This window comes from Pararhizobium sp. A13, assembly GCF_040126305.1.
GTDB lineage: Bacteria > Pseudomonadota > Alphaproteobacteria > Rhizobiales > Rhizobiaceae > Pararhizobium.
Genome location: NZ_CP149510.1, coordinates 535,001 through 592,671 on the forward strand (window position 1 = coordinate 535,001; position 57,671 = coordinate 592,671).

Here is a 57,671-nt window from a genome sequence, read left to right on the forward strand (position 1 = left end):
CGCATGGGCGGTGATGATCATCGGATCGCTGCCGCCGGCCTCGATCACGGCCGGTTTCATCCGGCTGGCGGCGGCAGCGGCAACCGCCTTGCCGGCGGTGACCGAACCGGTGAAGGCAACCGCGTGGGTCAGCGGCGAGGCGATCAGGTGCTGCGCGACATCGGCACCACCGGGCATGCAGGCGATCAAGCCTTCGGGTAACGCTTCAAAGACCTGCATGAACTCGAGCGTCGACAACGTCGTCGCCAAGGCGGGCTTGATGATGCAGGCATTGCCCGCGGCAAGCGATGCCGCGACCGTCCAGCACATCAGGAGGATCGGGAAGTTGAACGGCATGATGTGGACGCTAGTGCCGAGCGCCTCGTAGCGCGCATACTGGAACGAACCGGCCTGCGTCGTGCCGGCCACCTTGCCCGCCTCGTCGCGGGCCATTTCGGCGAAGTAGCGGAAGGCGCCGGCGCAGTTGGCAACCTCGCCGATTGCTTCGGGATAGGGCTTGCCCATCTCGCGCGACATGAGCTCGGCGCAGACCCGCATGTCGGTCGCCTCGATGCGGTTGGCGATGCGGTGCAGAATCGTGGCACGGCTCTTGGCGTCAAGGCGTTTCCATTCGGATTGCGCTGTCTTGGCGGCAAGAAGCACTGAATCCAACTCGGCGACGGTCGCTGCTGCAAACACGCCTTCCTCACCGAGTGTCGCCGGATTGATCACCGTGTGGCGCGCTCCCTTGGCGCGCACATAGTCTGGATGCCGGTAGAAAACGGGTTCGGCTGGAGTGAACATGGTGTTTTCCTGTTAAACGCATTTGCCTTGGTGAAGGCCCCCTCATCCTGCCCTCTCCCCGCTGGGGAGAGGAGGTACAAAGACCGTAGCCACTCAGCGGATCATGTAGACCTTCTTGATCGTCTCATGCACGGTGCAGACACCCTTCCAGTCCTGCGGGAAGAAGGCTGCCGTGTCCGGCACGATCTCGATCACCTCCCCGCTTTCGTGCACATAGGTACAACGGCCTTCGAGGAAGTGGCAGAACTCGTCGCGGGTCACATGGCAGTTCCATGTGCCCGGCGTGCAGATCCACAGCCCGCATTCGGACTGGCCGTCCGGACCCTTGTGGATCAGCTTGCCGGTCGTACGGCTTTCGCCCGCGATCATGGTCGGGATGATGCCCCAGTCCTTGAGATCGGTTTCCTCGAGCGGCTTGCGCATCAGCGGTGTGGCGGTCATGGCATGTTTCCTTTCCGATTTTGTTGTTGTCAGACCAGCATGTAGATGTTGCGCATGGTCTCGATCACGTGGCACTCGCCGGTCCAGCCGCCGGGGAACATGACGACGGTGCCCGCCTCGACTTCGATCACCTCGCCCTCGTCCGAGCGATAGACCGCCCGGCCGGCAACGAAATGGCAGAATTCGTCGCGCGGGATCGATAGCCGCCAGCGGCCCGGCGTGCAGACCCAGATACCGGATTCGGGCTGGTTGTTCGGCCCCTTGTGGACGAGCCGACCGGTCGATTTCGACTGACCCTCGACACTGTCTGGCTGTGTGCCCCAGTCGACAAGATCATCATAGATTGTGGCGTTGTAGATGTGCGGCGCGGACGATGTTTTGAGTTCAACCATGACACCCCCCTCTGTTCCCTCGGGACATCTCCCCACCGAGGGGGGAGATTGGCGATTGCCACATCTTTCCGACTAACGCCGCACCTTCAGCGAAAAACGATGCTTTTGCACGAGGGTTCGGCATGCCCCCGATCTCCCCCCTTGAGGGGGAGATGTCCCGAAGGGACAAAGGGGGGTAAGCGGCAACGACAGAGCGAGCGGCGATCGAGTACCCGACCGCATCCGAAAAAATCTCAGCCATCGAACTTGCCCGTCCCGGCCAGCTGATCGAGGATGTCCGCCGCCTTCTTCGGCCCGTTCTGCGCCTGCATATGGGCGCTGGTCGCCGCCAGCTTCGCCTTCATCTTCGGATCGTTGATGCAGGCGTCGAGCTTGGCCGCAAGCTCCTCGTCGGTCCAGTCGTAACGCGGCATCTTGAAGCCATGGCCGGTCTCGTCAACGCGGGTTGCATTGTCATGACCATCCCAGACATAGGGCATGATGATCGCCGGTTTGCCGAAATAGAGGCACTCGGTGAAGGAGTTGTTGCCGCCGTGATGGATCGCAGCGTCGATCTGCGGGATGACCGAAGGCTGCGGAAACCAGCTTTCGACGATGACGTTGCTAGGCAGGTTGTCGTACTGTTCCTTGTAGTCGCCGACATTGACGAGCGCCCGATAGGGCAGCTTGCCGAGGGTGGTGATCAGGCGTTTCAGAAGACCCGTGTCGCCGGCCCCGAGGCTGCCGAAAGAGATATACAGCAGCGGCTTGTCGTTGTTTTCGGCAAAGGTCGGCACCTCATAGGGCTTTTCCTTGCGCACGCACCCTTCCAGATACTGGAACCGTTTCGGATCGAGCGGATGAGCGCGATCGAACTTTACCGATTCCGGGTAAAGCAGCAGGTTCATGACGGGCGATGCCTCGAAGAACTGGCCAATCGGATAGGCGTCCTCGCCGGTCGAGTCGAGGAAAGCGTTGAAATCATCGTGGATCGGCTTGATCACCGCGTTGAATTTTTCGCGATACGCGGCGTGGCCTTCCAGATCATCCTGGCGGCAGCCGGACAGATGCGGCGGGATCTTCGGGTCCTCGATCTCGTTTTCCGAGCAGGAGATGATGCGCACCCAGGGCTTGCCGAACTGCTTGATCGCCGGGAACAGGATGACGTTGTCGACGCAGATCAGGTCCGGTTTGATCTTCGCCAGTACGCCCGGAAGATCTTTTTCAGCCCACTTGGCGCTGTCGACAATCGCCTCCCAGCAATCCTTCACGTAGTTGTCGATCTGGTCGTAAGGCGATTTGCGGAAGTTCGAAATGTGACCGTTGATGAAGTCTTCCCAGAATTTTGCCATCTGTTCCGGCGGCATCGGCGCCGAGAGGTTCACCGGATACGCCTCGAAACCATACCCCTTGTAAACATCGACGAAGCCGGGGTCGGACAGGAAGACCGCCTTGTGGCCGAGCGCTTCGACAGCCTGGGCGATGCCGACGGAGTTCAGCGCCGGGCCGAAAGCCGCCTCGGGGAAGAATGCTATCGTCTTGGACATGAGTTCCCTCTTTGTTTTTCTAGTCCTGGAAAATCCGGCAGGCCGCTGCATCAAAGCCGAGTGACACCGTCGCCCCGGTTTGCGCAGCGGCCACTTCAGGTCCAGCCGCCGCCACGCGGACCTGAAGGGGCGCCGATTGCAGCGCCGTTTTGACGTAGAGCTGCCGGTCGAGACCGTGATAGGCGACATCGACGACCGTGCCGGCGATACCGATGCCCGCGGGCCTCAGGGCGATATTTTCCGGCCTGATTGCAAGCACCGCCTTCTCATTTCGCTTCAGCCCACCAAGATCGCACGCAAGCGTTTCGCCAGCGGCCCGAAACAGGGCATCGGCGCCGATCTCGCCCTCAATGAAATTCATCACGCCGATGAAGCCCGCGACGAAACGGTTGGCGGGCCGCTCGTAGACTTCTTGCGGCGTGCCGCATTGCAGGATACGGCCATCCTTCAGCACCGCGACCCGGTCGGCCATGACCAGCGCCTCTTCCTGATCGTGGGTGACGATGATGAAGGTGATGCCGACCTCGTTCTGCAGCCGTTTCAGTTCCAGCTGCATTTTTTCGCGCAGTTTCTTGTCAAGCGCGCCGAGCGGTTCGTCGAGCAAAAGCACCCTCGGCCGCTTGATCAGCGCGCGGGCCAAAGCCACCCGCTGTTTCTGACCGCCGGAAAGCTCGGCCGGTTTGCGTTCGGCCAGTGCCTGGAGATCCGTCGTCTTCAGCATCTCCTCGACGCGGGCGGAAATCTCACCCTTGGCGAGGTGTTCCATTTCGAGGCCATAGGCGAGATTCTGCCGGACCGTCATATGCGGAAACAGGGCATAGGACTGGAACATCAGGTTGAGCGGTCGCTTTTCCGGCGCCTGATCGGTGATATCGCTGCCGGAAAGCCTGATCCGCCCCTCGTCCGGCTGCTCGAACCCGGCGATCATCCTGAGCAGCGTGGTCTTGCCGCAGCCCGATGGCCCAAGCAGCGCGAAGAACTCGTTTTCGCGGATATCGAGCGACAGCCCGTCGACGGCAACCGTCTTGCCGAAACGCTTCACCACCGTATCGACCGCCAGAACCGGGGCTTTGAAGTCAATGTTCATCGGGTCATCTGTTCTTTGTTTAGCCATTGCGAAAGCAGCAGCGCAGTCGCGCTGACGCCCATGACGATGGTGGCAAGCGCATTGATTTCCGGCGTTACGCCGAAACGGATCATCGAATAGATCTGCATCGGCAGCGTGATCGAGGAACGTCCGGCGCCGGAGGTGAAGAAGGCGATGATGAATTCATCGACCGACAGGGTGAAGGCGAGCAGCGCGCCGGCGACGATGGCCGGCAGCAGCACCGGGAAGGTCACGCGCCAGAAGGTGGTGAAGGCCGAGGCGCCGAGGTCGCGCGAGGCCTCGACGATCGAGAAATCGAAATTCTTCAACCGCGCCCGCACGACGGAGCAAACGAAGGCAAGGTCGAAAATCACATGGCTGATGACGATCGTGTGCAGACCCATGGTCACATTCAACCGCGAAAACAGGGTGAGCAGCGCCACCGCCAGCACGATGTCGGGAATAACCATCGGCGCGAAGGCAAGCGCCTCCAGCGGCGTGCTCCTGCGCTTCCGTGTCTCCATGCCGAGCGCCAGCATCGTGCCGAGCACGGTGGCAATAAGGGTGGAGAAGATGGCAACAACCAGCGTGTTCCACGCGGCATGGAGAATATCGCTGTTGCCCGCCAGCGAAGCGTACCAGCGCAACGAAAAGCCCGACCAGGTCGTCGGCAGGCCGCTTGCATTGAACGACAGGAGAACCAGCACCGCAATCGGCAGGTAGAGAAAACCGAAGACAAGAACGAGGATCGCTCTCCCCGTCAGCTTGATGCGCAGCGAGTCAGCCATTGGCAGCCCCCAGCGTTTCGCCGCTGAAGCGGGATGAGGCGCGCGCCTGCAAGAGCAGCAGCGCGATCATGATGGCGATCAGCACCATGCCGAGGGCGGCGCCGAACGGCCAGTCATTGGCGGTCAGGAACTGGTCGTAGACGAGATTGCCAATCATCTGGAACCGGCCGCCGCCGAGCAGCGCCGGGGTGACGAAATTGCCGATCGACAACACGAAGACGAAGACGCCGCCGGCAGCAATGCCGGGCATCGTGAGCGGCAAAGTCACCCGCAGGAAGGTCCGTACCCGCCCTGCCCCAAGATCACGCGAGGCTTCGATCAATTCGCTGTTCAGCCGCGACAGGCTGGAATAGATCGCCAGGATCACGAAAGGCAGATAGTTGTAAACGAGGCCGGTAATCACAGCACCTTCGCTGTAGAGCAAAGCCAGCGGTTCGCCCTCATAGCCGAGCCAGCGCAGCAGATTGTTGATCAGCCCCTCGCGGTTGAGCAACACGATCCAGGCATAGGTGCGGATCAGATAATTGCTCCAGAAAGGCAGGACGGCAAAAAACAGCAACAGCGGCTGCGTGCGCTTCGGAGCCAGGCAGATGGCGTAGGCCGCGGGATAGGCGATCAGGATCGCCAGCAGCGTCGCAATCCCGGCAATACGCACGGAGGCGAGGAATATCTTCGCATAGAGCGGATCGAAGACGCGCTGAAAATTCTCGAGCGTGAACGTGTATTCGATGCCGCCGTAGAGCCCCCGCGTCAGAAATCCATAGGCGAGGATGATCAGGCACGGCACGACCATGAACAGGCCGAGCCACGCAACGGCCGGCAGAGCCATGAGATTGGAACGAACCGTCTGCGAGGACAAGAAAAGAACTCCGGGGTTTATTTACCCCTCTCCCCGCAGGCGGGGAGAGGGTTTTTGGATGCGTCCGTCAAGGCAATCCCACCTGAATTCGGACCGTTTGGCTTGCGGCACTTCTCCCCAGCGGGGAGAAGTGCCGGGCGCATGCGAGGCGATGAGGGGTGGCGCGGCAGATTCGGAGTAGGTGGCTTCGCCCCCCTCATCCGACCCTTCGGGCCACCTTCTCCCCGCTGGGGAGAAGAGGAAACGGTTCAGTTTGCCGCCTTGATCTCGCTCACAGCACGGGAATAGTCGCGCTGTGCCTCGCCGAGGTCCTGAAGCTCCTCGTATTTGACGAGCGTTTCAGGCGAGACGCCCATGGTTGGGTATTTCTTGACGAGTTCCGGATCAAGGCTTTCCATGGCCGGCTTGTTCGGCACTTCGTAGAAGATGTTCGACGCCGCCCAGGCATGGTTCTTCGGCTCGAGAATGTAGTTCACGAACTTCAGCGCCGCGTCCTTGTGCTCGGAATTCTTCATCACCACCATGGTGTCGATCCAGAGGTCGGAGCCTTCCTTCGGGACGACGAACTTGATCTTGTCGTTTTCGGCGATGCCGTAATTGCACCAGCCGTCCCAGGCCTGCACCAGCGAGGCTTCGCCGGAAACGAGCTTCGAATAGAAGGTCGTGTCGTCATAGGCGAGCAGGTTCTTCTTGGCTTCGATCAGCGCGTTTTTCGCCGCCTCGATCTTTGCCGGGTCCTTTTCGTTGACGGAATAGCCCTTGTAGAGCAACCCCGCCGCCATCAGCCAGCGGTCGGTCGAGAGCATGGTGATCTTGCCCTTCAGCGCCGCCGGCGGGTCGAGCAGATAGGACCAGCTGTCCGGCGTGCCTTCAACGAGATCGGAACGATAGCAAAGGCCCGTCGTTCCCCAGGCGTAGGGAACGGCATAGGTATTGCCCGGATCGAACGCGAGCTTGGTTGCCTGCGGATAGAGGTTCTTGAGGTTCGGCACCTTCTCGACGCCAAGCGGTTCGAGCAGCCCCTGCCCATTCAAGATATGCGCGAAGGGGGAAGAGACGAACACGACGTCGTAGCCCTTGCCCTGGCCCGCCATCAGCTTGCCCATGATTTCTTCGTTGGTGGCGTGGTTGACCACCTCGATGGTGAGCCCGGTTTCCGCCTTGAAGGTCTCGGCGATATCCGGCGCCATGTATCCGGCCCAGTTGGAGATCACCAGATCGGCCGAAAGCGCGGTTCCGGCAGACAGAAGCATGGCTGTCGACGCAAGACCGGCCAGGCGCAGTTTCACTGACGTTTTCAAGGACATCTCCCGTTGCTGGCGCAATCCGGAGCCCAGGTTCGCCCTGGACGCTCGCCGCTTGCGCAAATCCATCATCCCGGAGGGTTTCGCGGTCCAGCGCGTCGCCGTCTCCGAGGGTCCAACCTCTGTTCCCGAAGCGGCTCGCCGATTATCCGGTCTATGTGTCGCTTCATCAGGCAGTATTATTTATAAAAAAAATACGTCAATACGAATTCGTGTGGCGTCTGAAATTTAACAGATGCCCTTGCGAAAGGCCCTTGGAAGATGCAGCATGCGTTTTATGGCAGCACGTTCAGGGCACAAGGCGATGGAAGCAGAGGCGAAGAAAGTCAAATATCGCCATGTCGAACTGGCGCAAAAAATACTTGATATCGCGACAGAACGGGGCATGAGCCGCGGTGAACGGCTTCCCGAACAGGCACTTGCCTCGCGCTGCAACGTCTCGCGCACCCCGATCCGCAAGGCCTTGCAGTTCCTTGCCGAGAAATCGATCGTCGAAGCGGAGGCCGAGGGCGGCTACCTGCTTGCCATCGACCCGGCCTCCTTTCCAGGCCTGGAGGATGCGGCTCAGCCGGCTGAAGAAACCGAGCTCTACAACGCCATCCTGCGCGACGTCTCGGCCGGCCGCATCAGCGACGCGCAAACGGTCGCCAGCCTGCAGCGGCGCTACGAGGCGTCGCGCAACGCGGTACAAAATGCGCTGACGAGGCTTGCCGAGGACAACCTCGCCGAACGCGCGGCCGGCCAGCAATGGCTGATCAAGCAGTTCGCCATCAGCGGCGATGCAGTCGCCAAGAGCTTCGAATACCGCCTCTCCTGTGAGCCTCTGGCACTCACCATGCCCGGCTTCCGCCGCGACGTCGCGGCGATCACCTCGCTCAGGCAATCCATGGAAATCCTGCGCTCGATGACGGAGAGCAGCTTTGACCAGAAGCTCTTCGAGCGCACCGACTTCGACTTCCACATGCTGATCGCCAAAAGCTGCGGCAATCCCTTCATGTCGGAGGCGCTGTCGAGTCACCACCGCCGCCGCCGATCGAGCCAACCGCCCGTGCATGTCAACGCCTTCCGGCTGATGCAGTCCAACATGGAGCACATCCAGATGCTGGAGCAGATCGAGCGCGGCCAGATGGAGCTTGCGGCCGACCTGATGCGCGTGCATATCCAGCTTTCCCATTCCCAGCGGCCGCGGCTGGCCGGACGCGGCGTCCCGCCTGTCTTCAAGGTGGTGGGCTAAACTCGGTGCGTGAATGAGCCAGCCCAAGGTAATCGCCTTTTTTCCGGAAGCCAGCTACGGCGCCGCGCTGAACTGCGTTGGCATTGCCCAGGAGCTTCGCCGGATGGGCGCGCGGCCGGTCTTCATCTGCCATCCCGGCTTTCGCGGTGTCTTCAGCGAATACGGTTTTCCAGAGTACCAGCTGCAATCGGCGGGCAGCGAAACCCCGACCGACTGGACCGATTTCATCAACCGCCATCAGGACGCGTTCCGGCAAACGCCGCTGGAGCAGGTGAAGAGCTATGTCGCTCCGACCTGGGAGGCGATCGTCGACACGGCAATTGCCGCCGAAGAGCCGCTTCGCCAGCTTCTGGCGCAGTTGAGGCCGTCGGTCGTCGTGCTCGACAACGTCGTGATGTTCCCGGCCATCGCCAATGCCGGTGTGCCTTGGGTCAGGGTCGTCTCCTGCGCCGAGACGGAGCTGCGCGATCCGCTCGTGCCGCCCTATCTTTCCGGCTGCGGCGGCAAGCCCGGTCCGGACTGGTCGACGTTTTCAGGGCGCTACGCCAAGGCCGTGGCTCCCGCACAAAAACGCATGAATGCCTTTCTCGCGGACTGCGGCCTGAGCCCTTTGCCGCCGGGCGAGTTCCTGGAAAACTCGCCTTTTCTCAATCTGCTTTTGTCGCCCCGCATTGTCCGTTTCGAACGCGAAATACCGCTCGACGCGCAAAAATTCGTCTGTCTCGACGGCTGCGTCCGGCAGGAGGCGCCCTATACGCTGCCGCACTTTGCCTCGCATCAGGATGCGCCGCTGGTGCTCACGAGCTTCGGCAGCCTTGGCGCCATGGACGTCTCGATGATCAAGCGGATGATCGGCGGCTTTGCCGAACTGCCCTACCGCTTCATCGTCAATGTCGGGCCATGGCGCGACGACTACAGCCGCATACCCGACAATGTCTTCCTCGAAAGCTGGTTTCCGCAGCCTTCCGTCGTCGAACAGTCGAGCCTGTTCATCCATCACGGCGGCAACAACAGCTTTTGCGAGGCGCTCTATTTCGGCGTGCCGTCGCTCATCATGCCGTTCTGCTGGGATGGCCACGACAATGCGCGTCGTGCGGACGACGTTGGCGTGGGGCGCCGGATCGATCGCTACCGCTGGACCGAGGAGGAACTCGCCTCCGCCATCACCGGCCTGCTCGACAATCCTGCTCTGAACGATAAACTCTCGGCCAATTCGGACGCGATGAAGAAGGCCGCTGGCGTCACGGTGGCAGCCAAGGCAATTCTCGACCTGATCTAAAGGGACGGCGACATGCAGGACAGGCTTTATATCGACGGAGAATGGATAAGGCCGGAAAAGGGCGGGACGCTGGATGTCATCAATCCCGCCACCGAAGAGATCATCCACAAGGCCCCCGCCGGCACCAGCGGCGATATCGACAAGGCCGTCAAAGCCGCGCGCTACGCCTTCGATTCCGGCCCATGGCCGCGTTTCACGGGGACCGAGCGTGCCGTTTATCTGCGCGCCATCGCCTCGAAGATTATCGAGAAGCGGGAGTTTCTCGCCAAGCTCGAAGTCGCCGACAACGGCAAGCCCCTGCCCGAAGCGCTGTGGGACATCGACGATGTCGCCGGCTGCTTCAACTATTATGCCGGGCTTGCCGAGGAACTCGATCACAGTCCGGAGGAAACGATTCCGCTCAGCGAACCGCGTTTCTCCTCACGCGTGGTGCGCGAACCGCTCGGCGTCGTCGGCGCCATCACACCATGGAACTATCCGCTGCTGATGGTCGCCTGGAAGGTGGCCCCTGCCCTTGCCGCCGGCTGCACCATGGTGCTGAAACCCTCGGAACTGACGCCGCTCACCGCGCTTGAACTTGGCGTCATTGCCGAGGAGGTCGACCTTCCGGCCGGCGTGCTCAACATCGTCACCGGTACCGGCCCGCAGGCCGGCGAGCCGTTGACCGAGCATCCGCTGGTCGACAAGCTCGCCTTCACCGGCTCGGTCTCCACCGGCCGCAAGGTGATGATGGCGGGCGCGCAGGACATCAAGAATGTCAGCCTCGAACTTGGCGGCAAATCGCCCTTCGTCATCTTCGCCGACAGCGATATCGACAAGGCCGTCGAATGGATCATGTTCGGCATCTTCTGGAACCAGGGCCAGGTCTGTTCGGCCACCTCGCGCGTGCTGGTCGAGGCGAGCATCTACGACGCCGTCGTTTCGCGGCTGTGCGAGGAAGCGGCGAAGATCAAGATCGGCAGCGGCATGACCGAGGGCACGCTGCTTGGCCCGATCGTTTCCAAGGGGCAATACGACAAGATCGTTTCGGCGATCGAGCGTGCCCGCATCGACGGCGCGACGGTTGCAGCAGGCGGCAGCCGCCCGGCCGGCCTCAACAGCGGCTATTTCATCGAGCCGACGGTCCTGACCGACATGAGCGAGGACAGCTACGTCTGGAAGGAGGAGATCTTCGGGCCTGTCGTCTGCGTCAAGCCGTTCAAGGACGAGGACGAGGCCATCCGCGTGGCCAATGACAGCCGCTTCGGGCTTGCGGCTGCCGTCATGTCGAAGGACGTGATGCGCGCCGAACGCGTGGCCGAGGCTTTCCGCGCCGGCATCGTCTGGGTCAACTGCTCGCAGCCGACCTTCACCGAGGCTCCCTGGGGCGGCTACAAACAATCCGGCATCGGCCGCGAACTGGGCCGCTGGGGACTGTCGAACTATCTGGAGACGAAGCAGATCACCCGGTTCAACAGCGACGAGCCGTGGGGGTGGTATATTAAAAGGTGAGAATTTTGCGCCCGTGCCTGCGCGGGTTAAAGCGGTCTTTGCCTCGGACTTTCTCATTTTGGACAGCAGCACAACTCTCCTCCGTCATCCTCGCCCTTGTGGACCACAAGGGCGAGGATGACGGCGAGTGGGGGAAGCTCCTCGTCAACCAATGCCCCCCTGATGCCCATTGCCGCAAAGATCAGCCCTCGCAAACCCCGCTCGTCTGTCCTTCCGCTTTTTCAAAAACACGCTGAAGCGCCCGGACCGGTGAAGCCGGCACGGTTTAATCGCGCAGTCGGAGGGCGCACGCAAATGCGGGGCCTCGATTTGATTTAGTAGATGGCTCCGCATTTGCGTGGCCTTCGGCGTTTTTCGGGGCTTCCGGCCCCTTCAAATGCTTGCACTGTCTCGCTGCGCAGGAGAAACGTTCTCCTGCTTGCATGGCTCAACCAAACCGGACCTGGCAGCCCGGGGGAGACATCTGAGGTGGGTGAACCACCCGACACGCATCACCCTGACCCTGGCCGCACGTTACGGCGCAAGGCGCAGGGCGCCGGCTCCCACCTGCCCGCGACCGTCTCGCGAAACACTCCGGCGGCGAAAACGGGAACCAGTATACGACGGCGTTTCCGGGCGGGGAAAACGGCGATGAAATTTATTTCGATGGATTGAACCCGGACACCGGTCCATGTGCAGCCGCCGAAATCTGAAATAGCGACGCAATCGGAAACACGACTTGTCATGTTAGACGTTTGAACGTCCATTTGACGACATATTCGCCGTTGCGCTTGATTTTGGTTTTGGTCCGCACCCGGACCGGCCCACCCAACGAAATCTCCGCATCGTCGAAGGCTTGGCGGGCCTCGGCGATGGCTTGATGATAGGCGCTGTTGTCACGTTTTGGGCTTTCAGCAATCGCCTTGAGAAGGGCGACCGTGTCTAGTTTGTCTTCAGCCATGAATTGGTCGCACTCCTTCGCGGCCGCGCACAAACCTATGTCGCTATGCCCAACACATTGGGGCAATACACGAACCAACGTGCTCTACTCAATCCAAACCTCTGGCTTCAAATCTGCGGCGTCATCACATCAGCTTTTGGTCCGCAGCTGCCTTCAGCCTGTCGCAAAAGTCTGTCGCGAAACACTGACTTTCACGAGGGATTTTGCGACAGAAATTTCCTCCGGAATTCCAAGGGACGGATTTTGTCGTTGAATTTGGGCAGATCCTCTGAAAACTCGATCGGCGAAGATCGGAATTGACGGGACGCAACCTTCCCTTTGGACAGCGGTTAATTGCTTCCTGGAAGAGGCTGTAGGAAGATGCGCTCATAGCTATCGAACGGTGGATTTTCGCCGAAACGCGCGTTTGCTGCAATGCCATGCGGATCTTCGGCGACCTTACTACGATAGCGGAGGTAGGTCGTCTCATCTGGAAAAGTGAAGAGGGCGACAGCAATATCGCTGGCTCCCTCCTCACCCACACGCGGGAAGCTCACGCCAACACCGGCCGGCTTTTCGCGAGGGATGAAATAGCCGTGGTGCGTTCCGCCATGACGTTCGATGAGGCCGATCCAGGTTCGGGCATAAGCTTGGAATTCCGCAATTCTGCCTTGATCAACGCGGTAGCGAACTTCGCAGGTAACGGGAGTATTCAACATTCAGTGCTCATCTCCTTGATTACCTCGGAAAGCTGAAAGCCATTGACAATGGGCATTTGAACCGGTCGACGGCGACCCTAGGCAAGCGATCTTCAACCCAATGATTGCCTCTGTGGCCGTTGACTGAGATTCCTAAGTGTAATGTCCTGTGGTAACTTCTGCCATGGCCCATCTTTCAGCAACAGACCGACCTTTTGAAGCTCTACGTGGCGGAAGACGATAATGAAAAGCGAGCCAAATCCGTCAGCCTACATGAACGCACGGGCTGACTTCGAAGCAGCATAGAGCCCCACCTTTACAAGGTTCGTGTCCACCGCCTCCGGAAGAAGCAGCATCTGCGAGCGGTCTGTTCCTGATAAATGGGCCATAGCAAAACCTACCATGGCCCGCTACCTTGAGGAATCCCGGATGCATTCCATAGAAAGAAGCGACATTGCCAATAAACAGAATAGTGCTCTACGCGCAGGACGTCGAGGAGACCGTTCGTTTCTACGAAAAACACTTTAGGTTTGAAGCGTCCAGACAGGCCGGCGACGGGATCATTGAACTGGTTAGCCAGGACAATGGGGCAAATTTGATGATCCACCAAGCTGCCAAGGGACAACGAAGCGGCCAATCAACCGTCAAATTGGTCTTCGACGTAGAGGACCTCGAAGCCTTTTGCGCTCTTCGCGCGAAAGACGGACTCGAATTCGGAACCATCCATCAGGCAGATGGATACATGTTCGCCAATGCTAAGGACCCTTGCAAAAACTCAATCTCAGTTTCAAGCCGAGCCTTCCGGAAAACCGCCTAAGACTTCTCACACAGTCTGCAGGGATTTCGCGACAACAGCACTAGGCATCCGAAGGAATGCGGGCGATGACCTTGATCTCGAAATCGAACCCAGCAAGCCAGTTCACACCGATTGCGGTCCAGTTCGGATAAGGCGGCTCGCTGAAAATCTGTTGTTTGACAGCCATAATGGTCCCGAACTGGTTCTCGGGGTCCGTGTGGAACGTAGTGACATCAATGATATCGTCAACGGTGCAGCCTCCAGCTTTAAGCGTTGCCTGAAGGTTGTCGAAGGCCAGTTGGACCTGGCGCCCGAAATCAGGTTCAGAAGTCCCGTCGGGACGGCTGCCGACCTGTCCGGATACGAAGAGGAGGTCGCCGGAGCGAATCGCGGCTGAATAGCCGTGTTCCTCATAAAGAGCGTGCCTGTTTGCAGGAAAGATTGCGTTACGCTTAGCCATTTTGATCTCTCTTCATTGTTGTTGTTCGCACCTGATGGGCGCAGCGCAATGCTTCAAAAGCTTCACAAGCCATCGCTTCATCTGATATACGATGCGTATGTAAAATGGCTGACATACGGCACGTATGTCAAGTTAATATACGCACCGTATGCGAATTTGAGGATTTATGGCAAAGCGACGCGTCGAGATGATGGAGGAGAACCGCGCCAAGCTGATCGCGGCAGCTCGAAAGGCTTTTGCCGATAAGGGATACGCCGCAGCGTCCATGGACGAATTGACGGCCGAGGTCGGTCTGACACGGGGCGCACTTTACCACAATTTCGGAGACAAGCGTGGGCTGCTGGCGGCGGTTGTCAATCAGATCGACGCTGAAATGGCTTCGCGCGCGAAGGAAATCGGCGCCCAATCGGAGCGCGACTGGGAAGGGTTGTTGGCCGAAGGGATCGCCTATATCGAAATGGCGCTCGATCCCGAAGTACAGCGCATCGTTCTGCTCGACGGACCTGCAGTTCTCGGCGATCCGTCACAATGGCCCAGCCAGAACAGTTGCCTTCAGGCGACAAAGCAGACGGTGGAGCGGTTAATCACACAAGGAATTCTCAAACCAGTTGACGCAGAAGCCGCTGCCCGGCTCCTCAATGGCGCCGCGCTCAATGCTGCCCTATGGATCGCTGCCAGTGACGATCCGAAGGGTGTTTTGCTGAAGGCTATCGAGGCCTTCCGCTCCCTGGCCATGGGCCTTCTTGTACGACCTGGGTGAAATCCCCGACGCCGATGTGTGCGCCGCAAACAAGCGTCTGCGTTAAGTAAAGATCGTACAACGCGAATTCAACGCCGCAGAATAGGGCGGTTTGCGAACATGACAATGACCGGTACTGGCCCGCAGTCGTCGCCTCCCCCACACATCAACCGACTCCCCTAAGCCCCTACTCCGCCGCTTCCGCCCTCGCCGCCGGGACGTAGTTGAGGATCGGCCCGAGCCAGCGTTCGACCTCGCCGATCGGCATGTCCTTGCGCCCGGCATAGTCCTCGACCTGGTCGCGCTCGATCTTGGCGACGCCGAAGTAATAGGCTTCCGGGTGGCCGATATAGAGGCCGGAGACGGAGGAGCCCGGCCACATGGCGAAACTCTCCGTCAGCGTGACGCCGATTTCCTGCTCGGCCTTCAGGAGACGAAACAGCGTCGCCTTTTCGGTGTGATCGGGCTGCGCCGGATAGCCGGGTGCCGGGCGGATGCCGGCATAGGGCTCGCCGATCAGTTCGGCGGGCGTGAAGGTCTCGTCCGGTGCATAGCCCCAGAGCTCCTGGCGGACATATTCGTGCATACGCTCGGCAAAGGCCTCGGCGAAACGGTCGGCCAAGGCTTTCACCATGATCGAGGAGTAATCGTCATTGGCCCGCTCGAAGCGTTCGGCAATCGCCACTTCCTCGATGCCGGCGGTGACGACGAAGCCGCCGATATAATCGTCTCTGCCGCTTTTGACCGGGGCGACGAAATCCGACAGGGCCACATTCGGCCGGCCGTCGCGCTTACTCATCTGCTGGCGCAGCGTGAAAAAGGTGGCGAGATCGGCGCTTCGCGTTTCATCCGTGAACAGGTGGATATCGTCCCCGACCACACCGGCCGGCCAGAAGCCGACGACCGCCTTCGGCGCGAACCACTTTTCCGCGATGACTTTTGCCAGCATGGCTTGAGCATCGGCAAAGAGCTGGCGGGCGGCTTCGCCTTGCCGTTCGTCTTGGAGAATCTTCGGGTAGACGCCCTTTAGCTCCCAGGTCTGAAAGAACGGCGTCCAGTCGATATAACGCGCCAGTTCGGCGAGGTCCCAACCCTGAAAGACGCGGGTGCCGAGAAAGGAGGGCGTCTTCGGCTGATAGCCGTCCCAATCGACCGTCTGCGCGTTGGCGCGGGCCCTGGCCAGCGGCAGGCGCTGCTTTTCCAGCTCGTTGCGGGCATGCGCGTCGGCGACCTTCCTGTATTCGGCGCGGACCGTCTCGACATAGCCGGCCTTCGCTTCCGGCGACAGCAGACTGGAAACGACGCCGACGGCGCGGCTGGCGTCGGTGACGTAGATCGCCTGGCCCTGATGGTAGCGCGGGTGGATCTTGACGGCCGTGTGCACGCGGCTCGTCGTGGCGCCGCCAATCAGCAGCGGAATATCAAAGCCTTCGCGCTCCATTTCGGCCGCCACATGCGCCATCTCGTCGAGCGACGGCGTGATCAGGCCGGAAAGGCCGATGATGTCGACATTGCGCTCGCGGGCGACTTCGAGGATTTTCGCCGCATGCACCATCACCCCGAGATCGATGATCTCGTAATTGTTGCAGGCGAGAACGACGCCGACGATGTTCTTGCCGATGTCGTGCACATCGCCCTTCACCGTTGCCATCAGCACCTTGCCGGCGCTCTGGCGCTCGCCCTCGCCCTCGCCGCCACCCGCCAGCCGCTCGGCCTCCATATGGGGCAGGAGAACCGCAACCGCCTGCTTCATCACACGGGCCGACTTCACCACTTGCGGCAGGAACATCTTGCCGGAACCGAAGAGGTCGCCGACGACATTCATGCCGGCCATCAACGGGCCTTCGATGACATGCAGCGGCCGCGCGGCATTTTCCCGCGCTTCCTCCGTATCGGCGTCGATGAACTCGGTGATGCCGTTGACCAGCGCATGCTCCAGCCGCTTTTCAACCGACCATTCGCGCCATTTCAGGTCCCGCTCCCTGGCCTCCCTGCCGGCGGCACCCTTGAAGCGTTCGGCCAGTTCCAAGAGCCGCTCGGTCGAATCGGCGCGGCGGTTGAGGACGACATCCTCGCAGGCTTCCTTCAGCTCCGGCTCGATCTGGTCGTAGACGGCAAGCTGGCCGGCATTGACGATGCCCATGTCCATGCCCGCCTGGATGGCATGATAGAGGAACACGGCATGCATCGCCTCGCGCACCGGCTCGTTGCCGCGGAAGGAGAAGGAGAGGTTCGAGACGCCGCCGGAAATATGGACATGCGGCAAGGTCTCGATGATCTCGCGCGTCGCCTCGATGAAGTCGACGCCGTAATTGTTGTGTTCCTCGATACCGGTCGCCACCGCAAAGATGTTCGGATCGAAGATGATGTCTTCCGGCGCAAAACCGGCCTGTTCCGTCAAGAGCCTGTAGGCGCGGGTGCAGATCTCGACCTTACGGGCCTTCGTATCGGCCTGTCCCTTTTCGTCGAAGGCCATGACGACGACCGCGGCACCATAGGCGCGGCAGAGTTTTGCGTGATGCAGAAAGGCTTCCTCGCCTTCCTTCATCGAGATCGAATTGACCAGCGGCTTGCCCTGCACGCATTTCAGCCCGGCCTCGATGATGTCCCATTTCGAACTGTCGATCATCACAGGCACACGGGCGATATCCGGCTCGGCGGCAATCAGGTTCAAGAACTCGACCATCGCCTGCTTCGAATCGATCAGGCCCTCGTCCATGTTGACGTCGATGATCTGGGCGCCGTTCGCCACCTGGTCACGGGCGACATCGAGCGCCGCGGCATAGTCGCCGGCGGTGACCAGCTTGCGGAACTTGGCCGAGCCGGTGACGTTGGTGCGCTCGCCGACATTGACGAAGGCAATGTCCTTGCTCAGCGTGAACGGCTCTAGCCCGGACAGCTTCATTAGTCGCGGCACCTCGGGAATGGCGCGCGGCGGGTGTTTCGAAACAGCCTCTGCGATCGCCCGGATATGGGCCGGCGTCGAGCCGCAGCAGCCGCCGACGATGTTGACGAGGCCCTCGCGGGCAAAGCCCTCGATCTGGGCTGCCATCTCCTCGGGGCTTTCGTCGTAACGGCCGAATTCGTTCGGCAGGCCAGCATTCGGATAGGCGCAGACGAAGGTGTCGGCGACGTCGGAAATCTCGGTCAGGTGCTCGCGCATGGCATTGGCGCCGAGCGCGCAATTGAGGCCGATGGTGAAGGGCTCGGCATGGCGCACCGAATGCCAGAAGGCCGTCGGCGTCTGGCCGGACAGGGTGCGGCCGGAAAGATCGGTGATCGTGCCGGAGACCATCACCGGCAGGCGAACGCCCTTTTCGATGAACACTTCCTCGGTCGCAAAGATCGCCGCCTTGGCGTTCAGCGTGTCGAAGATCGTTTCGATCAGGATGATATCGGCGCCGCCATCGATCAGGCCGCGCAGCTGCAAGCCATAGGCGACGCGCAGGTCATCGAAGGTTACGGCGCGAAAACCGGGATTGTTGACGTCGGGCGAGATCGAGGCGGTGCGGTTGGTCGGCCCGAGCGCACCGGCGACGAAGCGGCGCTTGCCGTCGACCTGCTGCGCCCTGAGCCCCGCACGCCGCGCAAGCCGGGCACCGTCACGGTTCAGTTCATAGACCATCGCCTCCATGCCGTAGTCGGCCTGGGCGATGGAGGTTGAGGAGAAGGTGTTGGTTTCGAGGATATCGGCGCCGGCGATGGCGTAGTTGTAATGGATTTCCTCAATCGCGCCGGGCTGGGTCAGGGTCAAAAGGTCGTTATTGCCCTGCAGATGACAGTCGCAGCCGGCGAAGCGGTCGCCACGGAAATGCTCTTCGCCGAGGCCAAGCTGCTGGATTTCCGTGCCCATCGCGCCGTCCATGATCAGGATGCGTTCACGCGCCGCCGCTTTCAATGCGGCCATGACTTCCGACCCATCGGGACGGGGTGAAATGGCGCCGAAAAGGGCATCGATGGCGGACATGGGAAATCTCCCGTTCTGAAAACGACAATACAGTAGCATACAGGCATCACATAAAGATATCTTTATGTCAATATATGCATCTCCGCAATCAAACGAACGGGCAAAAAGAAACCGGCCCGTTTCAGAGGAAACGAGCCGGTTGGACATCGATCGGATATGCCGCGTCAGAGCCGTTTGAGGCAGTCGTCCACTTCGTAGATGGCGCAGAGGATGTGATAGAAGCTGCTGGCGGGCGCCGGTTCTTCGACGAAGCTGCCATCGGCCTTCTGCTTGTCGCGCCACAGCCCCTTGACCGGCGTGTCGAGAAACCGCATCAGCGCCGTTGCGGCGCGAACGGAGGAGCGGAGATAACGCTCGCGCTCCTCGCCTTGTGTGAGCGCCGCAAAGCGGATCGCCGCCTTCAGCCATTCCGTCTGCGGCCACAGCCGGGCGATCGGATCGGCGACGGAGAAATCGTCGAGAAGCGTCATGACAGCCACGTCGCGCGGCTGCGCAATGCCATATTGCTCTCCGATCTCGAACAGGCGGCGCGCCTTCACCAACGCATCGGCATCGCCGCGCCGCTCACCCCAGCGCAAGAGCAGCCAGGCCCACTCGAACTGGTGGCCCGGCTCGACGATGCGGCCCTTGTCGCCCGGCATCGGCGACCAGTCGTGATCGAAGAATTCGCGCAGCGCGCCGGTTTCGGTATCGATGAAATGATCCATGCAAAGCGCTGCGATCTCATCGGCGAGATTGGTCCAGGCAACCGTGTCGAAACCATCCACCTCTTCGCTCGCGAGGCACGCCTCGAACAGGTGCATATGCGGGTTGGAGCAGAGCGGCAGGCGCGGTGGATTGTCTTCCTCGAAGCCCGCCAAAGGGTGCTTGCAATGGGCTTCGAGCTTTTGCAGCAAGATATTGCTGCGCTCGATCATCTCCGCCTTCCGCTCCGGAAAGACCTGAGCCACATAGGCAAAGGACAAAAGCGCGAAAGCCTGGTTGTAGAGATCGAACGACGCGTCGATCAGATGTCCGTCCGCATCCGCGAGCGCCCCGTAAAAGCCGTTCGGCTGCAGATAGACGCGATCGAAATAGGCAAGCCCGCTCCGAGCGACGCTCTGCCAGTCTCCCGGCCAGCCGCGACGGCCCGCTTCCGCAAAGCAATAGACCTGGCGCGGCTGGACGCGCGACCGGCGGTTCGCCCGCGTCGGCTCGCCCGTCATGTCGATCGTCTCGACGAAGCCGCCGCTCGACGTGTCAAAGCCCTTGTCGCGCCAGATCGGCAGCGCCGCACTGGCGAGCCAGTCGTTCAATTTCGCGGAAAAGCCGGCAATATCCATTATCACTGTCCGTCCGTTCTTATGCGCCAAGTTTCAACGCGCCGAGATCCTTGCCGAGCACATTGGCGAGCGCTTCGACGACCATGTTGTGATCCTCGCGCTGCGGCAGGCCGGAAACCGTAACCGCGCCGATGCAGCCGGTGCCCTTGACGACGATCGGGAAGCTGCCGCCATGCGGCGCAAACTCGGCATCGGGCAGGCCGAACTTCGCCTGCAGCGTGCTGTCCTGCTTGGCGAGTGTCAGGCCGATCGCGTAGCTGCTCTTCAGGAAGCGGAAAACGCAGTTGCGCTTGCGGCGCACCCAGTTCGGATTGTCGGGCGTCGATCCCTCCAGCGCCGCATAGAAGACCGGCATGGAAAACAGCGTGACGTCGATCACGACGCCCAATTTTCCTTCCACCGCCATGTCGCGTAGCAACGCACCGAGTTTCCAGCCGGTTTCCAGGTTAAAACTGTCGAACTGCAGTTCCTTCTCCTGCAACGCGATGCGTTCGAGATCCTTGTCGAAATTCATATCGCCGTTTCCCCTTGTCTTTCAGTCTTTCCAGAGCCAGGCGGCGCCGCGCACGCCGGAACTGTCGCCATGCACCGCCTTGCGGATCGGCGTTTCGAAACTGTCGCCGAAAATATATTTGACAATCAAATCCGGCAGCTCGTCGTAGATCTCGTCGACATTCGACATGCCGCCGCCAAGCACGAAGACATCGGGGTCGACGATGTTGGTGAGCAGCGCCAGGCTGCGGGCGAGCCGGTCGACGAAGCGCTCGTAGACGGCGGTGGCGACCGGATTGCCGCTGCGCTTGTCGGCGATGATGTCGCGGCCGCGCCGGTCGATGCCCGTCGTGGTCCGGTAATCGAGTTCGACGCCGGTGCCGCAGGCATACATGTCGAGGCAGCCATGTTTACCGCACCAGCATTTGTGGCCCGGATACTCGTCCGGCGTCATCCAGGGCAGCGGATAGTGGCCGATTTCGGCGGCGATGCCCTGATAGCCGGCATGCACATGTTTGCCGATCGCAAGCCCCCCGCCATGGCCGGTGCCGACGATGACGCCGAAAACCGTATGCGCATCCTTGCCGGCGCCATCCACGGCTTCCGAGACAGCAAGGCAATTGGCATCATTGGCAAGCCGCACTTCGCGGCCGAGCGCTGCCTGGAGATCGCGCCCGAGCGGCTGGCCGTTCAAGAGCACGGCATTGGAATTGCGCACGATGCCGGTGCGCGGATTGGGGCTGCCGGGAATACCGATGCCGATCGTCCCCTGTTCGCCCGCCATCTGCTCGGCGGTGGCGACAAGCTCCTGCACCGCGCGGATGCAGGCATCGTAACCGCTGGTCGGCGTCGCGATGCGGTGCCGGGCCCTGGTCGTGCCATCGCGGTCGAGCGCGATGACTTCCATTTTCGTGCCGCCCCAGTCAATTCCAATGAACATGTCGGATCAAACTCTTGTGCATCTCGTTGCAATGAGCGGCGCCTCATCGGCCGGGTGTTCTCCCGTTCCGCCGCACCTGCTTAACACCGGAAAAGCGTTTCGCGCCAGTCCGCCCGGCTGCGAAGCGCACGAGAAAATCCAGTTCCGACAAGGCCGATGCAAAACCGCATCGGAAAAACACTTGGCTTCGCGGCCGAGCTTTTGTAAGGGTTCTTTCCGGCTGGTCCCATAGCTCAGCAGGATAGAGCGCAGGATTCCTAATCCTGAGGCCGATGGTTCGAATCCATCTGGGATCACCAGCAAACCAACATCCTGCTATTTCCGACGCTCAAACGAGCTCCGACACCGTTCCCCATATTCGCGTCGCAATGGGCGATCTCAGTTGCGCAACTGTCTTCTTTTTTCGGCGCCATCCGGTCGTATAGTCGCGTCGTCGCGATATTGTAACGGGTGGCTTGGCGGTGCGTTCCATGCCCCCAAGGCCGAACCAGGTCTACCTGAGGCTCAAACGCGTGAGGCGACGGAGCGCCTGGCAAGCGGGGCACGGTTCAGGTGTCCGACCTTGCCGAGGCCTTTCTCGTGGACATCTCCAACTCCCGAAGGCGGCGACGCTCCGCGACCCTTGCGTCTATCCTTGCCTGTATTCGCGCCTGACGGCGATCTTCCTTTCTCTGCTCGGTCCTGAGGCGCACCATCTCGTAGTAAGATCGCTCGGCCTCTTCCTGACCATGAATGCCAATCTTGACGTCCTCCTCCACCGCGACCCTGAAAGCGTCCGCCAATTCCTCTGCGGGCAGGCCCGGATTGCAGTAAAACGCTTCAAACACCTGCATGTTGAAGTCAAGGACGTGGGGGTATATGTGCCTGCGATCTGCCATCCACTGGTTCTTGAACAGCCTGGTCACCGCTTCGTAACTCGGCATGTAATGGAGACGCTCATCGGTTCCGTTGGCCCTCATAAACTCGTCCAAGGCTGCCCGGATTATAGCCTTGGATACCGCGTCGGCGCTTAGGCAGGAAACCGACCTGAAAGTTGCCGCCAGGGGTATTGGGGAAACCGAAAACAGGATATGTGCATCGGGCCGGAACTTTCGGATCAACGCCCGTATGGCTTGGAGGTTTGCAGCATTTTCGGCAAAGCTCGAAACGCGGAATTTGTGCCGGGCCGGGTCATATTTGTCCATCGGAACGGCACGCCAAAACACCTCTCCTGTCGGCTCGTCGTACCAAACTTCCGACAGACCGAGCGTGATGATGAAGAGATCCGCTTGGTCAAATAAGTCTTTGGTTTCAAGCCTGACCGCTTCATCGTATCCGAATTCTTCGGCCGCATATCCGTGCCAAAGGTCGGCATTCGGGGTCTTGTTGAGCCAGGCCCACTCGAATTGCTGAAGGATGGCGAACGTGTTCACAATCCCGTCGCCCATTTGCGTGACGTAAGCTCGGCTCTCCTTTTTGGTCAAAACATTATAGTCGCGGCCATGGAGATAGTCGCTGATGTTCGCTGCGAAACATGACCCGAAGGCGACAATAGGCGTTTCCTTGGTCACGAATTTGGAAGCGGGGGCCCACCCCTCCATCAGGTATTCAGCCAGGAAATTTGGTGCGGCAAACGAGTTGTTCGTCGGATGAAAGTTGGTGTGTTCCCCGCGAAAGAAGCTCTGCGACGTCTTGCGTTGCCGTCCGTCTTGCTCGTATGCGTAGAATGCCATTATTCACCTCTCAAATTGAGACCGGCACGCTACTTCAAGGGCTGACCGTGTCAATGGGCTGTGCGTCGCGCGACTCCGTTCGGCGGGGGTTTGGAACTCGAGGGCATCCAGTCTAAACGCACTGCCCAAAGAAAAAGGCCGGGTGAAAACCCGACCTCTCCGACCCGCCTCGACAGCACTGCCAGTACATCCGTGGTCAGCCGCTGGAAACGAATTCCATGAGCGCAATATGGTGCACGAATGTAACCGTTTCAAGACATTGCCAAAAATAAGCGCAAGCAGGACCGCGCCTCAGGCCGCATCCAGCGCCACCGTCAGGTCGGCGATCAGGTCGTCCGGGTGTTCGATGCCGATCGACAGGCGGATGGTCGATTCCAGGACGCCGATCCGCTGGCGCACGTCAGCCGGCACGCCGGAATGGGTCATCGTGGCGGGGTGGCTGGCGAGCGATTCGGTGCCGCCGAGGCTCACGGCCAGCTTGAAGATCTGCAGCGCATTGAGAAACCGGAACGAGGCCGGCTGGCCGCCGCGGATATCGAAGGAGAAGGTCGAGCCGGCGCCGCTGCACTGCGCGGCAAAGGTCCTGCCGACCGGCGATTCGGCGTCGTGATAGGGCAGATAGTGGATACCCTCGACCTTGGGGTGGTCGCGCAGGAAATCGGCAATCTGGAGGGCATTGCCGTTCGCCTTTTCCATGCGGATCGACAGCGTTTCCAGTGAGCGGCCCAGCATCCAGCAGGAATGCGGATCGAGCTGCGTGCCGATGGCGCCGCGCAGGGCCTTGATCTGCTTCATGATCGCCTTGGTGCCCAGCGCCGCGCCGGCGATCAGGTCGGAGTGGCCGCCGACATATTTGGTCAGCGAATAGAGCGAAAGGTCAGCACCGTGCTCGATCGGCCGCTGGAAGACGGGTCCGAGCAGCGTGTTGTCGCAGGCGACAATCGGCGTGTGCCCCTGCGTTTCGCCGATCCTGTCGGCGATCCGGCGGATCATCGCGACATCGACGAGGCTGTTGGTCGGGTTGGCCGGCGTTTCGATCAGGATCACCGAAATGCGGCCCTTGGCCATGGCCGCATCCGCCGCCTGCTGCACAGACTTCTCGCTGACGCCATCGGCGAACCCGACGGCGGTGACGCCCATATTGAGGAAGGTCTTCGCCAGGAGCGTTTCGGTGCCGCCGTAGAGCGGCTGCGAATGCAGGATCGCGTCACCCGGCCTGACGAAGGCAAGCAGCGTCGTGGCGATCGCCGACATGCCGGAGGAAAACAGTGCGCAGCTCTCGGTGCGCTCATAGACCGCCAGGCGGTCCTCGACGATTTCGCTATTGGGATGGTTGAAGCGGGAATAGACCAGGCCTGCCCCGGTGCCCGCCGGCGGCTCCCGGCGGCCGGAGACGAAATCGAAGAAATCCCGCCCCTCTTCCGCCGATTTGAAGACGAAAGTGGATGTCAGGAAGACCGGCGGCTTGACGGCGCCCTCGGACAGTTCCGGATCATAACCATAGTTCAGCATCTGCGTTTCGGGATGCAGTTTATGATTGCCGATATGGGTCTTGGAGGGATGGGGAGCGGTCATGACAGTCTCCGGGATTTTGATGTGAATTACGCAGTCTACATCAAGTTTGGCTGCTACTTCTTGCCAATCTGAACGCGTTTTTGACCAAAAATTGCGCGGTGCTGATCGAAACTGGACAAAATCCGGATTTTTCGGCGACGCCGTATGGATCGAAGTGCGGAGAAATGCTCAGGCGCTCCCGGCGCGGGCCGGAACAAGGAACAGACTTGCCCGTTCGTGGATGGCCATCACCAGAGGAGCAAGGCCAGCCGAGGCTGGTTCTCCATCCGATGCGCTCGAAGCCATCCGGCCTTCCTTCGAGGACCTGGTTGAAATCTCCGATGTCAGCGTCGCTGCCGATGCAAATATGCCGCAAGCATTCGTCGCCCTTGCGCCGGGCGCAAAGCGTAGGTGACGCTATGAAGACGCCGAGTAGGTGTTCCGGAAGCTCGCCCGGGAAAACTGGGGGCTCAAGGCGCTGAGTTCGACTGAGGTCTTCGCCTGACTATTCCGGCCGCCGCGCGAGCCTGCCGGTTCTCGGCTCTAATCCACCGCATCGCTTTGCGCGTCACGCAGGATATTCATCTGCTTGCGCTCGCGCGCCATGTCGCTGACAGCGGCGCGCAGTCGCGGGTGCCGGGCCATGAAGATGTTGAAGTCGCGCCGGTCGAGTTTCAGGAACTGGCAGAAATCCACCGCGATCACATCGGCGGTGCGCAATCCACCGCTGAGCAGCGCCATCTCGCCGAAGAAAGCGCCCGCCTCCAGAAGGACAGCCTTGCCCGGCAGGCGGACCTCGACGGCGCCGGCGGCGATGAAATACATGGCATCACCGCGCTCGCCGACCCTGATGACCTTGTCGCCCGGCGATGCCGACGCCGGCCGGAACAGGAGGAGAAGCTCCTCCAGGGCATGTTCATTGACCTCGGAAAACATCGGGAATGTGTTCACCAGTTGCTGCTTCTTCAGCTGCTGCTGGCTTTCCTTTTCTTCGGCTTTTTCCCTGATGATATCGAGATCCCGCGTCAGCGCGGCAAATTTGCGCTGGCCATACTGGCTTGCGAAAACGGGCATCGCACGGCCGATTGCCGTTTTCAGCTTCGCCGCGACAGCGAACATCAGCGGGTTCAGCGTAATCGAAAGAATAGCGCCGGCGAGGATGAGGTCGTGGCCTTCCTGTGACAAGAGCCCGAGCGAGACGCCAAGCCCGGCGACGATGAAGGAGAACTCGCCGATCTGCGCCAGGCTTGCCGCCACCGTCAGCGCCATTTGCAGCGGATAGCGCAACAGGAGCACGAAACCGGCGGCGATCAGCGATTTGCCGCAAATGATCAGCGCCAGGATGGCGGCGACCGCAAGCGGCTGATGGATCAGGATCATCGGGTTGAACAGCATGCCGACCGAGACGAAGAACAGCACCGAAAAAGCATTCTGCAGCGGCAACGAATCGGCGGCGGCCCGGTGGCTGAGGTGGGATTCGCTCATGATGACGCCGGCAAAGAACGCGCCGAGCGCGAAGGACACGCCGAAAATCGTCGCCGACCCGAAGGCGATGCCGAGCGCGATGGCAAGCACGGTCAGCGTGAACAGTTCGCGCGAGCCGGTGCGAGCGACCAGCGTCAGCAGCCATGGAACGAGCCGAGGTCCCAGCATGACGGCAAGCACCGCAAAGGCGCCGAGCTTGAGCAGCGTGACAAGAATGGTCAGGGCAATCGACGTACCGCCTCCAGCGTCCGTCGCATGCGCTGCCGTCGCACCCTGGTCGCCCAAGACCTCCGCGACGATGGGCAGGAGAACAAGCGTCAGGACCATCGCCAGATCCTCGACGATCAGCCAGCCGATGGCCACACGGCCATTGGGCGAGTTGACGAGATTTCGCTCTTCCAGCGCCTTGAGCAGCACCACGGTGCTGGCAACGGAGACGCTGAGGCCGAAGACGAGCCCAGCGCCGAGACTCCAGCCCCACAGCGTGCAGAGGCCGATGCCGAGCAGCGTCGCAAGGATGATCTGACCGATGGCGCCGGGAATGGCGATGCCGCGGACGGCGATGAGATCCGATGCCGAAAAATGCAAGCCGACGCCGAACATCAACAGGATGACGCCGATTTCCGCCAGTTGCGCGGCAAGCGCGCTATCCGCGGTAAAGCCCGGCGTGAACGGCCCCATCAGGATGCCGGCAACCAGATAACCGACCAGCGGCGGCAAACGAAGCCTGTCCGCAAGATAGCCAAAACCAGCGGCCAGTACGAAGCTGATCGCAACCGTCGCCACCAAAGCCATGTCCTGATGCACACTCTACTCCCGACTGCCCAAGCTGTTGCGCCAACACAATGTTTTTTCACATCGTAAGCCGTCCTTGGCGCTTTGATAAAGTGGCACATTCGGGAAAATGACGGTTTTATCGCCATGAACCGGCTTCCTGCCCTGTATTCCAGTCGAGGGGCGCTTCATCGATCAGCTTCATCTGGAACCGCCCGTCCGGTTGCACGCATCCACGATGCATTGCCGGACAGATGCGACGTCCTGTGAAGCTGCCGGATCGCCTTGGTGATGGAGTGGTCGAGCTGCCGGACGTCCAGGTCAGCGGAAGCACCGGTCTCTCGCAGATACTCGCAGGTGCTCGCCGGTCAGGCCGATCGAATTGTCGATCACATCGATATGCAGCCGGATCTCGCGCCAGGGTTCATCGACGCAATCGGCCAGCGCCTGTCCGATGTGGGCATAAATGTCTTGTGCGCTTTCCGGCATGTCGCTCCCCTCGCCGCATCGTGATACTATGCGAGATAGGCAAGTCTCGACCGGCGGAATGGATGCGCAGCAAGAATCACCGGTCACATTCTGAGCATTTCGCCTAACTTTTAGGCAATCGACCGAGAGCACCTATTTTAGGCATTGCCAAGAATGCTGCGCTGCGTCATCTATGCGCCATGGCTTATTTTGACCTCACCATTCTCGTCATCGATGAGAACGCGATCCGCGCCTCCATCATCGAGGAAGGATTGCGTGAGGCAGGGCATACGAAGGTGACGGTGGTCCATGAAGTCAACGGCATCGCCCGCATCATCGAGACACTGCAGCCGGACGTGATCGTCATCGATCTTGAAAACCCCAATCGCGACATGATGGAGCATCTGTTCCAGCTCACTCGGACGGTCGGCCGGCCGATTGCCATGTTCGTCGATCGCTCCGACACAGCCTCGATCGAGGCGGCGGTGGAAGCCGGCGTCTCCGCCTACATCGTCGATGGCCTGAAGAAGGAGCGCGTCAAACCCATTCTCGACATGGCCGTCAGCCGCTTCAATGCCTTCAGCCGGCTGCAGCAGGAGCTTGCCGACGCGAAATCCGCACTGGAGGAACGCAAGGTCATCGAGCGGGCGAAGGGCATCCTGATGAAGATGCGCGGCCTTTCCGAGGAGCAGGCCTTCGCGCTTTTGCGCCAGACGGCGATGAACGAGAAGAAGAAGATGGCGGATATCGCCCAGAGCGTCGTTACCGCCGCAGGATTGTTGATGTGATGACAGCACCTCAGCCAAAGATCTTCCAGCGGGAGGAGTTGGAGTGAACATGACCACCAAGGTTACGGAATTGCGCGGTGACGGTCACCTTGCCGCACCCGCCGGAATGAACGCCGAAGGCCCGCGCACCCTGCGAGCCGGCTTCATTCCGCTTGTCGACGCCTCCGTACTGATCGCCGCCGCCGAGTTCGGCTTTGCGCAGAAGGAGGGCCTGACCCTCGACCTGGTCAAGGATGTCTCCTGGGCCAATGTCCGCGACCGGCTTGCCTTCCGCCAGTTCGACATCGCTCATATGCTGTCGCCCATGCCGGTCGCCTCGATGCTGGGGCTCGGCTCCAATCCATCGCCGACGATCACCCCTTTCTCGTTGGGGCGCGGCGGCAATGCGATCACGCTGTCGACACGGCTTTTCGCCCGCATGCGCGAGGCGGCGGCCCTGCCTGAAACGGCGAGCGCTCTGGAGAACGCGCGAGCGCTTTCGAAGGTCATTGAAGGCCTGAAGGCGCGCGGCGAACCGCTGCCGACATTGGGCGTCACCTATCCCTTCTCCTCGCACAATTACGAATTCCGCTACTGGCTGGCGGCCGGCGGCATCGATCCGGACCGCGACGTCAAGCTCGTCGTCGTACCGCCGCCGATGACGTCGGATGCGCTCGCCGCCGGCGCCATCGACGGGTTCTGCGTCGGCGCGCCCTGGAACATGGTCGCCTCGGAGCGAGGCGTCGGCCGTATCGTCGCCGCCAAGCAGGACATCTGGCCGTCCGCGCCGGAAAAGGTGATCGGCATGCGGCCCGACTGGGCGCAGACGCATCCGGAAACGGTCTCCCGATTGATCGTTGCGCTGGATGCGGCGGCACGCTGGTGCGACCGCCCGGACAATCACGATAAGCTGGCGGAAGCGCTGGCAGACGGCCGTTATCTCTCCGCGCCGGTCGATATCATCCGCCGCGTGCTGGCAGGCGAATTCAACCTCGATGCGCAGGGCAATCGCCGCATCATCGACGACTATTTCACGTTCCACGCAGGGTTCGCCAACTACCCGCGCCCGAGCCAGGCCCTGTGGATCTACAGCCAGATGATCCGCTGGGGCCAGACCGACCTGTCCTCCGCCGGCATGACGGCGGCAGCCGCGGCCTATCGGCCCGACATCTACCGCCTGGCGCTTGGAGCGAACGTTGCACCGCTGCTGGATGACGATATTCGCGTCGAGGGAGCTGTGGACGGAGACCGCTTCCTGGACGGGCAGGTTTTCGACCCGGTCCGGATGGACGACTATATTGCCGGGTTCGCGGTCAAAAGCACGACGCTCGGCGGCCACGCCGGCGACGAAATCTAGCGCCACGGCTTTTGCACTGCACAAAAATTCGCACTTGAACTTGCCGTCGCAAAGCAACAGCTGAATTTTTTAGCACAAAACAGCAGCGATCAAAAATTACTCACTCAACAGATTGACGCAAAAATCCATACAATTTCAAAGCCATAATGTTTCTCCTCCAAACTGGCACGGGCTTTGCATGACATAAATCGCTCCGGTCAATGGCGATCGCAGCAGACGAACGCGCGATAGGCGTTCGCAAGAGACATCGACGTCGCAAGGGTTTTGCAGTCCGGGATTCCTCCTTCCCGCATACGCAAATCTCCGAGCGGCGTTTTTTATTGCCAAAAATCCGACCGGCCACAGCAGAGGGAACTGTTCATGAAGACGATTTTGAGCAACGGCATCACCCGTCGCAGCCTCCTGAAAACCACCGCAACCGCCGCACTGATCGGCGCGGTCAAGACGGCCTTCCCGTCGGGCGCCTTTGCCGCCGGCGCAGGCCCGGAAGTGACCGGCGTCAAGCTCGGCTACATCGCACTGACGGATTCGGCGGCGCTGATCATCGCCAAGGAGAAGGGCTTTTTCGAAAAGCATGGCATGCCGGACGTCGAGGTTGCCAAACAGGCCTCCTGGGGCGCGACACGCGACAATCTCGTGCTCGGCGGCGCAGCCAACGGCATCGACGGCGCCCACATCCTCTCGCCGCTGCCTTACCTGATGCACACCGGCAAGGTGACGCAGAACAACGTTCCGGTACCGATGGCGATCCTCGCCCGCCTAAACTGCGACAGCCAGGCGATCTCCGTCGCCAAGGAATACGCCGACACCGGCGTCCAGCTCGACGCCTCCAAGCTCAAGGCCGCTTTTGAGAAAAAGAAGGCCGACGGCGGCGAAGTGAAGGTGGCGATGACCTTCCCAGGCGGTACCCACGATCTCTGGATCCGCTACTGGCTGGCCGCCGGCGGCATCGACCCCGACAAGGACGTCTCGACCATCGTCGTGCCGCCGCCGCAGATGGTGGCGAACATGAAGGTCGGCAACATGGACTGTTTCTGTGTCGGCGAGCCCTGGAACGAACAGCTGGTCAACCAGGGCATCGGCTTTACCGCGGCGTCCACCGGGGAACTCTGGAAGGGGCATCCGGAAAAGGCGCTCGGCATGCGCGCTGACTGGATCGAGAAGAACCCGAACGCCGCCAAGGCGCTGATGATGGCCGTGATGGAAGCCCAGCAATGGTGCGAAAGCATGGACAACAAGGAAGAGATGGCAACGATCCTCGGCAAGCGCCAATGGATCAACACGCCGGTGAAAGACATCATCGGCCGGCTGAAGGGCGACATCAATTACGGCAACGGCCGGGTCGTGCACGGCACCGATCTCTTCATGAAGTTCTGGGCGAACGGCGCTTCCTATCCGTTCAAGAGCCACGACACCTGGTTCCTGGCCGAAAACATCCGGTGGGGCAAACTGGCGCCCGACACGGACATCAAGGCACTGGTCGATCAGGTCAACCGCGAGGATATCTGGCGTGCAGCCGCCGCTGATCTGGGCGTTGCCGCATCAGACATTCCAGCCTCGACCTCGCGCGGCAAGGAAACCTTCTTCGACGGCAAGGTCTTCGACCCGGAAAACCCGTCCGCCTATCTGGATAGCCTGACGATCAAGGCCGCGTCCTGATGTGTCCGGGGCAGCACTGCGGAGTGTTGCCCCTCACCCTAGCCCTCTCCCCGCTCGCGGGGAGAGGGACGACGGAGCGAGCCGCATGTTCCTTCCCCCCGTTCACGGGGAGAAGGGGGCAGCCCTTCTTCTTAAACAAGGGGGGCCAGATGAGGGGCTCTCGAGCAGGCCCGGTTCAATTTATTGAGGACTAAGACCCATGGCAGCAACAGCACATAAAGAAGATCTAGCCATCCCCCCGACGATATCCCCGAAGGGTAAGATTATCGCACTGCCGGGCCGGCCCGCTGCGAAAACGAAGCCGAAGCAGATCGCGGTCGCGCTCGCGCGCAATGTCCTGCCGCCGCTGGTCGTGCTCATCGTCATCCTGACGATCTGGCAGATCCTCTGTTCGGGCGCCGGCGCGACGCTGCCGCCGCCGTCGCAGGTCTGGCAGGAAAGCTACGATCTGATCGCCTATCCGTTCTTCGACTACGGCTCGCAGGACATCGGTCTTGGCTGGCGAGTGCTGATCTCGCTGCAGCGCGTCGCCTATGGTTTCGGCCTTGCCGCCGTCGCCGGCGTGCTCATCGGCGCCGTCATCGGCCAGTCCGTCTGGGCCATGCGCGGCCTTGATCCGATCTTCCAGATTCTCCGCACCGTTCCGCCGCTCGCCTGGCTGCCTCTGTCGCTCGCCGCGTTCCAGGACTCGAACCCCTCGGCGATCTTCGTGATCTTCATCACCTCGATCTGGCCGGTGATCATCAACACCGCCGTCGGCGTCCGCAACATCCCGCAGGACTACCGCAACGTCGCCAAGGTGCTGTGCCTCAACCAGTTCGAGTTCTTCTTCAAGATCATGCTGCCATCGGCAGCCCCTTACATCTTCACCGGCCTTCGTATCGGCGTCGGCCTGTCTTGGCTCGCCATCGTCGCGGCTGAAATGCTGACCGGCGGCGTCGGCATCGGCTTCTTCATCTGGGATGCGTGGAACTCGTCGCGCCTGCCCGACATCATCGTCGCGCTCGCCTATATCGGCGTCGTCGGCTTCATCCTCGACAAGCTGGTCGCAGCTCTCGGCACCATCGTCACCCGCGGCGCTTCCGCATCTTAAGGGACTTCGATCATGAACGCCTATCTGAAACTCGACCATATCGACAAGCACTTCGACCGGGGCGGGCAACGCGCCGAGGTATTGAAGGGTGTCAACCTGACGATCGACAAGGGCGAATTCGTCTCGATCATCGGCCATTCGGGCTGCGGCAAGTCGACCCTGCTCAACCTGATCGCCGGCCTGACGCCGGTTTCGTCCGGCGCGGTGCTGCTGGAAAACCGGGAGGTCAACGCGCCGGGACCGGAACGCGCCGTCGTCTTCCAGAACCACAGCCTGTTGCCCTGGCTGACGGTCTATGAAAACGTCAACCTCGCCGTCTCCAAGGTTTTCGGCAGGACCAAGAGCAAGGCGGAACGCCATGAGTGGGTCATGGCCAATCTCGACCTCGTCCAGATGGGCCATGCCAAGGACAAGCGGCCGTCCGAGATTTCCGGCGGCATGAAGCAGCGCGTCGGCATCGCCCGGGCGCTCGCCATGGAGCCGAAGATCCTGCTGCTCGACGAACCCTTCGGCGCGCTCGACGCCCTGACGCGGGCGCATCTGCAGGACGCGGTGATGGAAATCCACGCCCGCCTCGGCAACACCATGGTCATGATCACTCACGATGTCGATGAAGCCGTGCTTTTGTCCGACCGGATCGTCATGATGACCAACGGTCCTGCAGCCAAGATCGGCGAAGTCCTCGACGTGCCGATTGCCCGGCCACGCAACCGCATCGAGCTCGCCTCAGACCGCACCTATCTCAAGTGTCGGGAGGCGGTCCTGAAGTTCCTCTATGAACGCCACCGCTTCGTCGAAGCAGCGGAGTAAGCCCATGACCCAGAAACTCGTCATCATCGGCAACGGCATGGCCCCCGGGCGCATGCTGGAGCACCTGCTGGAACAGGCGCCAGGCCTCTATGAGGTGACCATCTTCAATGCCGAACCGCGCGTCAACTACGACCGCATCATGCTCTCACCGGTCCTTTCCGGCGAAAAGAGCTATGAGGAAATCGTCATCCACGGCGACGGCTGGTACATCGAACACGGCATCACGCTCTACAAGGGCCACAAGATCGTCTCGATCGACCGCGCCAAGAAGACCGTCACCTCCGATCATGGCGTGACGGAAAGCTATGACAAGCTCGTCGTCGCGACCGGCTCCGTGCCCTTCATCATCCCGGTACCCGGCAAGGATCTGCCCGGCGTCATCACCTACCGCGACCTCGACGACGTCAACGCCATGCTGCTCGCCGCCCAGTCGCGCGAAAAGGCGGTCGTCATCGGCGGTGGCCTGCTCGGGCTCGAGGCGGCGGCAGGTCTTGCCTCGCGCGGCATGGATGTGACTGTCCTGCATGTCATGCCGACGCTGATGGAACGTCAGCTCGATCCCGCCGCCGGCTACCTCTTGCAGAAGGCCGTCGAGGAACGCGGCATCAAGGTCATCTGCAAGGCCAACACGAAGGCGATCATCGGCGATGGCAAGGTCGAGGGCATCGAGCTCGACAACGGCACGATCATTCCCGCGACACTCGTCGTCATGGCGGTCGGCATCCGTCCGAATGCCAATCTCGCCAAGGAAGCGGGGCTTGCTGTCAATCGCGGCATCGTTGTCGATGCCGGCATGCAGACCTCCGATGGCGATATCCTGGCGCTCGGCGAATGCGCCGAAGTCGGCGGCATGGTCTATGGCCTCGTCGCACCGCTCTACGAAATGGCCCGCATCGCCGCTTCGCATCTGGCGGGCGATCGTACGCCCGCTTTCGTGCATTCGGACACGCCGACCAAGCTCAAGGTCACCGGCATCAACCTCTTCTCCCTCGGCGATTTCGCCGAAGGCGACGACCGCGAGGAGATCGTGCTGCGCGACGCGACGGCCGGTGTCTACAAGCGTCTGGTGCTGAAGGACAACCGCATCATCGGCACCGTGCTTTACGGCGAAACGGCCGACGGCGCCTGGTTCAACGACCTGAAGAAGAAAGCCACCGATATCTCGGAAATGCGTGAAACGCTCATTTTCGGCCAGGCCTACCAGGGAGGGTCCCCGCTGGACCCTATGGCGGCCGTTGCAGCCTTGCCGGATGATGCGGAAATCTGCGGCTGCAACGGCGTCTGCAAGGGCAAGATCACGGGTACGATCACCGCGAAGGGACTGAGCTCGCTCGACGACGTGCGGGCCCACACCAAGGCATCCGCCTCCTGCGGCTCCTGCACCGGGCTTGTCGAACAGCTGATGTCGATCACGCTCGGCGATGCCTATAATCCGGCCGCCGTTCAGCCGATGTGCACCTGCACCGAGCTCGGACATGACGACGTGCGCCGCCTGATCAAGGCCAAGGGTCTGAAGACCATTCCGGCGGTCATGCAGGAACTGGAATGGAAGACCTCCTGTGGCTGCGCCAAATGCCGCCCGGCCCTCAACTACTACCTCGTCTGCGACTGGCCGGACGAATATGCCGACGATTACCAGTCGCGCTTCATCAACGAGCGCGTCCACGCCAACATCCAGAAGGACGGTACCTACTCCGTCGTGCCGCGCATGTGGGGCGGCGTGACGAATTCGAAGGAACTGCGCGCCATCGCCGACGTGGTCGACAAGTTCGAGGTGCCGCTGGTCAAGGTCACCGGCGGCCAGCGCATCGACCTTCTCGGCATCGAGAAGGAAGACCTGCCCGCCGTCTGGGCCGATCTCGGCAAGGCCGGCTTCGTCTCCGGCCAGGCCTATGCGAAGGGCCTGCGCACCGTAAAAACCTGCGTCGGTTCCGACTGGTGCCGCTTCGGCACGCAGGATTCGACCGGGCTCGGCATCCGCATCGAGAAGTTCATGTGGGGCTCCTGGACGCCGGCCAAGCTCAAGATGGCCGTCTCCGGCTGTCCGCGCAACTGCGCCGAGGCAACCTGCAAGGATATCGGGGTCATCTGCGTCGATTCGGGCTTCGAGATCCATTTTGCAGGGGCTGCCGGTCTCGACATCAAGGGCACCGAAGTCCTTGGCCTCGTGAAAACCGAGGACGAGGCTTTGCAATACATCGTGGCGCTGACGCAGATGTACCGCGAGCAGGGCCGCTATCTGGAGCGCATCTACAAATGGGCCAAGCGCATCGGTCTCGACGAGATCCGCCGCCAGATCATGGGCGATGCGGAGAAGCGCCAGGCCTACTACGACCGCTTCGTCTTCTCCCAGAAATTCGCCCAGATCGACCCCTGGTCGGAGCGCGTCTCCGGCAAGGACAAGCATGAGTTCCGGCCGATGGCGACGGTTGGATACTCGGAAGCGGCGGAGTAACTACCTCCCCCTTGAGGGGGGAGGTCGCGCGGAACGCGCGGGTGGGGGTGATATCGGGTACCGCGACAGGTCACCCCACCCCGGAGCTGCGCTCCGACCCTCCCCCTCAAGGGGAGGGTAAAGGGTCGATGCCGCCGCGTACTAAGAGAGCAAAGGGAACCAACAGATGAACTGGATCGCAATCGGCGACATCAACGACATCCCGCTGCGCGGCGCCCGCTGCGTGAAGACGCCGCAGGGCAAGATCGCCGTGTTCCGCACGGCCGAAAACGAGGTCTTCGCCATCGAGGATCACTGCCCGCACAAGGGCGGGCCGCTCAGCCAGGGCATCGTTCACGGCAAGGCCGTCACCTGCCCGCTGCACAACTGGGTGATCTCGCTCGAAAGCGGCAAGGCGCTCGGCGCCGATGACGGCTCAGTGCGGACGATCGCCGTGCGCAACGAGGACGGTGCGCTCTCCATAGCGCTCGAAAGCCTGATGATGGCGGCGGAATAGGCGCATGGAGCAAGAAATACCCCCCTCTGTCGCTTCGCGACATCTCCCCCTCAAGGGGGGAGATCGGATGGCATATGCCGCTGCCTCGTACAGCAATTTTAGCGTCTGGAAGATGCGCGTTGCCGTTGGAGGACACGAACGGCGCGGTACGCTACCGATCTCCTCCCTTGAGGGGGAGATGTCAGCGATGCTGACAGAGGGGGGTGGCTACAACGAATGCCGGAGCCAGTGGAGGCACGCCCATGCCCACTGAAACCAAAACCACCTGCCCCTATTGCGGCGTCGGTTGCGGCGTCATCGCCAGGATCGATGATAACGGCACAGTCAGCGTCAAGGGTGACCCGGACCATCCCGCCAATTTCGGACGCCTGTGTTCCAAGGGCTCGGCGCTCGCCGAAACCATCGATCTCGACGGACGCATTCTTCATCCTCAGATCGATGGACGCGGCGCAAGCTGGGACGATGCGCTTGACCTTGTCGCCTCCCGTTTTTCCGAAACCATCGCCGAGCATGGTCCCGACTCGGTCGCCTTCTACGTCTCCGGCCAGTTGCTGACGGAGGACTATTACGTCGCCAACAAGCTGATGAAGGGTTTTGTCGGCTCGGCCAATATCGACACCAATTCGCGCCTTTGCATGTCATCCTCCGTCGCCGGCCATCGCCGTGCTTTCGGTGCCGATACCGTACCTGGCGTCTACGAGGACATCGAGCTTGCCGATCTGGTCATCCTGACCGGTTCCAATCTCGCCTGGTGCCATCCGGTCATCTATCAGCGCCTCGCCGCCGCCAAGGCCGCCCGGCCCAGCATGAAAGTCGTCGTCATCGACCCGCGCCGCACCATGACGGCCGATATCGCCGACCTGCACCTGGCGATCCGGCCGGACGGCGACGTGGCGCTGTTCATGGGCCTGCTTGCCCACCTTGCCGGCACCGCTGCGATCGACCAGAACTATATCGGCACGCACACCAATGGTTTTGCAGAGGCTTTCGCCGCGGCCTCGGCTCTCGGCGTCGCCGACCTGATGGAATTGACCGGCCTGCCCTCCATGCAGTTGCGCCAGTTCTTCCGCCTGTTCGAGGAAACCGAAAAGGTCGTCACCTGCTACAGCCAGGGCGTCAACCAGTCCGCTTCCGGCACCGACAAGGTCAATGCCATCCTCAACTGTCATCTGGCGACCGGACGCATCGGCCGTCCCGGCATGGGGCCTTTCTCGCTGACCGGCCAGCCGAACGCCATGGGCGGGCGCGAGGTCGGCGGTCTCGCCAATATGCTCGCCGCCCACATGGCAATCGAAAATGCTGAGGATTGCGACCGTGTCCAACGCTTCTGGCAATCGCCTGATATTGCCCGCAAGCCTGGCCTGAAGGCCGTCGACATGTTCCGGGCCGTGGCTGACGGAAGGATCAAGGCGCTCTGGATCATGGCCACCAACCCGGTCGTCTCGATGCCGGATGCCGACGCCGTCGCAGCCGCGATCGCGGCCTGTCCTTTCGTCGTCGTGTCCGACATCCTCACGGACACCGATACGGCGAAGTTCGCCCATGTCCTCCTGCCATCGCTCGGCTGGGGCGAGAAGGACGGCACCGTCACCAATTCGGAGCGCCGCATTTCCCGTCAGCGCGCCTATCTTGCCGCCCCTGGCGAAGCGAAGGCCGACTGGTGGCAGATGGCCGAGGTCGGCCGCCGCATGGGTTTTAAGAGCGCGTTCTCCTTCCGCTCCGCCACGGCCGTCTTTGCCGAGCACGCGGCTTTGTCGGCCTTCGAAAACCGCGGCAGCCGCGATTTCGATATCGGCGCGCATCAGCAGATCGATGAAACGACTTACGATGCGCTGGACCCCTTTCAATGGCCGCAGCCGGAGGGCGCGGAACCACGTGCAACCCGGTTCTTCAGCTCCGGCGGCTTCTTCCATCCCGACCACAAGGCGCGTTTCATTGCCGTCAGCGCTCCGGTCTCGGACCGGACCAGTGTCGATTTCCCGCTGACGCTCAACACCGGCCGCATCCGCGACCAGTGGCACACGATGACGCGGACGGGAAAGAGCGCCCGGCTTTCCGCACATATCGCCGAGCCCTTCGCGGAAATCCATCCGCGCGACGCCATGGAACTCGGCATCGCCAGCGCCGGCCTCGTCGAGATCGAAAGCCCCTACGGCAAGGCCGTCGTGCGCGCCCTGGTTACCGAACGTCAGGCCCGCGGCAGCCTGTTCGTGCCCATGCACTGGAACGATCAGTTTGCCGCCAAGGCCCGCATCGACGCTGTCGTCGCGCCGATCACCGACCCCTTCTCCGGTCAGCCGGCCTCGAAGAACGTCGCCATTGCTGCCCGACCGCTGAAGGTTGCAAGCTTTGGCTTTGCGGTTTCGGCCGCCAAGCCGCTGGATCTCGATACCACCTACTGGGCCATGGCAAAGGCCGAAGGCGGCTGGCGGCTGGAACTGGCGTTCGATGCCGCGCCCGAAAACTGGACGGAATGGTGCCGCACGCATCTCGGTATTCCCAACCATATCGAGCCGCTCGGCTACGCGGACGCCCAGACCGGCGACCTGCGCCTTGCCTTCTTCGATGGCGATCGGTTGCTTGCCGCATTCTTCCTCGCCCGCCAACCGGTCGCCGTCGCGCGCAACTGGGCAATCGAGCAACTGACTGTCCAACATGCCGAAATGGCCAAACGGTTCGCCGTCGTTGCCGGGCGCCCGGGCGCTGGCCGCATGGATCCAGGTGCCACCGTCTGCTCCTGCTTCAGCGTCGGCGTCAACCAGATCATCGCCGCCGTGCGCGGCGGCTGCCACAGCGTCGAGGCCGTCGGCAAGGAATTGAACGCCGGAACCAATTGCGGCTCATGCCGCGCCGAGATCAGGGGGATCATCGATGGATGCCTTGCAGCTGCTGCCGAGTGACCGGAACATCCGCCCTGCCCGCATGGCGCCGCTTGCCAAGCTGCCGGTCTTTTGGGCCCTTGATGGAAAACGCGCAATCGTCGCTGGCGGGTCCGACGCCGCAGCCTGGAAGGCGGAACTTCTCGCCGCTTGCGGAGCCGAAATCCACGTCTATGCGGAAGAATTGAGCGAGACGTTTGCGAACCTCGTCAATCAAGACAGCCGGTTCTTTCATCACAGGAAGCAATGGTCGCCTGCATCCTTCGAAGGCGCGGCAATCGCCATTGCCGACTGCAAAGACGACGAGGCCGCCGCCGCGTTCTTCGAGGCAGCCTGCAGCGCCGGCGTACCGGTCAACGTCATCGACAACCCGAAATACTGCCAGTTCCAGTTCGGGTCGATCGTCAACCGCTCACCCGTCGTCGTCGCCATTTCCACCGATGGCGCAGCGCCCATCCTCGCCCAGGCGATCCGCCGGCGCATCGAGACGCTTTTGCCGCCGTCGCTGAAATCCTGGGCAGCGCTGGCGCATTCCATTCGCGAAAAGGTCAATGCAAAGGTAAGCCCCGGTGCGCCGAGACGCGCCTTCTGGGAAGGTTTCGTCGATCGCGCGTTTGGCGCCGCACCGGAGACCGAAACCGAAGCAGAGCTTCTCGCCGATGCCCGACGGATCGTCGCGCAGGCCAAGCCATCCATCGGCCATGTCACGCTGGTCGGGGCCGGTCCCGGCGATGCAGAGCTGCTGACGCTGAAGGCGGTGCGCGCCCTGCAGGCCGCCGATGTCATCCTGTTCGACGATCTCGTCTCCGACGAGGTGCTGGAACTTGCCCGCCGCGAGGCGAAGCGCATGCTCGTCGGCAAACGCGGCGGCCGCACAAGCTGCAAGCAGGAGGACATCAACGCCACAATGATCCAGCTCGCCAAGGCCGGCAAACGCGTGGTCCGCCTGAAATCCGGCGATCCGATGATCTTCGGCCGTGCCGGGGAAGAGATTGCCTGTCTGGAGCAGGAAGGCATTCCGGTCGGTGTCGTGCCGGGCATCACTTCCGCCAGCGCCATGGCCGCAAGGCTCGGCGTCTCGCTGACGCACCGCGACCACGCGCAGGCCGTCCGCTTCGTCACCGGCCACTCGCGCCTCGGCGACCTGCCCGAACATCTTGATTGGCAAAATCTGGCTGAGCCGCGGACAACGACGATTTTCTACATGGGCGGACGCACCGCAGGACAAATCCGCACGCGGCTTCTGGCTGCCGGGATGGCAAGCGAGACCCCGGCGGTTGTCATGAGCGCCGTCACGCGCAGCAATGAAAAGCGCTGGATCGGCACAGTCGGTGACTTGGCGGATGCCGTGGCGCGAATCGGCGTCGACAACCCGATCCTGATTGGCGTCGGCCAGGCCTTTTCGGAAGCACGAGCCGGAGTTGAGAGCCCTGCCGGGCAACCGCGACCGGAATACGATCTAGCTCGAGCCCAGGCAATGTGATGCCTGATCGTCTGGCGGCGGGACGCAACACCGATCCGCCGCCAGATTCGCCGCCTATGGCAGCAGCGAAGTCGTTGACCAATTCTGCCCGTAGTTGCGGGCATCCCGTTCGAACGATTACCTGTGCAGAGCGCCTTGGCGCCGAAGGCAGGGACCGATGAATTCCGTTGTGAACACTACGTCCCCTGTTCATGTCGGCCAGAGGCTATCAACCAAAGGTTAACCATAAATTACAATCTCTGTGATGTATCTGCAAAATTGCAATCTTGACACGCATACATAAGTGCCGGGACAGCCTTCCGGCAAAAAAACCGCCACAATCGATCGTCACTCGTATCGCAGAGGCATTGCGGCCACGATCGGCGCCGTTCCCGCCTTGTCGGATTCCGGTCAGAGCGCCCCTCTGCCTACTGGAGAACCTTTAGTGCCCCGGCCGGGCGGCAGGAGACGATGCATGACGAAATGGCGCAATGAGCCGATGCTCCCTCACCATGTGGAGCTTTGCCAGCGCGTCTTCGACGCCACCAGAACGGCCCGCAAGATCACCCCCGAGAGCGATGCCAACGACCCGGTAGCGGCACTCGTCCTGACGCTCTATCGCCATGGCGTGCGGGAGGAGGAGGAGCTGTTGCGACGGGTTCTTCAGGCGCTGGACGAGGAATCCTGATCGAACTCCCGCGCCGCCGCCAGGCTTCAAAGGCAAAACCATTTCGCTCTACGCTGCGGAGGGGCTACAACATACAGGCTTGACCACCGGACAATATTGATAAAAACTATAGACTATCAGAATTGGCCGGCGGTGAGATGTCATGAACCAATTGATCGTCAATCCGATGACCTTGTCAGCGCGCAGTGAATCGACAGCGTCGAAAGCGAAACGGCGGCCGGTGGTCGCCATCATCGGCGGCGGCGTCTCCGGCGCGGCTGCGGCTTTCCATCTCGCCCAATCGGACCAGAGCCCGGCACCGACGATCATCGTTTTCGAACCGCGCGACGGCTTGGGCAGGGGACTTGCCTACGACACGGCGGAACCGGCCCACCGCATCAACGTGCCCGCGGCGCGCATGAGCCTCCTTCTCGACGAACCCGATCACTTCGTGCGCTGGATCGACGCCCATTCGGCGACATCGGGCGACGCCGATGCGCTGCGGCCGGACGGCAATCTCTTTCCCCGGCGAAACGTGTTCGGCGATTATGTCAATGCCATGCTGCAGCCGCTTGTTGACGACGGCACCGTCCAGCATCGCCGCTCCGCGGTGGCGCATCTGCTGCGTGACGGACAACGCTGGCGTCTCATCGAAGAGGACGGTGCCGAGGCCATGGCGGATATCGTCGTCATCGCCACCAGCCATCCCCCGCCGTTGGCGCCGGGCGGGCTTCAAACGCTCCTGAAGAATCATCCGCGCTTCGTGCCGGAGCCGACCAGAGCCGGCGCGCTGGATGCCATCCGCCCTTCCGACCGGGTATTGGTCATCGGCAACGGCCTGACCTCGGCCGATGTGATCGCCTCCCTGGCGCTCAAGGGGCACACGGGCGCGATCACGGCGATCTCGCGTCGCGGCCTGCGGTCCCGGGGACATGCGCCCTTCCCGCAAGATCCCGCGGGTGATTTCCTCGCCGACCCCGCTTTCACCGCGCGAACGCTTGTTCGAAACATCCGCAACGCCATTCGCGGGGCAACCGCAACCGGGCTGACCTGGCATGGCGTCATCGACCAGGTGCGAGCACAGGGCCAATCGATCTGGCAGCTTCTGCCCTTGGCGGAAAGGCAACGTATCGTACGGCACCTGCGGCCCTATTGGGATGTCCATCGTTTCCGGGTCGCGCCGCAGGTGGAAGCGGCACTCAACGAGGCGATCTCGCAGGGCCGCCTTGAAATTCTTGCCGGGTCGATCGCAGGTACCAATGTCGAAGACGAGGCGGTCCACTGCACGCTCCGCCTTCGACGCAGCCGGGAGACCCTGGAGCGGATCTATGACGCCGTCGTGGTCACCACCGGTCCCGGACATGGCGGCATTCTTGCGAGCCAACCCTTTCTCGCGGAATTGGCGCAGAGCGGCTATCTCGAACTCGACCCGACCGGCCTTGGCCTTTCCTGTACCCGCAATTCCGAAGCGGTCGGCCCCGTGGCCGGCGTAACACCGTCGCTGCTGATTGCCGGCCCCCTGGCGCGCGGCACCTTCGGCGAACTCATGGGCCTGCCGCAGGTGACGGAACACGCGGCTTTCGTCGCTTCCGTCGTTGCCGAGCGCTTGCAGGCAACGGTGCTTGGTCCGGCGCAAAACCTGCTTTAAGGAAAGACTCTTCTTAGTCGAGTCGATCTATCGACCACACCTTTACTGCTTTTTTCGCGTGGCGGCCGCGTCGGCCATCGTCTGCCAATCATTCGTTTTCGACACCGGGATTGGTGAGAAGAACCTCTGCCGAGAGAGTATGCGCGGCAAGCCGCATGTAAAGGTTCGAATCGGGTTTGGTAAGCACGAGCTTGGTGTCCTCGACCTTCCAGGACAACCCGAACCGCAGGGCATGGAAGAACTTCATCTCCTGGTCCATCACGGCCGGGACGCACATCTTGCGCGTGGCGCCGGCGGGGCCGAATATGATCTCGTTGCCCTCCAGGTTGAATGTGCCGGTGTAGTGATTGCAGCCGGCAAAACCGGAATAGGTGCCGTCATCGTTGATTTCGAGCGTCGTCTGTAAGTCGTCGATCACGCCGCCGCCGCCGATATCCTCGGCAAGCCACGTCCCGACAAGTTCCGCTGGCACGGATTCGGCCGAGACGGTCGACACAGATGTCGCATCGAGGAGCACACAGGAGCAGGAGAGAAACAGCGCAAGTTTCAACATGTGAGATCCCGTCCCTCCGAATTGGCGCGCCTTCTGCCGCGATTCGCGCCTGCCCGCGACCATATCGCCATATCCTCTTTGGAGACTAGTCTTGTTGACAGCCGCTTTCACCTGTAGAGCCTAGCGTGAAACAAGAAAAACAACGGGACTTGGCCATGACCTCCGGCGCACCTGAAAAACGCCGATTGACCATTCTGGGCTCCACAGGCTCGATCGGCACCAACACGCTCGACGTCATCAACCAGCTCGGCGGCCGTGACGCGTTCGAGATTGCCGCCGTGACCGGCAATGGCAACATCGGCCTGCTCGCCGAGCAGGCCAAGGCGACAGGCGCTGAACTCGCCGTGACCGCCAGCGAGGGCCAGTACGAAAACCTGAAATCAGCGCTGGCAGGCACCGGCATCGAGGTCGCCGCCGGCCGCAGCGGCCTGATCGAGGCCGCCCAGCGCGACGCCGGCTGGGTCATGGCGGCCATCGTCGGGACGGCCGGCCTCGCGCCGACGCTCGCCGCCGCCAAGCGCGGCGCCGATATCGCGCTCGCCAACAAGGAATGTCTGGTCTCGGCTGGAGAGCTCTTCGTGCGCGCGGTTGCCGAAGGCGGCGGACGGCTGATTCCGGTCGACAGCGAACACAGTGCGATCTTCCAGTCGCTGGAGGACGATCAGCGCCACGCCGTCGAACGGATCGTGCTGACCGCGTCCGGCGGCCCGTTCCGCACCTGGTCGCGTGAGCAAATGGCAGGCGTGACGGCGGAGATCGCACGCGCCCATCCGAACTGGTCGATGGGCCTGAAGATCTCGATCGGCAGCGCCTCGATGTTCAACAAGGCGCTGGAAATGATCGAGGCGAAGCACCTGTTCGACGTCGCGCCAAACCAGATCGAAGTCGTCGTCCATCCGCAGTCGATCATCCATTCGATGGTCGGCTACACCGACGGCTCCGTTATCGCTCAGTTGGGCTGCCCCGACATGCGCACCGCGATCGGCTACGCACTGACCTATCCCACGCGGACGAAACTCAATGTCGATCGGCTCGACTTCGCCAAACTCGCAAGGCTGGATTTCGAGGCACCGGACGAGGTCCGCTTCCCGGCGCTCCGCCTTGCCCGCACCGCGATGGAACGCGGCGGCTTGCAGGGCGCGATCATGAACGCGGCCGAAGAGATCGCCTTCCATGCCTTCGTCTCAGGCCGCATCGGTTTCCTCGATATGGCCGATATCGCCGAGGTGGTCATGGACCGCATGACGGACCTCGCGCCCGCCGTTTCCATGGATGACGTTTTCGCCGCCGACAGCGAAGCCCGCGCCCGTGCCGCCGAAGCCATCGCTGGAAAGGAAAAGGCCGCCGGAGCGGCGGCCTGATTCAATTCAATAAGTTAGCTTTACCTTACGCAACAGCCCTTGCCAGGGCGCAGCGCGACCAGAGCTGGTGCAGCGCGCCGACCAGATGGTCGATATCGCCGTCCGAATGCAGCGGCGTTGGCGTGATGCGCAGGCGCTCGGTCTTCTTCGGCACCGTCGGATAGTTGATCGGCTGGACATAGATGCCGCAATTGTCGAGCAAGAGATCGGAAATCCACTTGCACTTGGCCGCATCGCCGACGACGACCGGCACGATGTGGCTCGGATTGGCCATGTGCGGAATGCCGTTCTTGTCGAGCAGGTTGCGCAGGCGGCGAACCCGTTCCTGATGGGCGAAGCGTTCGACCTGGCTTTCTTTGAGGTGCCGGATCGAGGCAACCGCACCGGCGGCGAGCGCCGGCGGCAGCGCAGTCGTGAAGATGAAGCCGGAGGCAAACGAACGGATGAAGTCGCACAGCGCGCTCGATGCCGCGATATAACCGCCCATGACGCCGAAAGCCTTGCCGAGCGTGCCTTCGATCACCGTCAGCCGGTGCATCAGGCCTTCGCGCTCGGCAATGCCGCCGCCGCGCGGGCCGTACATGCCGACGGCATGGACCTCGTCGAGATAGGTCATCGCGCCGTACTTGTCGGCGAGGTCACAGATTTCCTTGATCGGCGAGATATCGCCATCCATCGAGTAGACCGATTCGAACGCAATGATTTTGGGCGCACGCGGGTCTGCGGCCTTCAGCTTGGCTTCGAGGTCGGTCACGGAATTGTGCTTGAAGATCACCCGCTCGCATTTGGAGTGGCGGATGCCCTCGATCATCGATGCGTGGTTGCCGGCATCCGAAAAGACGATCACGCCGGGGATCTTCGAACAGAGCGTTCCGAGTGCTGCCCAGTTGGAGACGTAGCCGGAGGTGAAGAGCAGCGCCGATTCCTTGCCGTGCAGATCGGCAAGCTCGCGCTCGAGAAGAACGTGGTAGTGGTTGGTTCCAGAAATATTCCGGGTGCCTCCCGCACCCGCGCCACACTGGTCGATGGCGAGTTTCATCGCCTCGGTGACCTTGGGATGCTGGCCCATGCCGAGATAGTCGTTGGAACACCAGACAGTGACGTCCTGCTTTTCGCCTTGGGCGTTATATCGGGTCGCCTTGGGGAATTGTCCGCGCTGGCGCTCCAGATCGGCGAACACGCGGTAGCGGCCTTCCTGATGCAGGCCGTCCAGTTCGCCTTTGAAGAAACTTTCGAAATCCATCATCGTCTCCAGAACCTTGCCGTCTTTTTGATCCAAAGACAGCCTGCGTCAATCCCGAAGCTTGGGATCGCCACCGCCTGCGGCAAAAGGCCCCTAATTTTGAACAGTTCCAAACTATCCGTCATGGATTTCATTCCACTTAACCTTGATCTGAGTCAAGCCCGCGTGAAAAGGACGGGCCGCTCCTTGCTTATATTCTGTTTCAACGAAACCGGCCCTAATCATTTGAGCAGCAACTGACGCTCTTGGCATGCCCCTCATCAGATACCGCCGGAAATTTCTCCGGACTGTCACGCCGGGAACAGCGTCTTCAGCTTCCGTTCAGGTTGAATGACATTTCTTGTAACGAGGGGATATTGCAGGGTATCTGTAGACTTTCGCAGACATGCAATTATCCTCGAAGTTGCAAGTTCGACCGGAGGGGGACCTTACCGTCCAGCTTCCATTCCTGGGGAGAACGGACGGCGGAGAGGCAAGCTTTCGCGTCCAGATTGGAGAACCAAATGAAGAAAGCCATTGCGCTTGTCTTGATCGCGTTGTCGGTCGCAAGCTGCACGCAGACTGAAAAGGGTGCGGGCATAGGTGCTGTTTCCGGCGCCATCATCGGCGGAGCCGTCACCGGCAACGTCCGCGGTGCCGCTGTCGGCGCTGCAATCGGCGGCGTTACGGGCGCGGTCATCGGCCATGTCTCGGAACAGCCCGGCCAGTGCTACTACCGCGACCGCTACGGCCGCCGCTACATCGACGATTGCCCGTGATATAGCCCACAGGCTGCAGCCGGCAGGGCGAATGACGTCATGGGCGCCGTTGCCCCGGTTACAGGAAATACTGCCAGCCCCGGAGAAATCCGGGGCTTTTTTGTTTCCAACGCGTCACACTTGTCGCGGTTTTTCTCCAAATTCCGGCGTTATGCCTTCATCACGGGAGCAATGCTGTGTAGGGTCATCGTTAATGAAGGGAAAACCTTGTCATGCAATGGTGCCCCTGCCATGACGGCAGGCGGATGTTGGAAGTAGCCTGGAAAGCGGAATGCGGAAACGAAAGCGTCTGCCGACTGTAAGTGTTGCGTACCGGAACGCTGGCACTGCTTTTGCCGTCGCCGCTCTGGCCGTATGCGGGCCTTTGTCGGTCACGGACGCCCATGCCTTCAAGATCTTCGGCATGCGTTTCTTCGAAAGTGACGAGGAAAAGGTCGAGGTCATCGATCCCGTCAACTACAACCTTACCTTGACGGAAGGCTCGGGCGACGAGGATCTGAAGGAAGCGCTGGAAAACAGTTCGCGCCTGTTCCAGGACAAAGACAAGCCCGTTTCCGGCGATCTCGGCCTCGCCATCAAGGCGCGCGATGATCGCGATCGCCTTCTCGCCGCCCTCTATGAACAGGCCCGCTATGGCGGCACGGTCGACGTCAAGGTGAACGGCCAGGACATCGACACGCTGCCGCCCGACCCGGTGTTTCCGGACGGCGCCCCGGTTCCCGTTGAAATCACGGTGACGCCCGGTCCGGTTTTCACGCTTGGCAATGTCGTGCTCAAGGGAGACGCCCTCGGGCGCAGACCGGACGAATACCTGAAAGCCGGCGCGCGGGCGGATTCGACCCTCATCATCAAGGCCGGCGAAAAGGTTGTCGAGGACCTCAAGGAAGAGGGCCGGCCGCTTGCCAGGCTGACGGAGCGCAGCGCCATTGCCGATCACAAGACGAACACGGTGGATGTGGTCATCGCCGCGGAAGGCGGCCCGGTTGCGCCGGTCGGCACCGTGACCGTGACCGGTACCAAGACCGTCGATCCCGCCTTCGTTGCCAGCTACTCGCGCCTCAACGGCGGCAAGCCCTATTCGCCGGAAAACCTGCGCAAGGCCTCCGAACGGCTGCGCCAGCTCGGCGTGTTTTCGAGCATCACCATCAAGGAAGCCAATGAGCTGGCGCCGGATGGCACCATCCCGATGACCATCGAGGTCTCCGAAGGCAAGCACCGCTATTTCGGCGCCGGCGCGCAATATTCGACCACGGACGGTTTCGGGATCCAGGGCTATTGGGGTCACCGCAATCTCTTCGGCCAGGCCGAATCGCTGCGCGTCGAAGGCTCGGTCAACCGCATCGGCGAAACGACCGATGTCGGCAGCCTCGATTATTCGGCCGGCCTGCTTTTTGCCAAGCCCGGCGCCTTCGGGCCGGCGTCCACCTTCAATGCCAGCCTGAAAGCGCAGCTCCTCGACCCCGACGCCTATAGCGCGACGATCTTCACGGGCGCGGCCGGCGCAACCTTCGAGCTGTCCGATACGGACACGATTTCCGGCGGCGCAGAGCTGAGCTGGGCCGATATCGACGACGCTTTCGGCACCAACGAATATCTGACGGCGGCGATCCCGATCGAATATGTCCGCGACACGCGCGACGACAAGCTCAATCCGACAGCAGGCTACCGCGCCTCGATCAACGCCAAACCGAGCTACGAGATCAACGGCCAGGCGTTCTTCAGTTCGTTCGAGGGCTCGGCCTCGGCCTATCTCGGCCTCGGCGCGGAAAACCGCTTCGTGCTGGCCGGCAAGCTCGGCGCCGGCGTCCTGGCCGGTGGCGACGGCCTGGCCTCCATTCCAGCCAACCGTCGCTTCTATCTCGGCGGCGGCGGCACGGTGCGCGGCTATTCCTACCAGGAGATCAGCCCGCGCAACGGCGACAATGAAATCCTCGGTGGCCGCTCCTATGTTAACGCCTCGGTTGAGGCTCGCATCAACATCACCGAAAAGATCGGCATCGTTCCCTTCCTCGACGCCGGAACGGTATCGGCCAAGACCACGCCGGATTTTTCCGATATCCGTGCGGGAGCGGGAATCGGCATCCGATATGCAACGCCGTTCGGGCCGATCCGGCTCGATTTTGCCGTGCCGCTGAACGCCTATCCGGGTGGCACCAAATACGGGATCTATGCCGGGATCGGGCAATCCTTCTGATTACCGAAGGACGGGCCGGAGAGAGAAGCAATTTCACCGCGACGCAACTTGGACTATGGATAAACCATGAATCGTTTCCTCCGTTTCCTGAAAGCCGCGTCGCGCTGGTTCCTCTATTGCCTCGGCCTCGTCCTTGTTGCCGCCGTGCTCTTCCTGCTCTTTGCCGGCTTTACGGCGCCGGGCGCGCGGCTTGTCGCCGCGATGATCGAGAAATACGCCTCGACCCCGGACCAGATCGTGCGCATCAACGATCCGAGCGCGCTGCTCACCGGCGATTTCACCGCTTCCAGCGTCACCCTGTTCGACAGCAAGGGCGTCTATGCGGAAATCCGTGAAGTCGCGATCGACTGGTCGCCGACCGCGCTTTTTGCCAAACGCTTCGAAGCAGCGAAGCTTTCCGCCGGATCGGTGCGTCTTGAACGGCTGCCGATCCCCTCGCAGGAAACCCGGGAGGTCCGCAAAACCTTCGCTTTGCCGCTCGATGTCAAGATCGATGCCTTCGACCTTAAAGACGTCGTCATCGGCAAAGAGATCGCCGGCGTCGATCAGTTCCTGAGCGCTCAAGGCAAGCTGAACGCCACCAATGCCAGCATTGCCACCGCGCTTGCCGTCGCGCAACGCGACCGGCCCGATGCCAAGGCCATCGCCGACATCATCTTCAATCCGGCCGGCAACGAGTTGAGACTGGAGACCACGATCGAGGAACCGAAAGGCGGATTGCTGGCCAAGGCCTTGCGCCTGCCCGGCGAACCGGCAATCAGCGTCAACGTCACCGGCCAGGGGCCGCTTTCCAACTGGAGCGGCACGGCGACAGCCGCACTCGACGGCAAAGCAGTATTGAAGCTCGGCGGCCAGCACACGCTGGCCGCCGATGGATTCCGCACCGTCTCGCTCAAGGGCGGCGGCACGTTCAGCGATCTTCTGCCCGCCGCCTTCCGGCCGTTGTTCGAAGGCACCACCGACATCGACCTTTCCGCGGCGATCGACGGCAAGACCGTCCGCATCCAAACAGGCAATGTCTCCACCGGCGCGCTGACGCTGTCGGCATCCGGCACCTACAGCACGACAGGTCAAAACGACCTGCAGGCGAGCCTCACCGGCAAGAACGGTCCGATCGATTTCCGCCTGCCGCTGGAAAAAGGCGAGGCCCACCTCGCGATCGACACGGCCAGCGTCTCGCTGATCGGCGATGCGCAAACCGCGGTGCTCGACATCGGCGCTGCGATCGGCAAGGCGACGTTGCCTCAGGGTGAGATCGAGGCGATCAAGCTGCACGCCTATAGCGACGGCTTCAACCTCTCAACGCGCACCGGACCGCTCAAAACCACGATAGAAACCGGTGCGACCCGCTTTGCCAACGCCGATATCGATCGTGTGATCAAGGGACCGGTCAAGATCGACGGCTCGCTGTCGCTGACACCGGAAACGGTATCCTTCGATCCGATCACCATCGAAAGCGCCAGCATCGGCGGCACGCTGACCGGCTCCTACACGATCGCCGAAAATACGCTCGCGACCGGTTTCAAGCTCTTCGCCCTGCCCGCCGTCCTGCCGCCGGCGCTGGCTGCGAAATTCGACACGACGATCGTCATCGCCGGCAATCTCGGAACAGGCGCCAATGGTAACGTCGATGTGAGCGACCTCACCATCAAGTCCGGGACCGTCGAGGTCGCCGCCTCAGCGGCGCTCGAAACCGGCAATCTGACGGCCGCAATCACCGGCACCGTGCCGGAAATCGGCAAGCTGCTCGCCGACGCCAAGGGCTCTGCCACCTTCAGCGCCGACGTGACCGGGCCGCTCGATGCGCTCGACGTCAAGGCCAAGGTCACGTCGAGCGGAACAACGCTTGCCGGCCGCACTCTGAACGACTTCGCCGTCAATGCCGATGCGGTCATCGGCCGCGACGGGCCGACGGGAACCGTCACCGCCAGCGGCAGCGTCGACGGACAGGTGATCAACGCCAAGGCGGATATCGCAACGGCGAAAGGCACGACCAATGTTCCGTCGTTCGAGGCGGTGATCGGATCAAACACCCTGAAAGGTTCGCTCGATCTGACGAAGGAGTTCGAGCCGAACGGTTCGCTCACCTTCAACTTCCCTGATGTCGGACTGCTCGCCGCGATGGCCGGGCAGACCGCGTCCGGCGACCTCGCCGGCTCGGCCAGTATCAAGACGGAAAGCGGCATGACCTCCGTTGCGGTGAAAGCCAGCGGTTCCGGCATCACGCGCGGCGATCTGGTCATCACCAAGCCGGCTGCCGACATCACCATTGCCGACCTCAAGGCGCTGGCGATCAAGGGCGCTGTGACGGTCGAGGAAGTGAAGCAGGGCAGCAACCTGCTCACCGGCCTCAAGCTCGGCTTCGAGCAGCAGGGCAAAACGACGAATTTCGCTCTTGACGGGATCTATGACGCCGCCCCGCTCAGCGCCCGCGGCGATCTGCAGAGCGCTGCCGGACGCACGACGATCAAGCTGCAATCCTTCACGGCAGCACCGAAGAAAATCCCGCTGGAACTCGCCAACCCGACCACCATCGTGATCGAGAAAGGCGCCGTCAACCTGCAACGACTGGCGATCAACGCCTATGGCGGCACCGCCACCCTCACCGGCAGCGCTGGCGAAAAACTGAACATAACCGCCGCGCTCGCCGGTATCGACACCCGCCTACCACTTGAAGGCGGCGAGACGCATATCGTGCTTGATACAGGCACGGCATCGATCAACGGCGACATGCAGTCCGCGGTCCTCGATGTTGCGGCCAATGTCGCCGAGGTTGCACTGCCGCAGGGACGCTTCGACGCCATCAAGCTGACCGCACACAGCGACGCCTTCAATCTCGCCACGCGCTCCGGCGCGGTGACAGCGACGGTCGAGGCCGGTGCGACGCAACTGACCAATGCCGATCTCGATCGGTTGGTCAAAGGCCCGCTCACGGTGGCAACGACGCTCGATGTGACACCCGAAACGATCGGTTTCAGCCCGATCACGATCGGCAGCGCCAATCTCGACGGCGCGCTCGCCGGCACTTTCAGCCTTGCCGACAACAGGCTGAACACGACGTTCAAGCTCTCGGCCCGCCCGGCCGCCCTGCCCGCCTCCATCTCGGCAAAATTCGATACGCCGGTGGACGTCGCCGGCACGCTTGCGACCGGCCCTGACGGCGCCGTCGACATCACGAACCTCAACGTGACCTCCGGCACGCTCCAGGCCGCCGGTTCCGTCGCGCTCAAGTCGCAGACCCTGACGGCCGCACTGACCGGCACCGTGCTTGATCTCGGCAAGGTGCTCGCTGATGCAGAAGGCCAGGCCAACTTCACGGTTGACGCTACCGGCCCGCTCGGCAATCTCGGCGTCAAGGCCGAAATCACGTCCCGCGGCGCGACGCTTGCCGGCCGCACCTTGAGCGACCTGCAGCTGACGGCGGACGCAACCGCCAACCCGAAGAACCCGCAGGCGAAGATCACCGCCACCGGCGTGCTCGGCGGCCAGGCGATCAACGTCAAGGCCGATCTCGTTTCCAAGGACGGCCGCACCAGCGTGCCGGTCCTGCAGGTGCAGATCGGCGAGAACACGCTGAACGGCGTCGTCAACTTCACGTCCGACTTCCTGCCGCAGGGGACGATCGACTTCACATTCCCCGATGTCGGGCTGCTCGCCGCCATGGCCGGCGAAAAGGCCTCCGGCGACTTGGCGGGATCGGCGTCGATCAAAAGCGATGGCGGCATAACCTCGATCGCGCTCAAGGCCAGCGGCTCCGGCATCAAGCGCGGCGATCTCGTCATCACCAAGCCGGTGGCGGACATCACCATCGCCGATTTGAAGGCGCTGGCGATCAAGGGCAATCTTTCCATCGAAACCTTTGCCCAAGGCGCCAACCGCGTCAGCGGCCTGAAGCTCGATTTCGTCCAGCAGGAAAACCAGACCAATGTCGCGCTCGATGGCAGCTATGATGGCGCGCCGCTGAAGTTGCGCGCCGATATCCAGACGGCGGGCGGCAAGACGACTGTCGATCTCGCCTCCTTCACTGCCGCCCCGAGAAAGATCCCGGTCAAGCTCTCAGCACCGACGACAATCTCCATCGAGAACGGCACCGTCAGCCTGCAGAAATTGACGATCGCGGCGTCCGGCGGCACGATCACGGTGACCGGATCAGCGGGCGAAAAACTCGATCTCGCCATCAATCTCAATGCCCTGCCCGCCAGGCTTGCCAATACCTTCGCGCCGTCGCTCGGCGCGGACGGCGCCATCAGCGGCACGGTGGGTGTCAAAGGCACATCGACCGCACCGGTCGCCACCTACGATCTGCGCTGGGCCAATGCGGTGGTTGCGCAAGCCAGGTCGGCCGGCGTCAGCGCGCTCGACATCACCGCCAAGGGCCAGTTCGCCAACAGCACCGTGACGCTCGACGCGACGATCAGCGGTGCGGGCGGCCTCTCCTTCAGGGGCGGCGGCAAGGTGGGCCTCACCGGCAACAGGCCGATCGACATGAAATTCTCCGGCAACCTGCCCTTCGGTCTCGCCGCAGGTCTGCTGGCGCAGCAGGGCTTCACGCTGACAGGCGCCGCCAATGTCGATCTCGCCATCAGAGGCGCTGCGACGGCGCCGCAGATCACCGGCACGATCTCGACCTCCGGTGCCCGACTTGTCGATGTCCGCCGTAACCTCGCGATCACCGACCTGACGGCCAATATTTCCCTCGACGGCAAACAGGCAAGTATCCAAAAACTGTCCGGTCGGCTCGCCAGCGGCGGTTCGCTCGATGTCAGCGGCACGGTCGGCATCGCGCCGGGCTCCGGCTTTCCTGCCGATCTCACTATCCGTCTCGACAACGCGACCTATGTCGACGGCAGCCTGTTCACCGCCAACGTCGATGGCGCCCTGACGCTGAAGGGCTCCCTCACGGCGGCGCCGGTGCTGGGCGGAAAGGTCACCATTCAGAAGGCAGCGATTACGATTCCGGAAAAACTCCCGGCTTCGCTGTCGGAGATCAACATCAAGCACAAGAATGCTCCGGCCAAGGTTCGCCAGATGCAGGCGGATGTCAAAAGCGACACGGCGAGCAGCGGCGGGGCCAAGAGCGGCGGCGTGGCCTTCGACCTCGCCGTCCATGCACCTGGAAAGCTATTCGTCCGCGGCCGCGGCATCGACGCCGAACTCGGCGGCGATCTGACGATCCGCGGCACAGCCGCCCAGCCGGTAGTGTCGGGCGGTTTCCAGATGCGGCGCGGCCGATTGGAAATTCTCGGCAAACGGCTCGATTTCTCCGACGGCACGATCAGCTTCGGCGGCAATCTGATCCCGACGCTCGACCTCGACGCAACGTCGACTGCAGGGTCGACGACGATCACCGTCAATGTCGCCGGTCTTGCCAACAATCCGACCGTCACCTTCTCGTCTTCGCCCGCTCTGCCGCAGGATGAAATCCTGGCGCAGCTGATCTTCAACCGGTCGCTCTCCAACCTGTCGGCCCTGCAGATCGCGCAGCTCGCGAGTGCCGTGAGCCAGCTCGCAGGCGGCGGCTCCAACTCGCTTCTCGACGGATTGCGCAACAAGCTCGGCGTCGACGATCTCGACGTCTCGACCGACGCCAACGGCGGCGCCCAGGTGACGGCCGGCAAATATCTGAACGACCGCACCTATCTGGAACTTCAGTCAGGCTCCGAAGCCGGCAGCGGCAAGGCGATCATCAATCTCGACGTCGGCCGCGGCGTCAAGCTGCGCGGCGAAGCCGGCAGCAGCGGTACAGGCGCGGGCATCTTCTACGAGAAGGAATATTGAGCGGCGGGCTATAGCCCCGTCGCCATCTTGCTCGTTTTCAGCAGGATATTCGTTTCCGTCAGATTGATGCCGTCGATCAGCCGGATGCGCCGCAGCGTTTCGTCGAAGGTGGCGAGATCCTTGTCCTCGAGCTCGGCGATGAAATCCCAGCGGCCATTGGTGGAATGGAGCGCCCTGACCTGCGGCAGGCCGCGCAATTGCGCAGCAACCTTGTCGGCCATCTTGCCGTGAATCTCGATCATGACGATAGCCCTGACACCGGTGCCGGAAAGTTCCGCGCCGGTGCGGATGGTGAAGGCGGCGATGGTGCCCGACGACACCAGACGGTCGATGCGGGCGGCAACGGTGGCACGCGATGCACCGGTTGCCGCAGCCAGCGACGACACCGGTGTGCGGGCATTGTGGCGAAGCGCGCTGATCAGCGTATGATCCAGATCGTCAAGGCTTATCATTATGCTCATCCAGATTTATCAAAGTGCCGATAATAGCCTTCTATCTGTCAGTTTTCCATCTTTTTGCTACCATCTGAAACGGCAATAATCCGCCCACAAACCGGGCAAACCGGCATCACGCAAACCTGCGGGGAAATCATGGCTGAATCCAAGAAAAACATTGCGCTGATCGGCGCCCCACTCGAGGAAGGCTCCGGCCGCCGTGGTTGCGCCATGGGTCCGGCAGCGCTGCGCATCGCCGGCATTGACACCATCCTCGCCGGCCTCGGCCACAGCGTTACCGACGAAGGCGACCTGAAGCCGCTGCCGGCCCGTGACCTTGCCAATCATCCCGGGGCCAACAACCTGCAGATCGTTGCCGCCATCACCCGCGCATTGGATGAGACGGTCCACGACACGGCGCGAGGCGGCAAGTTCCCGCTGATCCTCGGCGGCGACCATGCCCTGTCGATGGGCTCGGTTTCCGGCATGGCGCGCTATGCAAGGGAACAGAACCGCCCGCTCTTCGTGCTGTGGCTCGATGCCCATGCCGACTTCAATTCCCCGACAACCTCGCCATCCGGCAACATGCATGGCATGCCGGTCGCATTCTTCTGCGGCCAGGCCGAATTCGCCCCGATCCTCGACAAGGACCGGCCGCTGGTCGACCCGAGACACGTCTTCCAGGTCGGCATCCGTTCCGTCGATGACCGCGAGCGCGAGGAAATCGCCGAGCACGGCGTCAATGTCTACGACATGCGCGCTATCGACGAGACCGGCATGGCCCATATCATGCACGAGATCATCGCGACGATTAAGGGCGCAAACGGCATGCTGCATGTCAGCCTCGATGTCGATTTTCTCGATCCCGAGTTCGCCCCCGGCGTCGGCACCACGGTGCCCGGCGGCGCGACCTTCCGCGAAGCGCATCTGATCATGGAAATGCTCTGCGACAGCGGCCTCGTCTCGTCGCTCGATCTCGTCGAGCTCAACCCCTTCCTCGACGATCGCGGCAAGAGCGCCCGCATCCTCGTCGAACTGACCGCCAGCCTGTTCGGCCGCCGCATTCTCGATCGCCCGACCCGCGGCGCCTGAGCCCACGAATCCGAGCCACTGGAGGTCCCCATGAACACGACGAACGCACTCATCGAAACAGAATATCGGCTCGGCGCGCACAACTACAAGCCGCTCGACGTCATCCTGTCGCGCGGCGAAGGCGTCTATGTCTGGGATCTCGACGGCAATCGCTACCTCGACTGCCTGTCGGCCTATTCCGCCGTCAACCAGGGCCATTGCCATCCGAAGATCCTCGCGGCGATGGTCGAGCAGGCGCAGAAGCTGACGCTGACCTCCCGCGCCTTCCGCAACGACCAGCTGGCACATCTCTACGAGGAACTGGCAGCGCTCACCGGCAGCCACAAGATCCTGCCGATGAACTCCGGCGCTGAAGCCGTCGAAACCGCCGTCAAGGCGGTCCGCAAATGGGGATACGAGGTCAAGGGCGTTCCCGACGACAAGGCCGAGATCATTGTCTGCTCGAACAACTTCCACGGCCGCACCATGGGCATCGTCGGTTTCTCCACCGACCCGGACGCCCGTACCGGTTTCGGCCCCTTCGCGCCCGGCTTCGTCACCGTGCCCTTCGGCGATATCGAAGCCTTCCGCGCGGCGATCAACGAGAACACCGTCGCTTTCCTGATCGAGCCGATCCAGGGCGAAGCCGGCGTCATCATCCCGCCACGCGGCTATTTCCCCGAGGTCCGCGCGCTCTGCTCGAAGCACGGCGTGACGCTGATCCTCGACGAGATCCAGACCGGCCTTGGCCGAACCGGCAAGCTGCTTGCCGAAGAGCATGAGGGCATCGAGGCCGACGTGACCTTGATCGGCAAGGCGCTCTCCGGCGGCTTCTATCCGGTTTCGGCCGTGCTCTCGAATTCCGAGGTGCTCGGCGTCTTGAAGCCCGGCCAACATGGCTCGACCTTTGGCGGTAACCCGCTTGCCTGCGCCATCGCCCGCGCAGCCTTGAAGGCGCTGACCGAGGAAGGCATGATCGAGAACTCCGCCCGCATGGGCGAGCGCTTCCAGGCTGGCCTGAAGGACATCCGCTCCAACATCATCAAGGACGTCCGCGGCCGCGGCCTGATGCTTGCCGTCGAGCTCGTGCCGGAAGCGGGCGGCGCCCGCAAATATTGCGAGGCCCTCAAGGAACGCGGCATCCTCGCCAAGGACACCCATGGCGACACGATCCGCATCGCCCCGCCGCTGGTCATCACGCAAGACCAGGTCGACTGGGCGATCGAGCAGTTGGCGGGCGTTCTCGCCTCGGCTTGATCATTCAGCGCTCCGGCCGCCAACCCGCCGCTGCGCTTTCCTCGAGCTGCAAAAGCATCTCTTAACGATTTGTGATATAATGTCCTTTGCAGGGCGCGAACGGCTATCTGCCGCGCATGACGCATCGCCCCTGACCGGATGTAGCCGGCATTTCAGACAATTTATCCGACGCAGCAAGCGCAGGCATGCCCAATGGCGCCAGCAGCATGCAGCCGAGGT

At 61.9% G+C, this 57,671-nt stretch carries 44 protein-coding genes and 1 tRNA gene (1 of these 45 cut by a window edge); 23 read left to right on the plus strand and 22 right to left on the minus strand.

Annotation, left to right across the window (positions count from 1 at the left end; translation table 11 throughout):
* The 8 genes from WI754_RS02600 to WI754_RS02635 all read right to left on the minus strand — a co-directional run.
* On the minus strand, positions 1 to 783 hold the 5' portion of the coding sequence (locus WI754_RS02600; protein WP_349436078.1) for an aldehyde dehydrogenase family protein. Its footprint begins 723 nt before the window's first position; the window shows 783 of its 1,506 coding nt (coding positions 1-783); the start codon lies at positions 781 to 783; its stop codon lies beyond the left edge, outside the window.
* Positions 784 to 876: 93 nt separating this feature from the next.
* On the minus strand, positions 877 to 1,224 hold the full coding sequence (locus WI754_RS02605; RefSeq protein ID WP_349436079.1) for a cupin domain-containing protein: 348 nt from the start codon (positions 1,222 to 1,224) through the stop codon (positions 877 to 879).
* A gap of 29 nt (positions 1,225 to 1,253) precedes the next feature.
* Positions 1,254 to 1,616, minus strand: a complete 363-nt coding sequence (locus WI754_RS02610; RefSeq protein WP_349436080.1) for a cupin domain-containing protein — start codon at positions 1,614 to 1,616, stop codon at positions 1,254 to 1,256.
* A gap of 233 nt (positions 1,617 to 1,849) precedes the next feature.
* Positions 1,850 to 3,142, minus strand: a complete 1,293-nt coding sequence (locus WI754_RS02615) for a glycosyltransferase (protein WP_349436081.1) — start codon at positions 3,140 to 3,142, stop codon at positions 1,850 to 1,852.
* Between the two features lie 19 nt (positions 3,143 to 3,161).
* On the minus strand, positions 3,162 to 4,229 hold the full coding sequence (locus WI754_RS02620; protein ID WP_349436082.1) for an ABC transporter ATP-binding protein: 1,068 nt from the start codon (positions 4,227 to 4,229) through the stop codon (positions 3,162 to 3,164).
* Positions 4,226 to 5,017, minus strand: a complete 792-nt coding sequence (locus tag WI754_RS02625) for an ABC transporter permease (RefSeq protein ID WP_349436083.1) — start codon at positions 5,015 to 5,017, stop codon at positions 4,226 to 4,228. Before WI754_RS02625 ends, WI754_RS02620 begins: the two co-directional genes overlap by 4 nt.
* Positions 5,010 to 5,846 carry an ABC transporter permease gene (locus WI754_RS02630; RefSeq protein WP_349437705.1) on the minus strand — a complete coding sequence of 279 codons (837 nt, stop codon included), beginning with the start codon at positions 5,844 to 5,846 and terminating at the stop codon, positions 5,010 to 5,012. Before WI754_RS02630 ends, WI754_RS02625 begins: the two co-directional genes overlap by 8 nt.
* A 278-nt stretch (positions 5,847 to 6,124) precedes the next feature.
* Positions 6,125 to 7,177, minus strand: a complete 1,053-nt coding sequence (locus WI754_RS02635; RefSeq protein WP_349436084.1) for a spermidine/putrescine ABC transporter substrate-binding protein — start codon at positions 7,175 to 7,177, stop codon at positions 6,125 to 6,127.
* A 280-nt stretch (positions 7,178 to 7,457) separates the two neighbouring features.
* Between WI754_RS02635 and WI754_RS02640 the strand changes: the two genes are divergently transcribed.
* Genes WI754_RS02640 through WI754_RS02650 form a run of 3 tightly spaced genes read left to right on the plus strand, consistent with a single transcriptional unit; the run spans position 7,458 to position 11,184 of the window.
* Positions 7,458 to 8,414 (plus strand): GntR family transcriptional regulator, encoded by a 957-nt coding sequence (locus tag WI754_RS02640; protein ID WP_349436085.1) that lies wholly within the window; start codon positions 7,458 to 7,460, stop codon positions 8,412 to 8,414.
* Positions 8,415 to 8,427: 13 nt separating this feature from the next.
* Positions 8,428 to 9,693 carry a glycosyltransferase gene (locus tag WI754_RS02645; RefSeq protein ID WP_349436086.1) on the plus strand — a complete coding sequence of 422 codons (1,266 nt, stop codon included), beginning with the start codon at positions 8,428 to 8,430 and terminating at the stop codon, positions 9,691 to 9,693.
* Between the two features lie 12 nt (positions 9,694 to 9,705).
* Positions 9,706 to 11,184: an aldehyde dehydrogenase family protein gene (locus tag WI754_RS02650; RefSeq protein ID WP_349436087.1), complete on the plus strand. Its 1,479-nt coding sequence runs from the start codon at positions 9,706 to 9,708 to the stop codon at positions 11,182 to 11,184.
* Between the two features lie 721 nt (positions 11,185 to 11,905).
* Here WI754_RS02650 and WI754_RS02655 read toward each other — a convergent pair.
* The gene (locus WI754_RS02655; RefSeq protein WP_349436088.1) at positions 11,906 to 12,124 is read right to left on the minus strand and encodes a hypothetical protein; all 219 of its coding nucleotides are present in this window, start codon (positions 12,122 to 12,124) and stop codon (positions 11,906 to 11,908) included.
* A 329-nt stretch (positions 12,125 to 12,453) separates the two neighbouring features.
* Positions 12,454 to 12,822: an NIPSNAP family protein gene (locus tag WI754_RS02660; RefSeq protein ID WP_349436090.1), complete on the minus strand. Its 369-nt coding sequence runs from the start codon at positions 12,820 to 12,822 to the stop codon at positions 12,454 to 12,456.
* A gap of 433 nt (positions 12,823 to 13,255) precedes the next feature.
* On the opposite strand from WI754_RS02660, the gene WI754_RS02665 reads away from it, so the two are divergent.
* Positions 13,256 to 13,618 (plus strand): VOC family protein, encoded by a 363-nt coding sequence (locus tag WI754_RS02665; RefSeq protein ID WP_349436091.1) that lies wholly within the window; start codon positions 13,256 to 13,258, stop codon positions 13,616 to 13,618.
* Between the two features lie 40 nt (positions 13,619 to 13,658).
* Here the strand turns inward: WI754_RS02665 and WI754_RS02670 are convergent, their stop codons facing one another.
* A complete protein-coding gene (locus tag WI754_RS02670; RefSeq protein WP_349436092.1) occupies positions 13,659 to 14,057 on the minus strand; it encodes a RidA family protein in 399 nt (132 codons plus the stop codon).
* A gap of 166 nt (positions 14,058 to 14,223) precedes the next feature.
* Between WI754_RS02670 and WI754_RS02675 the strand changes: the two genes are divergently transcribed.
* Positions 14,224 to 14,817, plus strand: coding sequence for a TetR/AcrR family transcriptional regulator (locus WI754_RS02675; protein WP_349436093.1), 594 nt, complete (start codon positions 14,224 to 14,226; stop codon positions 14,815 to 14,817).
* Positions 14,818 to 14,983: 166 nt separating this feature from the next.
* On the opposite strand, the gene metH is transcribed toward WI754_RS02675, so the two are convergent.
* The 4 genes from metH to WI754_RS02695 form a co-directional block, all read right to left on the minus strand.
* Positions 14,984 to 18,763 (minus strand): methionine synthase, encoded by a 3,780-nt coding sequence (gene metH / locus WI754_RS02680; protein WP_349436094.1) that lies wholly within the window; start codon positions 18,761 to 18,763, stop codon positions 14,984 to 14,986.
* Between the two features lie 164 nt (positions 18,764 to 18,927).
* Positions 18,928 to 20,091, minus strand: coding sequence for an AGE family epimerase/isomerase (locus tag WI754_RS02685; protein ID WP_349436095.1), 1,164 nt, complete (start codon positions 20,089 to 20,091; stop codon positions 18,928 to 18,930).
* Positions 20,092 to 20,104: 13 nt separating this feature from the next.
* On the minus strand, positions 20,105 to 20,599 hold the full coding sequence (locus WI754_RS02690) for a heme-degrading domain-containing protein (protein WP_349436096.1): 495 nt from the start codon (positions 20,597 to 20,599) through the stop codon (positions 20,105 to 20,107).
* 21 nt (positions 20,600 to 20,620) lie between these two features.
* Positions 20,621 to 21,517 (minus strand): ROK family protein, encoded by an 897-nt coding sequence (locus WI754_RS02695; RefSeq protein ID WP_349436097.1) that lies wholly within the window; start codon positions 21,515 to 21,517, stop codon positions 20,621 to 20,623.
* A gap of 222 nt (positions 21,518 to 21,739) precedes the next feature.
* Here WI754_RS02695 and WI754_RS02700 point away from each other — a divergent pair.
* A tRNA-Arg gene (locus WI754_RS02700) sits at positions 21,740 to 21,816 on the plus strand.
* A 249-nt stretch (positions 21,817 to 22,065) separates the two neighbouring features.
* Here WI754_RS02700 and WI754_RS02705 read toward each other — a convergent pair.
* The 4 genes from WI754_RS02705 to WI754_RS02720 form a co-directional block, all read right to left on the minus strand.
* Positions 22,066 to 23,229, minus strand: coding sequence for a GSCFA domain-containing protein (locus WI754_RS02705; protein WP_349436099.1), 1,164 nt, complete (start codon positions 23,227 to 23,229; stop codon positions 22,066 to 22,068).
* Positions 23,230 to 23,520: 291 nt separating this feature from the next.
* Positions 23,521 to 24,804 carry a cystathionine gamma-synthase family protein gene (locus WI754_RS02710; RefSeq protein WP_349436100.1) on the minus strand — a complete coding sequence of 428 codons (1,284 nt, stop codon included), beginning with the start codon at positions 24,802 to 24,804 and terminating at the stop codon, positions 23,521 to 23,523.
* A 522-nt stretch (positions 24,805 to 25,326) separates the two neighbouring features.
* Positions 25,327 to 27,075, minus strand: a complete 1,749-nt coding sequence (locus WI754_RS02715; protein ID WP_349436101.1) for a cation:proton antiporter — start codon at positions 27,073 to 27,075, stop codon at positions 25,327 to 25,329.
* Between the two features lie 288 nt (positions 27,076 to 27,363).
* The gene (locus WI754_RS02720) at positions 27,364 to 27,531 is read right to left on the minus strand and encodes a hypothetical protein (protein ID WP_349436102.1); all 168 of its coding nucleotides are present in this window, start codon (positions 27,529 to 27,531) and stop codon (positions 27,364 to 27,366) included.
* A gap of 179 nt (positions 27,532 to 27,710) precedes the next feature.
* On the opposite strand from WI754_RS02720, the gene WI754_RS02725 reads away from it, so the two are divergent.
* The 11 genes from WI754_RS02725 to WI754_RS02775 all read left to right on the plus strand — a co-directional run bounded on the left by WI754_RS02725 (position 27,711) and on the right by WI754_RS02775 (position 42,803).
* Positions 27,711 to 28,298 carry an ANTAR domain-containing response regulator gene (locus WI754_RS02725; protein ID WP_349436103.1) on the plus strand — a complete coding sequence of 196 codons (588 nt, stop codon included), beginning with the start codon at positions 27,711 to 27,713 and terminating at the stop codon, positions 28,296 to 28,298.
* A gap of 49 nt (positions 28,299 to 28,347) precedes the next feature.
* On the plus strand, positions 28,348 to 29,634 hold the full coding sequence (locus WI754_RS02730) for a CmpA/NrtA family ABC transporter substrate-binding protein (RefSeq protein WP_349436104.1): 1,287 nt from the start codon (positions 28,348 to 28,350) through the stop codon (positions 29,632 to 29,634).
* Between the two features lie 360 nt (positions 29,635 to 29,994).
* Positions 29,995 to 31,293 (plus strand): CmpA/NrtA family ABC transporter substrate-binding protein, encoded by a 1,299-nt coding sequence (locus WI754_RS02735; protein WP_349436105.1) that lies wholly within the window; start codon positions 29,995 to 29,997, stop codon positions 31,291 to 31,293.
* A gap of 199 nt (positions 31,294 to 31,492) precedes the next feature.
* Positions 31,493 to 32,386 carry a nitrate ABC transporter permease gene (gene ntrB / locus WI754_RS02740; RefSeq protein ID WP_349436106.1) on the plus strand — a complete coding sequence of 298 codons (894 nt, stop codon included), beginning with the start codon at positions 31,493 to 31,495 and terminating at the stop codon, positions 32,384 to 32,386.
* Between the two features lie 12 nt (positions 32,387 to 32,398).
* Positions 32,399 to 33,196 (plus strand): ABC transporter ATP-binding protein, encoded by a 798-nt coding sequence (locus tag WI754_RS02745; RefSeq protein WP_349436108.1) that lies wholly within the window; start codon positions 32,399 to 32,401, stop codon positions 33,194 to 33,196.
* Positions 33,197 to 33,200: 4 nt separating this feature from the next.
* Positions 33,201 to 35,651, plus strand: coding sequence for a nitrite reductase large subunit NirB (gene nirB, locus WI754_RS02750; RefSeq protein WP_349436109.1), 2,451 nt, complete (start codon positions 33,201 to 33,203; stop codon positions 35,649 to 35,651).
* A 166-nt stretch (positions 35,652 to 35,817) separates the two neighbouring features.
* A complete protein-coding gene (nirD, locus tag WI754_RS02755; protein WP_349436110.1) occupies positions 35,818 to 36,147 on the plus strand; it encodes a nitrite reductase small subunit NirD in 330 nt (109 codons plus the stop codon).
* 242 nt (positions 36,148 to 36,389) lie between these two features.
* Entirely contained in the window at positions 36,390 to 39,047 is a 2,658-nt protein-coding gene (locus WI754_RS02760) for a molybdopterin-dependent oxidoreductase (RefSeq protein ID WP_349436111.1), read from the plus strand.
* Positions 39,019 to 40,509, plus strand: coding sequence for a siroheme synthase CysG (gene cysG / locus WI754_RS02765; protein WP_349436112.1), 1,491 nt, complete (start codon positions 39,019 to 39,021; stop codon positions 40,507 to 40,509). The genes WI754_RS02760 and cysG overlap by 29 nt, the downstream gene beginning before the upstream one ends.
* A 454-nt stretch (positions 40,510 to 40,963) precedes the next feature.
* Positions 40,964 to 41,176 (plus strand): hypothetical protein, encoded by a 213-nt coding sequence (locus WI754_RS02770; protein WP_349436114.1) that lies wholly within the window; start codon positions 40,964 to 40,966, stop codon positions 41,174 to 41,176.
* A 166-nt stretch (positions 41,177 to 41,342) separates the two neighbouring features.
* A complete protein-coding gene (locus tag WI754_RS02775; protein WP_349437706.1) occupies positions 41,343 to 42,803 on the plus strand; it encodes an FAD/NAD(P)-binding protein in 1,461 nt (486 codons plus the stop codon).
* A gap of 88 nt (positions 42,804 to 42,891) precedes the next feature.
* Here the strand turns inward: WI754_RS02775 and WI754_RS02780 are convergent, their stop codons facing one another.
* Complete coding sequence (locus tag WI754_RS02780; protein ID WP_349436115.1) at positions 42,892 to 43,356, minus strand: META domain-containing protein; 465 nt, start codon at positions 43,354 to 43,356, stop codon at positions 42,892 to 42,894.
* Between the two features lie 155 nt (positions 43,357 to 43,511).
* Here WI754_RS02780 and dxr point away from each other — a divergent pair, with 155 nt between their 5' ends.
* Positions 43,512 to 44,717: a 1-deoxy-D-xylulose-5-phosphate reductoisomerase gene (gene dxr, locus WI754_RS02785; protein WP_349436116.1), complete on the plus strand. Its 1,206-nt coding sequence runs from the start codon at positions 43,512 to 43,514 to the stop codon at positions 44,715 to 44,717.
* A gap of 25 nt (positions 44,718 to 44,742) precedes the next feature.
* On the opposite strand, the gene hemA is transcribed toward dxr, so the two are convergent.
* Positions 44,743 to 45,960 carry a 5-aminolevulinate synthase gene (gene hemA / locus WI754_RS02790; RefSeq protein ID WP_349436117.1) on the minus strand — a complete coding sequence of 406 codons (1,218 nt, stop codon included), beginning with the start codon at positions 45,958 to 45,960 and terminating at the stop codon, positions 44,743 to 44,745.
* Between the two features lie 503 nt (positions 45,961 to 46,463).
* On the opposite strand from hemA, the gene WI754_RS02795 reads away from it, so the two are divergent.
* The 3 genes from WI754_RS02795 to WI754_RS02805 all read left to right on the plus strand — a co-directional run bounded on the left by WI754_RS02795 (position 46,464) and on the right by WI754_RS02805 (position 54,690).
* Positions 46,464 to 46,718, plus strand: coding sequence for a glycine zipper domain-containing protein (locus WI754_RS02795; RefSeq protein WP_112847930.1), 255 nt, complete (start codon positions 46,464 to 46,466; stop codon positions 46,716 to 46,718).
* 271 nt (positions 46,719 to 46,989) lie between these two features.
* Positions 46,990 to 48,912, plus strand: coding sequence for an autotransporter assembly complex family protein (locus WI754_RS02800; protein ID WP_349436118.1), 1,923 nt, complete (start codon positions 46,990 to 46,992; stop codon positions 48,910 to 48,912).
* A gap of 66 nt (positions 48,913 to 48,978) precedes the next feature.
* Positions 48,979 to 54,690, plus strand: a complete 5,712-nt coding sequence (locus WI754_RS02805) for a translocation/assembly module TamB domain-containing protein (RefSeq protein WP_349436119.1) — start codon at positions 48,979 to 48,981, stop codon at positions 54,688 to 54,690.
* An 8-nt stretch (positions 54,691 to 54,698) separates the two neighbouring features.
* Here WI754_RS02805 and WI754_RS02810 read toward each other — a convergent pair whose 3' ends face one another.
* The gene (locus WI754_RS02810; protein ID WP_349436121.1) at positions 54,699 to 55,142 is read right to left on the minus strand and encodes an Lrp/AsnC family transcriptional regulator; all 444 of its coding nucleotides are present in this window, start codon (positions 55,140 to 55,142) and stop codon (positions 54,699 to 54,701) included.
* Positions 55,143 to 55,280: 138 nt separating this feature from the next.
* Between WI754_RS02810 and rocF the strand changes: the two genes are divergently transcribed.
* Positions 55,281 to 56,216 (plus strand): arginase, encoded by a 936-nt coding sequence (gene rocF / locus WI754_RS02815; protein ID WP_349436122.1) that lies wholly within the window; start codon positions 55,281 to 55,283, stop codon positions 56,214 to 56,216.
* Between the two features lie 30 nt (positions 56,217 to 56,246).
* Complete coding sequence (rocD, locus tag WI754_RS02820; RefSeq protein ID WP_349436123.1) at positions 56,247 to 57,452, plus strand: ornithine--oxo-acid transaminase; 1,206 nt, start codon at positions 56,247 to 56,249, stop codon at positions 57,450 to 57,452.
* The last annotated feature ends 219 nt before the right edge of the window (positions 57,453 to 57,671 follow it).

Bases quoted from the DNA above. Each gene is read 5' to 3' on its own strand.
- WI754_RS02605 (WP_349436079.1), bottom strand. From the start codon at position 1,224: ATGACCGCCACACCGCTGATGCGCAAGCCGCTCGAGGAAACCGATCTC.
- WI754_RS02630 (WP_349437705.1), bottom strand. From the start codon at position 5,846: ATGGCTCTGCCGGCCGTTGCGTGGCTCGGCCTGTTCATGGTCGTGCCG.
- WI754_RS02670 (WP_349436092.1), bottom strand. From the start codon at position 14,057: ATGGCTAAGCGTAACGCAATCTTTCCTGCAAACAGGCACGCTCTTTAT.
- rocF (WP_349436122.1), top strand. From the start codon at position 55,281: ATGGCTGAATCCAAGAAAAACATTGCGCTGATCGGCGCCCCACTCGAG.
- WI754_RS02705 (WP_349436099.1), bottom strand. From the start codon at position 23,229: ATGGCATTCTACGCATACGAGCAAGACGGACGGCAACGCAAGACGTCG.
- WI754_RS02805 (WP_349436119.1), top strand. From the start codon at position 48,979: ATGAATCGTTTCCTCCGTTTCCTGAAAGCCGCGTCGCGCTGGTTCCTC.
- WI754_RS02660 (WP_349436090.1), bottom strand. From the start codon at position 12,822: ATGTTGAATACTCCCGTTACCTGCGAAGTTCGCTACCGCGTTGATCAA.
- metH (WP_349436094.1), bottom strand. From the start codon at position 18,763: ATGTCCGCCATCGATGCCCTTTTCGGCGCCATTTCACCCCGTCCCGAT.
- WI754_RS02650 (WP_349436087.1), top strand. From the start codon at position 9,706: ATGCAGGACAGGCTTTATATCGACGGAGAATGGATAAGGCCGGAAAAG.
- cysG (WP_349436112.1), top strand. From the start codon at position 39,019: ATGGATGCCTTGCAGCTGCTGCCGAGTGACCGGAACATCCGCCCTGCC.
- WI754_RS02745 (WP_349436108.1), top strand. From the start codon at position 32,399: ATGAACGCCTATCTGAAACTCGACCATATCGACAAGCACTTCGACCGG.
- WI754_RS02735 (WP_349436105.1), top strand. From the start codon at position 29,995: ATGAAGACGATTTTGAGCAACGGCATCACCCGTCGCAGCCTCCTGAAA.
- WI754_RS02690 (WP_349436096.1), bottom strand. From the start codon at position 20,599: ATGAATTTCGACAAGGATCTCGAACGCATCGCGTTGCAGGAGAAGGAA.
- WI754_RS02800 (WP_349436118.1), top strand. From the start codon at position 46,990: ATGCGGAAACGAAAGCGTCTGCCGACTGTAAGTGTTGCGTACCGGAAC.
- nirD (WP_349436110.1), top strand. From the start codon at position 35,818: ATGAACTGGATCGCAATCGGCGACATCAACGACATCCCGCTGCGCGGC.
- WI754_RS02710 (WP_349436100.1), bottom strand. From the start codon at position 24,804: ATGACCGCTCCCCATCCCTCCAAGACCCATATCGGCAATCATAAACTG.
- WI754_RS02615 (WP_349436081.1), bottom strand. From the start codon at position 3,142: ATGTCCAAGACGATAGCATTCTTCCCCGAGGCGGCTTTCGGCCCGGCG.
- nirB (WP_349436109.1), top strand. From the start codon at position 33,201: ATGACCCAGAAACTCGTCATCATCGGCAACGGCATGGCCCCCGGGCGC.
- WI754_RS02730 (WP_349436104.1), top strand. From the start codon at position 28,348: ATGACCACCAAGGTTACGGAATTGCGCGGTGACGGTCACCTTGCCGCA.
- WI754_RS02610 (WP_349436080.1), bottom strand. From the start codon at position 1,616: ATGGTTGAACTCAAAACATCGTCCGCGCCGCACATCTACAACGCCACA.
- WI754_RS02760 (WP_349436111.1), top strand. From the start codon at position 36,390: ATGCCCACTGAAACCAAAACCACCTGCCCCTATTGCGGCGTCGGTTGC.
- hemA (WP_349436117.1), bottom strand. From the start codon at position 45,960: ATGGATTTCGAAAGTTTCTTCAAAGGCGAACTGGACGGCCTGCATCAG.
- WI754_RS02780 (WP_349436115.1), bottom strand. From the start codon at position 43,356: ATGTTGAAACTTGCGCTGTTTCTCTCCTGCTCCTGTGTGCTCCTCGAT.
- WI754_RS02640 (WP_349436085.1), top strand. From the start codon at position 7,458: ATGGCAGCACGTTCAGGGCACAAGGCGATGGAAGCAGAGGCGAAGAAA.
- dxr (WP_349436116.1), top strand. From the start codon at position 43,512: ATGACCTCCGGCGCACCTGAAAAACGCCGATTGACCATTCTGGGCTCC.
- rocD (WP_349436123.1), top strand. From the start codon at position 56,247: ATGAACACGACGAACGCACTCATCGAAACAGAATATCGGCTCGGCGCG.
- WI754_RS02695 (WP_349436097.1), bottom strand. From the start codon at position 21,517: ATGTTCATTGGAATTGACTGGGGCGGCACGAAAATGGAAGTCATCGCG.
- WI754_RS02620 (WP_349436082.1), bottom strand. From the start codon at position 4,229: ATGAACATTGACTTCAAAGCCCCGGTTCTGGCGGTCGATACGGTGGTG.
- WI754_RS02795 (WP_112847930.1), top strand. From the start codon at position 46,464: ATGAAGAAAGCCATTGCGCTTGTCTTGATCGCGTTGTCGGTCGCAAGC.
- WI754_RS02675 (WP_349436093.1), top strand. From the start codon at position 14,224: ATGGCAAAGCGACGCGTCGAGATGATGGAGGAGAACCGCGCCAAGCTG.
- WI754_RS02725 (WP_349436103.1), top strand. From the start codon at position 27,711: ATGGCTTATTTTGACCTCACCATTCTCGTCATCGATGAGAACGCGATC.
- WI754_RS02655 (WP_349436088.1), bottom strand. From the start codon at position 12,124: ATGGCTGAAGACAAACTAGACACGGTCGCCCTTCTCAAGGCGATTGCT.
- WI754_RS02770 (WP_349436114.1), top strand. From the start codon at position 40,964: ATGACGAAATGGCGCAATGAGCCGATGCTCCCTCACCATGTGGAGCTT.
- WI754_RS02720 (WP_349436102.1), bottom strand. From the start codon at position 27,531: ATGCCGGAAAGCGCACAAGACATTTATGCCCACATCGGACAGGCGCTG.
- WI754_RS02775 (WP_349437706.1), top strand. From the start codon at position 41,343: ATGACCTTGTCAGCGCGCAGTGAATCGACAGCGTCGAAAGCGAAACGG.
- WI754_RS02810 (WP_349436121.1), bottom strand. From the start codon at position 55,142: ATGATAAGCCTTGACGATCTGGATCATACGCTGATCAGCGCGCTTCGC.
- ntrB (WP_349436106.1), top strand. From the start codon at position 31,493: ATGGCAGCAACAGCACATAAAGAAGATCTAGCCATCCCCCCGACGATA.
- WI754_RS02625 (WP_349436083.1), bottom strand. From the start codon at position 5,017: ATGGCTGACTCGCTGCGCATCAAGCTGACGGGGAGAGCGATCCTCGTT.
- WI754_RS02645 (WP_349436086.1), top strand. From the start codon at position 8,428: ATGAGCCAGCCCAAGGTAATCGCCTTTTTTCCGGAAGCCAGCTACGGC.